40 protein-coding genes and 1 pseudogene (1 of these 41 running past the window's edge) are annotated in these 57,671 nt (G+C 73.4%); 18 read left to right on the top strand and 23 right to left on the bottom strand.

Annotated elements, in window-relative coordinates; genetic code table 11:
- Positions 1–28 precede the first annotated feature (28 nt).
- The 4 genes from ACIP93_RS24275 to ACIP93_RS24260 form a co-directional block, all read right to left on the bottom strand.
- Positions 29–1,300, bottom strand: coding sequence for a SagB family peptide dehydrogenase (locus tag ACIP93_RS24275; protein ID WP_401761634.1), 1,272 nt, complete (start codon positions 1,298–1,300; stop codon positions 29–31).
- Positions 1,297–3,537: a YcaO-like family protein gene (locus tag ACIP93_RS24270; RefSeq protein ID WP_401761632.1), complete on the bottom strand. Its 2,241-nt coding sequence runs from the start codon at positions 3,535–3,537 to the stop codon at positions 1,297–1,299. The genes ACIP93_RS24275 and ACIP93_RS24270 overlap by 4 nt, the downstream gene beginning before the upstream one ends.
- Positions 3,538–3,639: 102 nt before the next feature.
- Positions 3,640–3,771: an azolemycin family RiPP peptide gene (locus ACIP93_RS24265; protein ID WP_345220081.1), complete on the bottom strand. Its 132-nt coding sequence runs from the start codon at positions 3,769–3,771 to the stop codon at positions 3,640–3,642.
- A 481-nt stretch (positions 3,772–4,252) separates the two neighbouring features.
- The gene (locus ACIP93_RS24260; protein ID WP_401761631.1) at positions 4,253–4,546 is read right to left on the bottom strand and encodes a hypothetical protein; all 294 of its coding nucleotides are present in this window, start codon (positions 4,544–4,546) and stop codon (positions 4,253–4,255) included.
- A gap of 602 nt (positions 4,547–5,148) precedes the next feature.
- On the opposite strand from ACIP93_RS24260, the gene ACIP93_RS24255 reads away from it, so the two are divergent.
- Both ACIP93_RS24255 and ACIP93_RS24250 read left to right on the top strand, forming a co-directional pair.
- Positions 5,149–6,570, top strand: a complete 1,422-nt coding sequence (locus ACIP93_RS24255; RefSeq protein WP_401761629.1) for a mycothione reductase — start codon at positions 5,149–5,151, stop codon at positions 6,568–6,570.
- A 239-nt stretch (positions 6,571–6,809) separates the two neighbouring features.
- A complete protein-coding gene (locus ACIP93_RS24250; RefSeq protein ID WP_401761627.1) occupies positions 6,810–7,073 on the top strand; it encodes a hypothetical protein in 264 nt (87 codons plus the stop codon).
- Positions 7,074–7,288: 215 nt separating this feature from the next.
- On the opposite strand, the gene ACIP93_RS24245 is transcribed toward ACIP93_RS24250, so the two are convergent.
- Complete coding sequence (locus ACIP93_RS24245; RefSeq protein WP_401761625.1) at positions 7,289–7,993, bottom strand: PepSY domain-containing protein; 705 nt, start codon at positions 7,991–7,993, stop codon at positions 7,289–7,291.
- Positions 7,994–8,125: 132 nt separating this feature from the next.
- Between ACIP93_RS24245 and ACIP93_RS24240 the strand changes: the two are divergent.
- Positions 8,126–8,722 (top strand): annotated as a pseudogene (locus ACIP93_RS24240) (histidine phosphatase family protein).
- 131 nt (positions 8,723–8,853) lie between these two features.
- On the opposite strand, the gene ACIP93_RS24235 reads toward ACIP93_RS24240, so the two are convergent.
- Both ACIP93_RS24235 and ACIP93_RS24230 read right to left on the bottom strand, forming a co-directional pair.
- The gene (locus ACIP93_RS24235) at positions 8,854–9,327 is read right to left on the bottom strand and encodes a C40 family peptidase (RefSeq protein ID WP_345220087.1); all 474 of its coding nucleotides are present in this window, start codon (positions 9,325–9,327) and stop codon (positions 8,854–8,856) included.
- Between the two features lie 819 nt (positions 9,328–10,146).
- Complete coding sequence (locus ACIP93_RS24230) at positions 10,147–11,298, bottom strand: S1 family peptidase (protein ID WP_401761623.1); 1,152 nt, start codon at positions 11,296–11,298, stop codon at positions 10,147–10,149.
- Between the two features lie 367 nt (positions 11,299–11,665).
- Between ACIP93_RS24230 and ACIP93_RS24225 the strand changes: the two genes are divergently transcribed.
- Complete coding sequence (locus ACIP93_RS24225) at positions 11,666–14,482, top strand: glycosyl hydrolase (RefSeq protein WP_401761621.1); 2,817 nt, start codon at positions 11,666–11,668, stop codon at positions 14,480–14,482.
- A gap of 46 nt (positions 14,483–14,528) precedes the next feature.
- On the opposite strand, the gene ACIP93_RS24220 is transcribed toward ACIP93_RS24225, so the two are convergent.
- From ACIP93_RS24220 to ACIP93_RS24210, 3 genes are all read right to left on the bottom strand, one after another.
- Complete coding sequence (locus ACIP93_RS24220; RefSeq protein ID WP_401761619.1) at positions 14,529–15,587, bottom strand: LacI family DNA-binding transcriptional regulator; 1,059 nt, start codon at positions 15,585–15,587, stop codon at positions 14,529–14,531.
- Positions 15,588–15,743: 156 nt separating this feature from the next.
- The gene (locus ACIP93_RS24215) at positions 15,744–17,213 is read right to left on the bottom strand and encodes an NAD(P)/FAD-dependent oxidoreductase (RefSeq protein WP_401761617.1); all 1,470 of its coding nucleotides are present in this window, start codon (positions 17,211–17,213) and stop codon (positions 15,744–15,746) included.
- Positions 17,214–17,763: 550 nt separating this feature from the next.
- A complete protein-coding gene (locus tag ACIP93_RS24210; RefSeq protein ID WP_401761615.1) occupies positions 17,764–19,185 on the bottom strand; it encodes an FGGY family carbohydrate kinase in 1,422 nt (473 codons plus the stop codon).
- 258 nt (positions 19,186–19,443) lie between these two features.
- Between ACIP93_RS24210 and ACIP93_RS24205 the strand changes: the two genes are divergently transcribed.
- Positions 19,444–20,475, top strand: coding sequence for a hypothetical protein (locus tag ACIP93_RS24205; protein ID WP_345226130.1), 1,032 nt, complete (start codon positions 19,444–19,446; stop codon positions 20,473–20,475).
- A gap of 65 nt (positions 20,476–20,540) precedes the next feature.
- Positions 20,541–22,082, top strand: coding sequence for an amino acid permease (locus tag ACIP93_RS24200; RefSeq protein WP_345226128.1), 1,542 nt, complete (start codon positions 20,541–20,543; stop codon positions 22,080–22,082).
- Here ACIP93_RS24200 and ACIP93_RS24195 read toward each other — a convergent pair.
- Positions 22,075–22,962, bottom strand: coding sequence for a DUF3253 domain-containing protein (locus tag ACIP93_RS24195; protein WP_401761613.1), 888 nt, complete (start codon positions 22,960–22,962; stop codon positions 22,075–22,077). The genes ACIP93_RS24200 and ACIP93_RS24195 overlap by 8 nt on opposite strands.
- On the opposite strand from ACIP93_RS24195, the gene ACIP93_RS24190 reads away from it, so the two are divergent.
- Positions 22,961–23,341: a VOC family protein gene (locus tag ACIP93_RS24190; protein WP_345226123.1), complete on the top strand. Its 381-nt coding sequence runs from the start codon at positions 22,961–22,963 to the stop codon at positions 23,339–23,341. The two genes, ACIP93_RS24195 and ACIP93_RS24190, sit on opposite strands and share 2 nt — an antisense overlap.
- A gap of 117 nt (positions 23,342–23,458) precedes the next feature.
- On the opposite strand, the gene ACIP93_RS24185 is transcribed toward ACIP93_RS24190, so the two are convergent.
- The gene (locus ACIP93_RS24185) at positions 23,459–24,655 is read right to left on the bottom strand and encodes an NAD(P)/FAD-dependent oxidoreductase (protein ID WP_345226121.1); all 1,197 of its coding nucleotides are present in this window, start codon (positions 24,653–24,655) and stop codon (positions 23,459–23,461) included.
- A gap of 377 nt (positions 24,656–25,032) precedes the next feature.
- Here ACIP93_RS24185 and ACIP93_RS24180 point away from each other — a divergent pair, with 377 nt between their 5' ends.
- Positions 25,033–25,542, top strand: coding sequence for a helix-turn-helix domain-containing protein (locus ACIP93_RS24180; RefSeq protein WP_401761611.1), 510 nt, complete (start codon positions 25,033–25,035; stop codon positions 25,540–25,542).
- A 126-nt stretch (positions 25,543–25,668) separates the two neighbouring features.
- Here ACIP93_RS24180 and ACIP93_RS24175 read toward each other — a convergent pair whose 3' ends face one another.
- From ACIP93_RS24175 to ACIP93_RS24160, 4 genes are all read right to left on the bottom strand, one after another.
- Positions 25,669–26,385: a tryptophan 2,3-dioxygenase family protein gene (locus ACIP93_RS24175; RefSeq protein WP_401761609.1), complete on the bottom strand. Its 717-nt coding sequence runs from the start codon at positions 26,383–26,385 to the stop codon at positions 25,669–25,671.
- Positions 26,385–27,626: a pyridoxal phosphate-dependent aminotransferase gene (locus ACIP93_RS24170; RefSeq protein WP_345226114.1), complete on the bottom strand. Its 1,242-nt coding sequence runs from the start codon at positions 27,624–27,626 to the stop codon at positions 26,385–26,387. The genes ACIP93_RS24175 and ACIP93_RS24170 overlap by 1 nt, the downstream gene beginning before the upstream one ends.
- Positions 27,627–27,740: 114 nt before the next feature.
- Positions 27,741–28,529, bottom strand: coding sequence for an SDR family NAD(P)-dependent oxidoreductase (locus ACIP93_RS24165; protein ID WP_401761607.1), 789 nt, complete (start codon positions 28,527–28,529; stop codon positions 27,741–27,743).
- Complete coding sequence (locus ACIP93_RS24160) at positions 28,522–29,367, bottom strand: thioesterase II family protein (RefSeq protein WP_401761605.1); 846 nt, start codon at positions 29,365–29,367, stop codon at positions 28,522–28,524. The genes ACIP93_RS24165 and ACIP93_RS24160 overlap by 8 nt, the downstream gene beginning before the upstream one ends.
- 262 nt (positions 29,368–29,629) lie before the next feature.
- Here ACIP93_RS24160 and ACIP93_RS24155 point away from each other — a divergent pair, with 262 nt between their 5' ends.
- Entirely contained in the window at positions 29,630–30,871 is a 1,242-nt protein-coding gene (locus ACIP93_RS24155; protein ID WP_380837526.1) for a cytochrome P450, read from the top strand.
- Positions 30,872–30,941: 70 nt separating this feature from the next.
- Here the strand turns inward: ACIP93_RS24155 and ACIP93_RS24150 are convergent, their stop codons facing one another.
- Positions 30,942–32,948, bottom strand: coding sequence for an amino acid adenylation domain-containing protein (locus tag ACIP93_RS24150; RefSeq protein WP_401761603.1), 2,007 nt, complete (start codon positions 32,946–32,948; stop codon positions 30,942–30,944).
- 192 nt (positions 32,949–33,140) lie between these two features.
- Here ACIP93_RS24150 and ACIP93_RS24145 point away from each other — a divergent pair, with 192 nt between their 5' ends.
- Genes ACIP93_RS24145 through ACIP93_RS24115 form a run of 7 tightly spaced genes read left to right on the top strand, consistent with a single transcriptional unit; the run spans position 33,141 to position 50,074 of the window.
- A complete protein-coding gene (locus tag ACIP93_RS24145) occupies positions 33,141–34,445 on the top strand; it encodes a condensation domain-containing protein (RefSeq protein ID WP_401761601.1) in 1,305 nt (434 codons plus the stop codon).
- Positions 34,435–41,025 (top strand): amino acid adenylation domain-containing protein, encoded by a 6,591-nt coding sequence (locus tag ACIP93_RS24140; RefSeq protein ID WP_401761599.1) that lies wholly within the window; start codon positions 34,435–34,437, stop codon positions 41,023–41,025. The genes ACIP93_RS24145 and ACIP93_RS24140 overlap by 11 nt, the downstream gene beginning before the upstream one ends.
- Positions 41,022–46,424, top strand: a complete 5,403-nt coding sequence (locus ACIP93_RS24135) for an amino acid adenylation domain-containing protein (protein ID WP_401761597.1) — start codon at positions 41,022–41,024, stop codon at positions 46,422–46,424. Before ACIP93_RS24140 ends, ACIP93_RS24135 begins: the two co-directional genes overlap by 4 nt.
- Positions 46,421–47,578 (top strand): saccharopine dehydrogenase NADP-binding domain-containing protein, encoded by a 1,158-nt coding sequence (locus ACIP93_RS24130; RefSeq protein ID WP_401761596.1) that lies wholly within the window; start codon positions 46,421–46,423, stop codon positions 47,576–47,578. Before ACIP93_RS24135 ends, ACIP93_RS24130 begins: the two co-directional genes overlap by 4 nt.
- Positions 47,575–48,666, top strand: a complete 1,092-nt coding sequence (locus tag ACIP93_RS24125; RefSeq protein ID WP_345226096.1) for a Gfo/Idh/MocA family oxidoreductase — start codon at positions 47,575–47,577, stop codon at positions 48,664–48,666. Before ACIP93_RS24130 ends, ACIP93_RS24125 begins: the two co-directional genes overlap by 4 nt.
- On the top strand, positions 48,663–49,439 hold the full coding sequence (locus ACIP93_RS24120; RefSeq protein WP_401761594.1) for a thioesterase II family protein: 777 nt from the start codon (positions 48,663–48,665) through the stop codon (positions 49,437–49,439). Before ACIP93_RS24125 ends, ACIP93_RS24120 begins: the two co-directional genes overlap by 4 nt.
- Entirely contained in the window at positions 49,436–50,074 is a 639-nt protein-coding gene (locus ACIP93_RS24115; RefSeq protein ID WP_345226092.1) for an O-methyltransferase, read from the top strand. Before ACIP93_RS24120 ends, ACIP93_RS24115 begins: the two co-directional genes overlap by 4 nt.
- 114 nt (positions 50,075–50,188) lie before the next feature.
- Here ACIP93_RS24115 and ACIP93_RS24110 read toward each other — a convergent pair whose 3' ends face one another.
- A complete protein-coding gene (locus ACIP93_RS24110) occupies positions 50,189–51,574 on the bottom strand; it encodes an FAD-binding oxidoreductase (protein ID WP_401761592.1) in 1,386 nt (461 codons plus the stop codon).
- 162 nt (positions 51,575–51,736) lie between these two features.
- Between ACIP93_RS24110 and ACIP93_RS24105 the strand changes: the two genes are divergently transcribed.
- Together ACIP93_RS24105 and ACIP93_RS24100 are read left to right on the top strand one after the other, a co-directional pair.
- Complete coding sequence (locus ACIP93_RS24105; RefSeq protein WP_345226087.1) at positions 51,737–52,087, top strand: VOC family protein; 351 nt, start codon at positions 51,737–51,739, stop codon at positions 52,085–52,087.
- 5 nt (positions 52,088–52,092) lie between these two features.
- The gene (locus ACIP93_RS24100; protein WP_401761590.1) at positions 52,093–53,241 is read left to right on the top strand and encodes a class I SAM-dependent methyltransferase; all 1,149 of its coding nucleotides are present in this window, start codon (positions 52,093–52,095) and stop codon (positions 53,239–53,241) included.
- Between the two features lie 132 nt (positions 53,242–53,373).
- On the opposite strand, the gene ACIP93_RS24095 is transcribed toward ACIP93_RS24100, so the two are convergent.
- The 5 genes in view from ACIP93_RS24095 to ACIP93_RS24075 are tightly spaced (at most 52 nt apart) and all read right to left on the bottom strand, a layout consistent with a single transcriptional unit that may run on beyond the window.
- Positions 53,374–54,243: an alpha/beta hydrolase gene (locus ACIP93_RS24095; protein ID WP_345226083.1), complete on the bottom strand. Its 870-nt coding sequence runs from the start codon at positions 54,241–54,243 to the stop codon at positions 53,374–53,376.
- Between the two features lie 52 nt (positions 54,244–54,295).
- Positions 54,296–55,660: an NAD(P)/FAD-dependent oxidoreductase gene (locus tag ACIP93_RS24090; RefSeq protein WP_401761588.1), complete on the bottom strand. Its 1,365-nt coding sequence runs from the start codon at positions 55,658–55,660 to the stop codon at positions 54,296–54,298.
- Between the two features lie 2 nt (positions 55,661–55,662).
- Positions 55,663–56,493, bottom strand: coding sequence for an ABC transporter permease (locus ACIP93_RS24085; protein WP_401761586.1), 831 nt, complete (start codon positions 56,491–56,493; stop codon positions 55,663–55,665).
- Positions 56,490–57,308, bottom strand: a complete 819-nt coding sequence (locus ACIP93_RS24080; protein ID WP_401761584.1) for an ABC transporter permease — start codon at positions 57,306–57,308, stop codon at positions 56,490–56,492. Before ACIP93_RS24080 ends, ACIP93_RS24085 begins: the two co-directional genes overlap by 4 nt.
- A protein-coding gene (locus tag ACIP93_RS24075) for an ATP-binding cassette domain-containing protein (protein ID WP_401761582.1) crosses the window boundary here: on the bottom strand, positions 57,305–57,671 show its final stretch. It continues 620 nt past the right edge of the window; only the last 367 of its 987 coding nucleotides appear in the window; its start codon lies off the right edge, out of view; the stop codon is at positions 57,305–57,307. The genes ACIP93_RS24080 and ACIP93_RS24075 overlap by 4 nt, the downstream gene beginning before the upstream one ends.

Raw genomic sequence — 57,671 nt, 5'->3', positions numbered from 1 at the left:
CCCCGGGGGCATCCGCTGCCCCGGACACTCAGACCAACGGCTGCGGAGGCGTCGGAGCCGCGTCGGGGCGGGGCAGTCCCAGGGCCAGATTCCCGACGTGGAGGAGCAGTTCCTGATGGGGTGCGAGGAACTTCACCGGTCCGGTCGGCCGCATGGTGCCGGTGGGGCAGGCGGCGAGTCCGAGATCGGTCGCCGTGAGGCAGAGGGTTTGCAGCAGGCAGCCGGCGTCCCGGTAGACGAGGCTCAGCGCGAGCCCTTCGTACTTCCAGCCGGTGCGTGCCGCGTGGGAGGCGAGGTAGATGCCCACGGGCGGTGGTTCGTCCAGGTAGGCGGGGAGGGTGACGGCCTGGCGCAGTACCTCGGCCACCTCCTCGTCCCATGGGGCCAGGCGGTGCAGAGCGTGCTCGAACGGGTCGTAGTGGTAGGCGCCCCGGACCAGGCCCTCGACGTCGCGGGCGAGTACGTACAGCTCGATGCTGTGCCGCCCGCCGCCGGACGGCGAGGGACGCTGGGTCTGCTCGTACTCGGCGGGGCCGAGACGGCCGCGGACACGCGCGGAACGTCCGAGCAGCGCCCCGAGGAGGCCCAGTGGCAGGGGCGACGGCGCGTAGCCGCGCAGGGAACGCCGCCGGTCGAGTACGTCGCGCAGCGACCCGCTGGGCAGCCGGTCCTCCGCAGCGAGGACGACGCTGTCGCCGCTGCCGGGGTGGCGCAGCCGTGCCGAGGGGGCGGGGCCCCGTCCCGTGCCGTCTGCCGTCCCCTGCCCGGCCCGTGCGTGAGCGGCGAGATCGTAGGGCGTCAGTCCCAGGGGCGGCGGGGCCGCGCGGGAGGAGGTGCGCAGCAGGCCGACGTCGGCGAGTCGCTCCAGCATCCGCCGGGTCGCCGCCACCGCGGCTCCGCCGGCGTCCCCCCTGCCGTCTCCGTTGTCGTCGTGTCCCTCACCGCCCTCCCGCCTGTCGTCGTGTCCGCCACCGCTCTCCCCTTCGGCGGCGTGCCCGTCGGTACCGTTCCACTTCGTGTGCGCTTCTGGGGCGGTCAGTGGGCGGTCGAGGACATTCAGCAGGTCCAGCAGGCGGGGGCCGGCGGCGAACTTGCGCCAGCGGCGGCAGTCGATCAGGACGGGCCCCGCCCCGTCCTGCCACTCCAGCAGTACGTCGGGGTTGCGGAAGTAGCGGACGGGCTGTCCCGTGCCGTGCCCGGGGCCGGTGGCCGGCGGGTGCTGCTGTACGTCTTCGCGGGACTTCACTGGTTCGTTCGCGTCCTCTCTGCGGGAGGGGCCGGGGGTGCTCGTGGTGGTCACAGGAACGGCAGTGGCAGCGGGTTGAGTTCCGCTTCCGTCAGCGGGGTGCTGCGCACGCCCATGGCCACGGGGGCGTCGAAGACGCGCGGCCCGCCCCGTCGGTGGAAGTCGCTGCGCAGGGTGATCGGGCACAGTCCGGGCACCACGGTCCTGACGACGGTGACGCCGCACTCGGTGACGTCGACGGGGGTGATGTCGACGGCGACCGCCTCGTACCCCCGCGCGGCGAGCCGCCCGGCCGCTTCCTTCACCTCCGCCCCGAAGCCGTCCTGCGCGCGCGGCGCCGGGGCGTCACGCACCGGGCCCTCGTCCCAGAACTCCAGGTGCCGCACCCGGTCGGGCGCCCAGTAGTAGAGGGAGAACTCCTTGAGCGAGGTCAGCACGTCGTCGGTACCCGGAATCGACTCACCGGCGTCGAGGTGCTCCTGCCACAACCGGGCCCCCGCCCAGCCCAGACACCCCTCCTCCAGCGCTCCGAGCAGAGCCGCGTACGGGTCGAGGCCGGCGCGCGCGGCGTGCGTGACGACGGGCCGCCTCTCCGTGTGGCGGAGGAAGCGCACGCCGATCACCGGGATGCCCAGATCGGTCGTGAGGTCCTTCGCGGTGACCGAGACGCCCTGGTCCCGCATCCGGGCGACGATGCGCCGGGCCGGGCCTTCGGGCAGGGTGTCCAGGTCGAGGGTGGGCAGGGTGAGCCGGTTCTCCCAGAAGAGGACGGTGGCGTCCCGTTCGACGGCCTCCATCAGCCCGCCGTGCACCGCGTGGTGGTAGCCGCTGCCGGCCGCGAGACCGGTGGAGATGGGGTCGTACCAGGCGCGGTGTCCCGGCGGGAAGCGGTACGGCAGGTACACGGCGCACGCGGGGACGTGCCGGACGCCGCCGGTGACCAGTGACCGGCCCGGCACCCAGTCGATCCGCGCGTCCGGGTCGCACGGGGCGAGACGGCTGTACCGGGCGTACTCCGCGGCCGAACCCAGCGGCAGCGCACGGGGGTCCACGGCGTCCTCGCCCAGCTCGGTGTACGAGGCGCGCACCAGCCGGCGCGGATCGTAGACGCCTGCCGCGTAGCGTTCCAGGGTCTCCCCCACCGCGCAGACGCGAGCGGTCACCGGGTCGCTCTTGACCGCGCCGCCGCGCGCCTCCGCCGTGACGGGGGAGAACCAGCTCGTCTTCGTCATGCCCGCGGTACGGGCGTACGTCGCACCGCCCAGGTCGCTGTCGCACTCGTCCACCCGCAACTGGGGCACCATGCCGGTGAGCGGGTCCACGGCGTGCCGCATCCGCTCCCAGCAGGCCGCGTCGTCCCGCCCCGTTGCCTCGTCGGCGTTCCCGGGGGGAGCGGCAGTGCGGTCCTTCTCGTGCGGGGTGGGGCCGGAAGGCGCGAGCGGCGTGACGTGATCCGCGCAGGCGGGACAGCCGGGCAGGTGGAAGAGCCGGTGTTCGGTGCGCTGGAGTGAACCGTGCGCGAGCTCGGTCAACACCGTGCGGGCGGGGTGGCTCGGCGCGCCGTGGCCGGTGCCGGCGGGTGCGCCGGGTGCGGGTCGTGGTGTGGTGCCCAGGAGCACGAGCACCTCGTGTGCGAGGAGTCCCGCGGCGACGACCGTGCTCGGGCATCCGTCGCCGTGCGCGGCGCCGAACAGGATGTCCAGGGGGAGGCCGGCGATGGCCTGCCAGGAGTGGTTGGCGCGCAGGCGGCGTACGAGACACACCGGGCAGGGGGTGTCGGGCGGGGTCAGGGTGGCGAAGAGCAGCCGGGTGGGGGTGCTCAGGTACACGACGAGGGGCGTACCGCCCTTCAGCGCCGCTTCCGTCCGCCGTACCAGTTGCTCCTCGGGCAGGGTGAGCGGCAGTACGGTGACGGCCGCCCGTTCCGAGGCGCCGTCCGGCACGGTCCGTACGCCCACGCGTCCGAGCAGCGTGCCCAGCTCGTCGCCGAGTGCCTGCGGTGCCACGGCGACCGTCCGGGTCCCGCCGACCGCCAGCTCGCCGTAGAGCGGGTGGACGTACCGCCCGCTGTCGTACGCGAGTCCCCGGGAGCGCAGACCCTTCACCACGGCGTCGGGCACGGCGCCCGTGCGCAGGGCAACGGTGTCCGGCCGCGCACCGGTGCCGCTGTCCTCGGCGGACGTGGGGAGCCGGGCCGGAACCCGTAGCGTTCCCGTGCTCGTGCAGACGTACAGCATGTCGTCGCGCGGTACGAGTCGTACGTCGGGCCGCAGTTCCGTCTCAGCATCCATGGGTCCGCCTTCCTGGCGCGGGGCGAGGGGGTCACAGCTCGGGGGCTCTGGGCGCCGGCACCCCTGGCCGCCGGGCAAGCGGCGGCCAGGGGGCCTACGGGGCTAGGACGCGTCGGGCTCGGCCACCCAGCACAGGCAGCTGTGGCCCGCGAAGGCCTCCTCGTTCTCAGGAACCGCCATCTCCTCGAACAGCGACTCGACGTCGGTCGTGACGACCTGGTTCGTGGATTCCATGACTCACACCTCTTTCGGATCTTTCTCCCCCGGTGCCACCGCACCGGTGTCCCGCCACTTTGACGGGGTCCGTTCTCCATTCGAGGGGAGGCGCAGGGCGAAAATCAAGCAATCGGGAAATTAACCCCACGAGAGAGTGGAGAGGAAGCTGTTCAGCATTTAAAGGGAGCACTTTATTTTCCGTCCACGCCCCTCGTGAAACAGAAATCCTGAGCATCTCCCATCCCGTCTGCACCACTGATGAGCTGCCCCATCTCCGGGGTCACGGATCGATCCGAGGGCGAAGCCTGCCGACATGATGTTGCCGAAACGATAAAGCGGAACAGTCGTTCATTCGAGGTTCTTTCAATGAACACTGCCGGGTCACTGAGGACGCCCAGGCCGGTCGCTCGGCAAAAGGGACCGGCCCGGAGAGCGCGTCCGCCGCTCCGCACGGTCCTGCCGCCGCACGTCCGTGCGGCGGCAGGACCGTCCGCTCAGGTCAGCGCACCTCGATGCTGGCGCCGCGCGCCTTGCCCCACCAGCACCCCTCGGACGCGGTCTTCCCCGGCTTGAGCCAGCTGGAGAAGCTGTCCGGCTCGACCTTGTCGCAGTCGACACGCAGCCGCCAGGTCCCGGTCCCGCTCCTGCACGTACCGGTGAAGGTGTCCTTGTCGACGCGGGACGTACTGCACTTCGACGGCACCGCCTCAGCCGTCGTGGTCGTCAGCATGACCGCACCAAGAGCAGCCACGACAGGCAACGCCAACCGCTGGACCCACTTCTGGTTCCTCACGTCTTCCTCCTTGCCTTTCTGCAATGCAGCCACGGGGACCCCACTGCTTGCGCCAGGCACCCGAGGCTCTTTCGATCAGAAACGATAGCCACACGAAATTCGGGGCACATCCGGGTGGGCCCTGAAAATGTTTCAGCCGCACCGTTCACGCCGCTTTCCGCCCGCCACCGGCCCGGACCTGCGATTTCCTTGGAGACCCGGGAAATTACCGAGCAGTACCGTTCGAGTTTTCCCCGCAAGGGCATTCGGTGGACATTCGTGCAGTCAGGTTCCTGAACAGGGAAATTCTCTTTTCTCGGGGGGAGATGCGCCCCCGTGCCACAGTCGGCACGTCCTCAGGGCGAGCAGGCCCGGCGGGGGCGCCGTGCGCCAGGGACTCGGGACGTGGCTGTCCCATCCGTGCACCGGGTCGCCCGCTTCCGCGCCATGGAAGCAGCCGCCCTATGGAGTCCTCCGGTCCAACGCCCGCCCCCGGCCCCGTGCCTCCGCCTGGCGGCGCTGTATGCCGACCGTTCCGTACGCCCGCCCCCCGGATCGTCCGTCAGTGCGCCCGGGCGAAGGACAGGGAGTGTGAAGGCGGCCGTACGGGCTACCTATGGTGCATGTCGCACTACGATCTCGTCGTTCTCGGCGCGGGCAGCGGAAACGCCCTCCTCGACGACCGCTTCTCCCATCTGAACGTCGCCCTCGTGTCGGAGGGCCCCTTCGGCGGTACCTGCCTGAACGCGGGGTGCATCCCGAGCAAGATGCTGTCCGTCACCGCCGAAGTGGCCGATTCCGTCCGGGAGAGCGACCGCCACGACGTGGCGGCCCGGCTCGAAGGCATCGCGTGGCCACGCGTGCAGGAACGTGTCTTCGACAGGCTCGACGCCAACTCCCGCGACGGGGAGCAGGGGCGGCGGGACAGTGGCTGGGTCACCGTCCTGCGGGGCCGGGCGCGCTTCACCGGCGAGCGGGAACTGGAGGTGCGGACGGAGCGGGGCACCGAACGCGTCACCGCCGACCGCGTGGTCGTCGCGGCGGGCGGCCGCCCCGTCGTTCCGCCGGTGATCGCCGATGCCGGCGTTCCGTACGAGACCTCCGACACCGTCATGCGCCTGGACGAGGTCCCCGCCCGGATGGTCGTCCTCGGCGGCGGCTACATCGCCGCCGAACTGGCCCACGTCTTCCACTCCGCGGGTACCGCCGTCACCGTCGTCGAGCAGCAGGACACCCTGCTCGGCCCGCAGGACGAGTCGGTCGCGCGGGCCTTCACCGAGATCGTGGGCGCCCAGTGGGACCTGCGGCTCGGCCGGGAGGTGACGGGGGTGGAGCAGAGCACCGAAGCGGAAGCGGACGCCTCCGGGACACTGCGGGTGACGCTGGACGACGGGGCACGGATCGACACGGACCTGCTCCTGGTCGTGGCGGGGCGCCGGCCCAACAGCGACGTCCTGGACCTCGACCGGGCAGGAATCTCCGTCGACGAGGACGGCCTGATCGAGGTCGACGCGCAACTGCGGACCAGTGCCCCGGGCGTGTGGGCGCTCGGCGACATCACGGACGGCGGCCCGCACCTCAAGCACGTCGCCAACCGCCAGGCCGCGGTCGTCGCCCACAACCTCCTGCACCCGGAGAAGCCCCGCACGATGTCCTACGACGTCGTGCCCTCGGCGGTCTTCACCCGTCCGCAGATCGCCCAGGTCGGCCGCACGGAGCAGGAGGCCCGCGACAGCGGACCGGACTTCGTGACCGGAACACGCCGGTACGACGGCGTGGCGTACGGGTGGGCCCTGGAGGACGAGCAGGGGTTCTGCAAGGTACTCCTCGACCGGGCCTCGGGCCGGGTCATCGGCGCCCACATCCTGGGCACGCAGGCCGCGACCCTCATCCAACCGCTGGTTGTGGCCATGACGGCCGGGATGTCCGCGCGGGAGCTGGCGGAGAGCCCGCTCTGGATCCACCCGGCGCTGACCGAGGTCGTGGAGAACGCGCTGCGCGAAGCGCTCGGCCAGTTGGAGGAGGGCGCGGACGGGGACGGATGACGCGGCTGCCGCCGTGTGGTCACCGCGCGGGCTACCGCCCGTGGTCTACCCCACGAGGTGCAGGGCGAGGGCCAGGTACCACGAGGGTTTGTGCGGCGGTCCAACCAGTGTGGGACGACACCGTTGCCACCCCGCTCCTACTTTGTGGTTGTCCAGTCACGGCGCGCCGTCGGGTCCCTTCCGCGGTACGGCGGTGTGCCGGATTCCGACCGTTTTCCGGAGAGGGGAACATCATGCGCATGCAACGTGCACTGGTAGGCGCGGTCCTGGGGGGCGCGCTGGTCCTCGGGGGTACCGCTACGACGGCTCAGGCGGACGCGCCCGCGAGGGCATCGGCCGGTGAGAAGAGCGTCGCGCTCAAGGCGAGTTGGCACTTCTACAAGGCGCACTGGACCAGGAGCGAGTGCGAGAACCGGGGCAAGGCCCTCGGCGGGCGCTACAAGTGCACTTCCGGGATAGGCCACGACGGCGAGTTCAAGTGGTTCCTGTACCGCTGGTACTGAGGAGTTCGCCGGCGGCGTGGGGGCCGGACCCGTCCGGGGTGTCACTCGACCCCGCGGGGGCCGGGAAGGTCCGTCCGCCGCCGCCGCCGGTTCCCGGGCCCGCAGCACGTTCGTTGCTGCGGGCCCGTAGCTGTTCGCCGGGGGGGGACGCTCGGGGTGGCCGCGGGGCGGTCCCGTCGGCGGAGAAGGGGTGGGCCCGCGGCCGTCCCGGGGATTCAGTCCCGGTCGACGTGTTCCCGTACGACCTTCCCGTCGGTCGCGTCGATGTCGTACGTCGTCTTGTCCCAGTTGCCCGGAGTCACGAGGTCGACCTTCCAGAGCGGCTTGCCGTCCGCCGTGTCGTCGAGCTCGACGGCGGTCACCGTGCCCTGCTTGCGGTCCTTCGCGGTGGTGGCCGCCTTCTCCCAGGTCACCTTGGCCGCAGCAAGGCGGGCAGTGAGCTTCCGCCGGTCCTCGACGTCCTGGTCGGCATCGGCCCGGGGCTGTGCCGCCTCGCCGCTGACGGCGTCGACCTTCACCTTCTGGACCGCGCCGTCGGACGCGGCGACCTCGGTCTCCCATTCGGGGGCGCCGTCGCGGGTGCGCTTGAGTTCGGCCGAGACGAGCTTGCTGCCGGAGACCCGGGCCTCGGCAGCGGTTCCGGCCTTCTGGTGGTCCACCTTCGCCGCGGGCACGAGTTGCTGCCGTTCCGCCTGGTCCTCGGTGAGGCCGGCCGTCGACGACGAGGGCGACGCCGACATCGACGGCGAGGCGGTGGCGGAGGCGGAGGCGTCGCTCGCCACCGGGGTCGGTTGCGCCTTCGGCTCGTCGTTCCCGCAACCGGCCAGCAGGAGCGCCGCGGCGGCGAACCCGCACAGCGCGAGGCCGGTGTGCGTCTTGGGGCTAATGCGATTGCTTGTACTGTTTTGTTCACTGTTCATGGCGGTTGAGGGTATACCGCCCGCCTGCCCGTGACGTCGATCCAGCGGCTCCGCCGCGAAGCAGGTCGCGCAGGCGGGTGATCGGGTCGGCGCGGAGTCGGCGGACGCGCACCGGAATGGGGCGGCGAGGGCGTGGCGGTTCAGCGGACTCGCGGAACCCTTGGAGGTCCTGCGGGGTGCGCGCGACGCCGCGGGGCTCCTCGGGCTCCGGCTGGGAAGTTCCAGGCGGCCGCAGCCGTGGAGAGGCCGGCCGCACGCGGACAGGTACGGGCCGTCGTCCCCTCGCCACTGCGGCGCTGTCGGCAGACCGCTCGGTTCGCGGTCGAACGGCCGGGGCCGGAAGCCCGGATCGGCGAAGAGCTGCGGGAGGCCGAGTTCGAGGTCCGGGAAGGGCTCACGTACGCGGAGGTGCAGTAGCGCCGTCCCGGGGAACCGGCTGCCCGGCTCAGTTCGCCGACGGCCGCACCGCCCGGCGGTGAGCCCCTCGCCGGTGTGGTGCGACGGGTCGCGGCCGCGCGGAACGGGCTGCTCGCACGGCATCCGGGCGAGACCGTGCCGGTCGTTACGCACGGCGCGCCGGTGCGACAGTTGGTCCGCCTCGCCCTGAGCGCCCCGCCCGAGCCGCTGTTCCGGATGGAGGCCGCGGCGGCCTCGGTGTCGGCCACCGCCCACTACGCGCACGGCAACGCCTCGGCGCAGTCGCTCGACGACACCGCCCGCCTGCGCTGATCTCATCGGGGACGAGCGGCGGGGTCCCGGTCGCGGCCGTGGCCCCGACGACCGTGCACGCGAGGTCGGCTCCGTGTGCGCGGGGCGGTGCCACCCGCTCCGGTACCGCAGGGCTCACGGATGACCGCGCGTCAGCCCACCCGGCCGTACCAGACGCCCTTCGACCAGATGCGTTCCAGCCGCACCAGCGCTCCGGTCCTGGGCGAGTGCCAGATCTTGTTGCCGCCGGCGTAGATGCCGACGTGGTACACACTGCGGCCCCGGTGGAAGAACACCAGGTCGCCCCGCAACCGGTCCTTCGCCTCGACGTGCCGGCTGGTGCCGTACTGCGCCTGGGCGGAGCGCGGCAGGCTCCGGCCCGCCGTCCTGAACGAATAGAGCGTCAGCCCCGAGCAGTCGAACCGGTGCGGCCCGCTCGCCCCGTACTTGTACGGGGCGCCCTCCTTCGAGGCGGCGACATCCAGCGCCTTCACGGCGTGCGGCGCGGCGTGGGCCTCCGGAGCCGCACCCGGAGCCACCACACCCGTTCCCGTCAGCGCAAGAGCGAACACCCCTGCCGTGGAAACCCTGGTGATCATCGACGGAACACGGACATGCGCGGTCATGCACAACCCTTCGTCGACCAGACGTCCCGGCGACCCCCGAGGTGGCACGCCACCAGGACCGCCCCGCCACGACGGCGAGGACTTGTCGTTCGTTCCGGGGATCCTGCACCGGAGAAACCTGATGTCCGGTGAATGCGGCGGAAAAAGAAGGCCCGTGGCGCAGGCCCGTCCGGGTCGGTCGAGGCCGCTCCGCGCTCCCGTGCCCCGGCACTCCGGAAATCCCCGGACCTGCGACGAAAGCCCCGTCCCTCGCGTGACGAATTCCGGAGCGGAGCGCAACTCGAAGCGGTTCGCGCGACATGCATCCGCGACCCGCACGAGTGACACGCGCTCGCCCACCTGCGCACCGGGCTTCCCGGCCGCGGTGCCCGGCCGGGGCTGCCGCCACGGGTGGCGCGCGAAAGTCCGCGCGGGCAGGGGACGGCCTCGGTGGAATTGCGGGTGACGGTGCCGAGCCCGACGCGATGCGCGAGGTCGACCCGGTGACCTGGGACGCGGTGGTCGGTGCGATCGGGGCCGACGGCGTACCGGACGAGGCCCTCTCGGCCTGGGGGGCGTACCGGACGAGACCGTCGGCACGATCTGCGCGCGGGCCGCTGGGCAGACCGGCACCACCCCGGCCGCGGCGCGTGACAGACGGCCGGCGACTGGTGTCGAGACAGCCGGCCGCCGCCCGGCGGCACGGCGGACCGACTGCATCGCGGCGGCCGGTCGCCGGTACGGGTACCCGCTCGGGGGCGTCCTCCGGGGGCGGCGGGCAGGCCGGTGCGGACGTCGCGGATGCGAGGCCGCACCGGCCCGAAAGCGCCCGGCCGGTGGTCAGGCCGTGTGCAGGGTCAGTCCGTAGCGGTTGAGGATCTCGTTGACCGGCTGGTGCCAGGTCTCGCCGCCGCTGCCGCAATTGCCCCAGCCGCCAGAGGTGACGCCCTGGGCCTGGTCTCCGCTGATGAACGAGCCGCCCGAGTCGCCGGGCTCGGCGCACGCGCTCGTCTTGGTCATCTGGTGGACGGCGCCCTGGCTGTAGTTGACGGTCTCGTTCTTGGCGAGCACGGTCCCGCAGTGCCAGTGCGAGGTGGAGCCGGAACGGCAGATCGAGGCGCCGACGGGCGCCTCGGCCGAACCGCGCACGAGCTGGTCGGATACGGTGCCCCAGCCGAGGACCACCGGGACGGTCCACCAGCCGCTGCCGACGTTGACCCAGGCGTAGTCGTTGCCCGGGAACGAGGACCCCCGGAAGTTGCCGATGTAGGAGCGGTCCCAGCCGTTGACGGCCTGACCGGCGCCGCCGCAGTGGCCGGCCGTGACGAATCCGCCGTGCACGGAGAAGCCTATGGAGCAGCGGACGTTGCCCGTGTAGTACGGGTCTCCGCCGACCGTGCCCGCGGCGAAGGTGGTCGGCTCGTGATCCGTGGCCCGGACGGTCAGGGGCCCGGCATCGCGCGCCTGTGCGAGGAAACGTTCGACATCGTTGTCGTGCTGTCGGTCGGCCTGGACCTCCACGACGACCTTGTTGGTCTTCCAGTCGACACTCCAACTGCTCACGCCACTCGGGGCCTTGAGGGAGTCCAGACGCCGAAGGTTCGCTTCGAGCTGCCGGGCGTTGCGGGCGACCGGTTTCACGGTCGCCCCGGCGGCCCGCACCTCGGCGGCCTTCGAGGGATCAGCAAGCGCGACGGTCAGGCGGCCGCTCTCCGGACTGAACCAGGACCCGGCGTAGTCGGTTCCGGCCGCCGCCTTGGCCCGCTTCTCGACGGCGGTCGCCTCCTTCTCCGCAGCGAGCCGGGCCTCGGCCTGACTCCGGGTGAGCCCGAAGTCGCGCTGCATGGCGGCGAGTACACCCGAGGAGGCCGGGGCGCGCCCGGCTTTCGGGGCGTCCTCCGCCGCGGCTGCGGGGGCGGTTCCGAGCACCGCGCCGGTACCGACGACGAGGAGTGCCGACAGGGCGGTGCGCAGAGCTGTCATGCGTCTCATGGGGAGGGCCCTTCGTTGTTCCGGTGGTGGGGGAGGGAACAGAACGATGCGGTCTGAGAGCGCTCTCAGGGCGTGCCGGGAAGGAGACTAGCGAAGGAACGCGGACAGGTCCATGCCAATGCCGTGCCGTTGTGCGCCGGGTGCGGCGGACAGCGGGCCACGCCGGCCGCACGGCCCCGCCGGGCTCCCGCAGCGGAGTCCGCACGTTCGTGTCCCGCCAAGGCTCGAAGACGTGACGAGCCGGTGATCGCGCCAACTCCCCTCCTTACGCGGACTATTGACACTGCTGTTTCCGGAGTTCTACGTTCCTTGACGTCTGAGAGCGCTCTCGATAGGCCCTTCCCGTCAAGACTTCGAGGTGCCGTCCATGCCAGATCCCCGCTCGCACCCCGCCCCCCACAGCAGAGCCCGTCAGAGCAGAACTCCCCGCCGCACGCCCGCCGTCGCCCTGGCCCTGGTCGCCGCCCTGGCCGCCGTCGGGCTCGGCCCCGCCGCCGCACCGGCGGTGGCGGCCACCGTTCCGGTCGGTTCCGGAAGTCACTCCGACACCCGCCCCGCGGGGACCTCGGGCCCCACCACCCACACGGGCGCCCCCGTCACCCCCAAGGTCACCCCGGCGGCCAAGGGCAGGCCCGTACCGACCAACGACTGGTGGTCCTCCCTGGCCTTCCAGCGGTACGGCGACAACCCGTACTCCACCCCGATGTACGGGCACCCGCTCACCTACCAGGCCACCGCGGGCGGCCTGGAGGTCGGCTACCCCACCACTCCCGCGGTCGTCGGCGAGGGCCGCCAGTACGAGTACGCGCACAAGCGCGACCTCACGCTCGGCCTGACCGGTCTCAACTCCCCCGACACGAAGGCCGACGCCTGGTCGGACTGGACCGTGACCCCGTACTGGTCGGACGGCGCGCGCACCCTGCGCACCACCATCGGCCACGGCCTGCCCTTCGTGTACGCCAAGGGGTCGGGCGCGAACGCCCAGATCACCACCGCCGCCGCGCCGGCCGTCTTCGCGGACCAGGGCAACGTCCTGGGCATCACGGTCGCCGGGCACCACTACGCCCTCTTCGCCCCGAGCGGCAGCGACTGGAACGTGTCGGGGTCCACGATCACCGCGGGGCTGGGCGCCAAGGACTACTTCTCCGTGGCCGTCCTGCCCTCCACCGACGCGCTCGCCACGTACAGGAAGTACGCCTTCAGCTTCGTCACCGGCTCCAAGGTGACCTGGTCGGCGGCGGCGAGCTCGGTGAGGGCCGGTTACGCCCTCACCACCCAGGCCCAGGAGGGCGGCGAGACCGGTACGCTCCAGGCGCTCTACCGCCACCAGTGGCTGCACACCGCCGACCCGCTGACCCCCTACACCTATGTCTCACCGCGCGGCACGATGAAGGTCCGCGAGGGCACCTCCTTCACCACCACCCAGAAGTCCTCTCCGGTGCTGCCCGCCCTGCCGAAGTCCTCGGGCGTGGACCGCGCGCGCCTGAAGACGTATCTCGACGAGGTGGTGAACGCCCCCGATCCGTTCTCGGGCGCCACGGACACGTACTGGACGGGCAAGGCCCTCGGACGCCTCGCCCAACTCGTCCCGATCGCCGACCAGTTCGGCGAGAGCGCCGTCCGGGACAAGCTCATCGGCCTGCTCAAGGGCAGGCTCCAGGAGTGGTTCACGGCAGGCGGCGCGAGTGAGTTCTCGTACGACAAGGACTGGAAGACCCTGACCGGCTACCCGGCCTCCTACGGCAGCGACACGGAACTCAACGACCACCACTTCCACTACAGCTACTACGTCTACGCCGCCGCGGTCGTCGCCCAGTACGACCAGGCGTGGGCCGCCGACTCGGCGTGGGGCGGCATGGTGAAGGCCCTCATCAAGGACGCGGCCAACCCCGCCAGGAGCGACCCGGCCTTCCCGTTCCTGCGGGGCTTCGACGTCTACGCGGGCCACAGCTGGGCCTCCGGGCACCAGGGTTTCGCGGCGGGCAACAACCAGGAGTCCTCGTCGGAGTCGACGAACCTCAGCGCGGCCCTCGTGCTCTGGGGCTCGGCCACCGGCAACGCCGAACTCCGCGAACTCGGCTCCTATTTGCTGACCACCGAGTCGGAGGCGGTCGCCCAGTACTGGTTCGACGCCGACGAGCAGGTGTTCCCCGCGGGCTTCGGCCACGACACGGCCGGGATGGTGTGGGGAAGCGGCGCGGCGTACTCGACGTGGTGGACGGCGAACCCCGAGGAGATCCACGGCATCAACGTCCTCCCGGTCACCGGGGGTTCCCTCCACCTGGCCGGGAACAAGGCCGCGATCCGGCGCAACCTCGCCGAGCTCGTACGGGAGAACGGCGGGCCCGCCGTCGAGTGGCGGGACATCCTCTGGGAGTTCGAGTCGCTCGCCGACCCGGGAGCCGCGAAGTCCAAGTGGGATGCGGGCAGCGGGAGTTATACGCCCGAGCAGGGCGAGTCCAAGGCGCACACGTACCACTGGACCGGCACCCTGGACGCGCTCGGCGCCCCCGATCCGGGGGTGACCGGTGACCTCCCGACGTCGGCGGTCTTCACCAAGGGGACGGTCCGCACCTACGCGGCCCACAACTACGACTCCGCACCCCGTACGGTCACCTTCTCCGACGGCGCGAAACTCGTCGTCCCGGCCCGCTCCACGGCGACCGGCACCGGAACCGGCGGCGGCCCCGACCCGGACCCGCCGTCGGGCAACGTCTTCCAGCTCCGCACCGGAGGCGTCCTCACCACGGCGGCCACGGGCACGGCCGGCAGCGACACCATCGCGTCCGCGGACGGCGCCAACCACGACGGCACGCCCTACCGGCCCCTGGTCTACGAGGCGAAAAAGGTCAACGGCACCCTCGCCGCGGGCCGGACCACGGCCTTCCGCCTCCAGGTGGACGCCGGGACCGCGGTCGGCCTCGGCCCGCAGGCCAGGGTCAGCTACGACCTCACGGGCGACGGTACCTTCGAACGGACCGAAACCTACCGGTACTTCGCCACCGATCCGGTGACCGGCTGGGAGACGTACGGCGAGGGCGGCGGACCGAAGTCGGCGACCGGTTCGCTCGGGAACCTGACGGGCGGGACGGTACGCCTGGAGGTGTGGTCGGCCATCGGGAACGCACCGGCCAGGCTCAGGACCGGGACGGCGGATTCGGTGCTGACGATTCCGTTCGGCTGACCGCTCCCGCGCGGGTGCCGACGGGGCCCGGGAGCACCGTCGGCACCTACGTCGTGTCCCTCCGCACCAGAACCGTGGACGTGATCACGGGCTCGGGGGCCGGCGCCCCCGAGCCCCGCTCGCCCAGCAACCGCATCAGCAGCCGCACCATCAACCGGCCCATCTCCTCCACGTCCTGACGCACCGTCGTCAAGGGAGGGTCGATCCGCTCCACCACCGAGGCCATGTCGTCGAACCCGACCACGGCGACGTCCTCCGGCACCCGCAGACCACGCTCGCGCAGCGTCGCCAACGCCCCTGCGGCCATCAAGTCGTTGGCGGCGAACACCGCGTCCACGTCCGGCCGCCGCTCCAGCAGTTCGGCCATCGCACGCGCACCGCTCTCCTCGGTGAAGTCCCCCACACCGATCAACTCGGAACCGCCGGCCGGCAGGGCGTCGCGATAGCCGTCGGCCCGGTCCAGCGCCGAGGTCTGGTCGGGCGGACCCGCGATGTGGGCGATGCTGCTCCGCCCGGTCGCGACCAGGTGCCGTACCGCTTCCCGGGCTCCGCCCCGGTTGTCGCAGTCGACGTACGGCACCGCGGGAGCGGCTGTCGCACCTGCCGGCCCCGGGCCGCCCGGACGCCCGCCGAACACCGCCGGCACCTTCGTCCGGGCGATGATCGCGGGAAGTTCGTCGTGGTCGTGCAAGGAGAAGGCGAGCACTCCGTCGACGTGCCCGCCGCCCACATAGCGGGCGATGCGTTCGTAGTCCCCCGGTCCCTCCACCCACAACAGGACGAGCTGGGAGTCGTGCGCCGTCAGCTCCCGGCTGATGCCTCGTATCTGCTGGGCGAAGAAGGGGTCCGAAAAGATCCTGAACTCCGGTTCGGCGACGATCACGGCGATCGCGCCGTTGCGCCGGGTGACCAGGGTGCGGGCCGCGTGGTTGGGGACGTATCCCAGCTCGTCGACCGCTTGGTGCACCTTCTCCACCAGGGACGCCCGGACACCGGCGCCGCCGTTGACGACGCGGGAGACGGTGGCACGGGAGACCCCGGCACGGGCCGCGACCGCTTCCAGCGTGGGGCGGGCCGTACCGAACCCGGGAGTCTGCTCGGGCAAGGGGTGCTCCTCGGCTGTGTCACTCGGCTGTCGGGCCAGGCTACCCGCCTCGACCGGTGGGGCTCCGCGTCCTCGGTCCGGGCCGGCTGCGGACGCATTGGGCCCGGAGCCCGGCTTCGTCCGGTTCGCGGCGCGGGAGGTACCGGGACTGCTCCGCTAGCCGTTCCCTTGCACGGGCCGGACTGCCTCCCCCTCCGACCGGCCCTTCTCCTCCTCCGGCCAGACCGTCTCCCCGAGCACCTGCTCGCACAGAGCACGGACCGCCTCGCCGCAATCCGCGCCGCGGCAGTGCCCCGACATGACGCGGGTGCGGCGCCGGAGGCCGCCCTGGCTGCGGGCCGGGACGGTCGCGGTGAGTGCGTCGCGGATCTCGCCCCGGGAGACGCGCTCGCAGGCACAGACGATGTCGCCGTAGGCCCGGTCGCGGGCGATCAGCTCGGGGCGCTGGTGGGGGCGGGGGAAGGCTTCGCCCAGGTTGGGCATGGCCGGTGCGCTCGCGTCCGTCGGCCGCGCGGCGAGCGGTACGTCCATCTCCTCCCTCAGGAGTCCGGCGACGTACGAGGCGATGCCCATCGAGGCGCTGAGGCCGGTGGAGCGGATGCCGCCGACGGTCACACAGCGGAGGGCGGGGTGGGCGCGGATGCGGAAGTCGTCGTGCTCGGTGGCGGCGCGCAGGCCCGCGTACGAGGTGAGGACACCCGTGTCGAGGAGCGCGGGCATGATGCGGCGGCCGTGCTCCAGGAGTCCGGCGATGCCCTCGGGGGTGGTGTGGTTCTCGTTCTTCGCGTGCTCCCGCCCGGTGAGGTCTTCCGCGGTGGGGCCGAGCAGTACGTTGCCGAAGACGGTGGGCGTGACGAGGACGCCCTTGCCGAGAGCGGTCGGTACGGGCAGCAGGATGTGCCGGACGAGGGACCTGGACTCCTTGGCGAAGACCAGGAGTTGGCCGCGGCGCGGGGTGACGGTGAAGTCGTGGACGCCGAGGAGGCGGTCGATGTCGTCGGAGTGGAGGCCGGCGGCGTTGATGAGGAAGCGGGCGCGGAGGGGGCCGCGGGTGGTGTGGAGGAGATGCCCGTCCGGGTCGGTGCCGATCCCGGTGACACGGGTGCGCAGGCGCAGTTCGACTTCGGCACGGACCGCCTCGGTGGCGTACGCGAGGGTGGTCGACCAGGGGTCGATGATGCTCTCGTCCGGGACTTCGAGCGCGCCGAGGGCGCCGGGGCCGAGGTGGGGTTCGCGGGTGCGGAGCTCGGCGGCGGTGAGGAGCCGGGTGGCGGTGTACCCGTTGGCGGCGGCCTTGGCGGCGAGGGAGGGCAGGGCGGCGAGTTCGTCCTCGTTCCAGGCGACGAGGAGCGCACCGGTCTTCTCGACCGCGATACGGGCCTGTGCGGCGTGGTCGAGGAGTCGGCGCTGCCCGTCGCGCAGCAGACGGGATTCGAGGGAGCCGGGGGTGGCGTCGAAACCGGTGTGGAGGATGGCGGTGTTGGCCTTCGACGTGCCGTTGCCGACGTCGTCGGAGGCGTCGAGAAGGACGATCCGGTGGGAGGACCGGAGGGCCAGCTCGCGGGCGATGGCGGTGCCGACGACGCCGGCGCCGATGACGGCGAGGTCGTAGGGGGCGGGGGTCATGTCGTCCTCCGGACGGGGGTGGGTGTGTGGGCGGCGGGACGGGGGGCGGCGGGGCGGTCGGGGCGGCGGGACCGGGGGGCGGGGCGGTCGGGGCGAGCGGGGCCTCCGCCCGTGGTGGTGGACCGGTACCGGGGCGGACCGGAACTGTAGGGGGTGCGCCTCCGGTGGGGGCTGCCCAATAGGGGCGGCACGGCGCAGGGGGGCGCGGCGCAGGGGCGGCGCGGCGCAGGGGGGGGGCCACGGCACCAAGGCTGCGCGGCGCGGCGCCAGGGCGGCACGGCACCAAGGCTGCGCGGCGCGGCGCCAGGGCGGCACGGCACCAAGGCTGCGCGGCGCGGCGCCAGGGCGGCACGGCACAGGGGGGCGGCGCGGCACAGAGGGTGGCACGACGCAGAGGGGCGGCGCGGCACAGGGGGGCGGCACGGTGCAGAAAGCGGCATGAAGCGCCCGCCTTCACGGCCGCAGGGACCTGTGCGACCGGCCACGACGAACCCGTACACGCGCGCACCCCCGTAGGCACTCGCACGTCCCCGGTGGCGGACCGCGCCCCTCACCCCACCACCTGCCGGAACCCCTCCCTCCGTTCCTCCGCCTCCGCCGCCCCCATCCGGGGCTCGTACACCGCCGACACCCCTCTGCCCGGCACCGCGTCCGCCACGCTCAGTCCCCTGTCGATTCCCAGCCGTGCCACCGCCGCGACGCCTCGCGCCGTCACGTCCGGCACATCGGCCACCTCCACGGGGAGTTGGAGCAGGTCGGCCTGCGCCTGCATCAGCAGGGCCGACCGGGTCAGCCCGCCGTCCACCCGGAGCGCGCCGGGCCGCGCCCCGAGGTCTGTCCCCACCGCGTCCACCAGTTCCGCGACCTGGGCCGCGATGCCCTCGCAGAGGGCCCTGACGAGGTGGCCGGGGGTGGTGTCGAGGCCGAGGCCGGTCAGGGTTCCCCGGGCGTCGGCCCGCCACCACGGGGCGGCCAGACCGGCCAGTGCCGGGACGAAGGTGACGCCCCCCGAGTCCGGCACCGTCGTCCCGATCCGGTCCAGGTCGTGGGCGCCCGCGAGGACGCCGAGGTCGGTGAGCCACCGCACCGCGGAGGCCGCCGTGTAGACCTGCCCGTCCAGGCAGTAGCTCGTACGTCCGCGCAGCCGCCACGCCACGCACCCGACCAGGCCCGTGGTGGAACGCACGGGCCGCGTGCCCGACGAGGCGAGCAGGAAGGCCCCGGTGCCGTACGTGCACTTGGCCTCCCCGAAGCCCGTCGCCCCCTGTGCCAGCAGTGCGGCCTGCTGGTCCACCAGGAGCCCCGTCAGGGGGAGTTCCCCGCCGAAGGCCTTCGTCGTACCGACGCAGCTGTCGGAGTCGACGACCTCCGGCAGACGTTCGCCGCCCAGCCCGAAGACGTCCAGCGCGTCCGGCGACCAGACCGCCCGGTCCAGGTCGAGGAGCTGGGTGCGGCCCGCGGTGGCGGTGTCCGTGACGAAGGCCCCGGTGAGGCGGTGGACCAGCCACGCGTCGCTGGTGGTGACCACTCCGGACCGGGTCAGGCGGCGGCGTATCCACGCCATCTTGGGCGCGGCGAAGTAGGGGTCGAGGGGCAGTCCGGTCCACGCGGTCAGATCGTCTGCGTACGGGGCGAGTTCGCCGCATATGCCGGACGCCCGCCGGTCCTGCCAGACGATCGCCTCCGTCAGCGGTTCTCCCGTCACCGGGTCCCAGGCGAGCACCGTCTCCCCCTGGTTCGCGAGGCCCATGGCCACGACGGGTTCGGCCGCCTCGGCCAGGGCCTGTCGCCCCGCCTCCAGCACCGACGCGTACAGCTCGGCAGGAGCGACCTCGACCCGCCCGCCGGGCAGGTGGCGGGGGCGGACGGCGGCCGTGCCGGAGCCGATCACTCCTCGTTCGGGGCAGACGACCAGGGCCTTGGTGCCGGAGGTCCCCTGGTCGACAGCCAGCACCGGTCCGTCGTTGCGCATCCCCGTACCGCCTCGTCCTGGTCGTCCGTTCGGAAGCCAGCAGCCTGGGACAGTCCCCGCCCCTCAGTCAAGAACTGCCAAAAAACAGTCGCCCACGTCCGAACTCCTCCGTTCTGCGCCCATGAATTACTGGATCGGAATCCTGATTCGTGGTCAACTACACGTCGAACACGATGGGTTGGCCGATGCGTACGCACTGCGAAGGGGGGCCTTCCCGGCCTCCTCCGTACCGCCGAACGCACCAGAGGACCTGCAACGATGCCCAGCGAGGAGTTCCGGCCGGTGTACCACCCGGCGGGCCATGACGCCGAATTACGGTTCGTCGTACAGGAATTACGAGCGGGCCGCTGGGTGGCGATGCGGAACCTGCTCGCGGGTACCGCGGACTGGGCTGCGTGGACCCGTCGCACCCAGGTCCTGGCGGCGGTCGCGGCCGGTACCGACACCGTGCGCGCCTGGCGGAGCGAGGAGCCGCACAGCCTCGCGGCGACCGTGATGCACGCGCGGGTCGCGGTGGAGCGTGCGACCCGCGCCCACCAGAAGGAGCACCCGCAGACCGCCGCGCTGTGGCACGAGGCGTGGGAGGCCTGCCAGGTCTGCGCCCAGCAGGCGCCCGACGACCCGGTGCCGTGGGTGTGCCTGCTGGCCCTGGCCCCGCTCGACCGGGGGCAGCGGATGGCGGACCACCGGCTGCCGCCGCCGGGGCCGATGCTCTTCCCCGGCCCGTGGGGGCTGCTCGCCGAGGTCACCAAGCGCGACCCCGCCAACCGCGAGGCGCACCAGCGCATGCTCCAGTTCGTGTACGCCAGGAACGAGCGGGGCGCCCTCCCCGAAGCCGTCAACTACGCGCACTGGGCGATCGTCTCGGCACCTTCGGGATCTCCCGTGCACACCCTCCCGCTGTACGTGCGCGTGGAGCGCTATCGCCGGGAGCGGGGCCAGGAACGGGCGCTCGACATGCACTGGGTGACGGACGACGCGATCAGGGACGCGCAGTGGGCACTGCGCAACTGGTTCGTTCCGGCCCACCCGGCCGATTCCGCCCGCTCCGCTGATTCCGCCGCCCCCGCGGAGTCCTCGCTGCTCGACCTCAGCCACCTGGCCCACGCCCTGTGGGGCGCCCACCAGTTCCAGGACGCCGCCCGGGTGTTCCGGGCACTCGGGCCCTACTACGCACCGCTGCCCTGGGTGCGCCGCCTGCGTGGCGGACAGGACGACACCACGCACGCGGCGCAGGAGCTCTTCCTGCAGGCCCGCGCCCGGTGCCTCCTCGGCGCGCCCGGTTCGTAACCGCACTCCACGTGCCACCGGGGCGACCCGCATGTGTCCCCCGGGCCCCTCTCCCCTCCGAAGGAATGACCATGTCCCTCTCCCCACCGAAATCGTCCCGCCCGGACGCTGTCGCCCCGCAGGACGAGGAGCAGCGTCTGCGGGAACTCGGCTATCAGCCGGTGCTCGCACGCCGGATGGGCGGCTTCGGCAACTTCGCGATCAGCTTCTCGGTCATCTCCGTGCTGTCCGGCTGCATGACGATGTACGGCTTCGGCCTCGGCACCGGCGGCCCCGCCGTGATGATGTGGGGGTGGATAGGCGTCGGCCTCTTCGTCCTCACGGTCGGCCTGGCGCTCGCCGAGGTGACCAGCGCGTACCCGACGTCCGGTGCGCTCTACTACATGGCCGACCGGCTCGGCGGCCGCAAGTGGGGCTGGTACACCGGCTGGTTGAACCTGCTGGGCCTGCTGGGCGCGATCGCGGGCATCGACTACGGTGCGGCGCTGTTCACCGGCGCGTTCCTGAATCTGCGGTTCGGCTTCGAGCCGACGCCCGGGTCGACGATGCTCATCTTCATGTGCATCCTGCTGCTGCACGCGGTGCTCAACCTGTTCGGCGTGCGGCTGGTCAGCGTGCTCAACTCGATCAGCGTGTGGTGGCACATCGCCGGTGTCACCGTGATCGTCGGCGCGCTGGTGATCGTCCCCGACCACCACCAGTCGGCGGGGTTCGTCTTCACCGAGTTCGTGAACGACACCGGCATCGACAGCCCGGTCTATGTGGCGGCCATCGGCCTGCTGCTGGCGCAGTACACCTTCTCCGGTTACGACGCCTCCGCCCACCTGTCGGAGGAGACCTCGAACGCGTCGGTGACGGCCCCGCGCGGCATCGTGCGCGCCATCTGGGTGTCCTGGATCGCGGGGTTCGCCCTGCTGGCCGGTCTCACCTTCGCCATCCAGGACTACGCGGGCACCGTGGGCAGCGAGACCGGGGTGCCGCCGGCGCAGATCCTGCTGGACGCGCTGGGCGACGGCGGGGCGACGGCGCTGCTGCTCGTGGTGATCGGCGCCCAGCTGTTCTGCGGCAACGCGGAGGTCGCGGCGGCCAGCCGGATGGTGTTCGCGTTCAGCCGCGACAACGCGCTGCCCGGTTCGAAGCTGTGGCGCAGGGTCAGCAGCCGCACCCAGACGCCGGTTCCCGCGGTGTGGCTGTCGGTCGGCATGGCGTGCCTGATCGCCGTGCCGTCGCTGTACTCGGCGACCGCGTACTCCGCGGTCACCGCGATCAACGTCATCGGCATCACGCCCGCGTACGCCATCCCGATCTTCCTGAAGCTGCGTGCGGGCGACCGGTTCGAGCCCGGGCCGTGGAACCTCGGCCGCTGGAGCAAGCCGATCGGCTGGATCGCCGTGTCGTGGGTGGCCGTCGTGACGGTGCTGTTCATGCTGCCGCAGAAGGCGCCGGTGAACTGGGACACGATGAACTACGCGGTGTTCGCGATGGCGGCGGTACTGCTCCTGGCGACGGCGTGGTGGTACGTGGCCCGCGATTCCTACGGGACGCCGTCGGAGGCGGCGTACGGCACCAAGCGCGAGCGGGAGGAGATCGCGGAGGGCATCATCTGACAGGTCTCCGCCTCTTCGCGCCGCGGGGGCGCGGCCGCCGGTCTCCCGGTGGCCGCGCCCCCGCGGTCCGTACGGCGACGGCGTGGGAAACGCGCGCGCCGGACAGCCGGTACGGCCGTTCAGCGCGCGGGGTCGGCAGTGCCGGGCGGGTGCTGCTCGTCGTGGAGGCCGGCCCGGACGCGACGTGAGGGCTGGAAGGCGCAGAGGTCGAGGACGCCGGGCGGATCGGCCGGACCGGGGCCGCCGTCGGCGACCCGGGCGGTGGTGTCCGCGGCGGCGCCGGGGCCGTCGACCTGGCCGGGCCGGACAGGTCGGCCTCCGGCCCTGCGTCCCTCGGCACAGGGCCGGAGGACGACGGCGTCGGCGTGCTCGCAGGCGTCGAGGCAGTTCGATGCGCCGGAACGTCACCATTCCGGCCGGTGCGGTGAGCTGGGCGGTGGCTGGGCTTCCGGACCGGCTGTCTGCACGTCACCGCCGAGCCGCCCGTCCGGGCCTCGCTGGGCGCGGACGTACCTCCGGAGATGGAGGCGCTGATCGCCCGGTCGGCGGCGAAGACGCCGGACGTGGTCCGGGCCTCGCCCGCCTCGGTCAGTCGGCGGGCGGCGCGGTGTACGGGTTCCAGGAGCACCCGCCGACCGTCACCGCCGCAGTCGGAGGCCGGCCGGGCGGCGTCGCGGGGGCAGCTCGTCGCGGAGGGGCCCCGGCGGGCGAGGAGTCCGAGGACGGCGCGTTCCAGGCTGCGGTCCAGTGCCGAATCCGGTTCTTCGGGGCGTCGTCCGCCACGTGACCTGTGCGGCCGGCGGAGAACTCTGTCGCACACCTGGCGCGAACCGCTCGAAAGTCCGCTGCGGGCCGCCGTGTGGGAATACAGTCGGTTCATGAGTCTGACGCCACGATTGATCGTCCCGGATCCCGACACCGCCGCCGCCTACTACCAGAAGGCCATGGGCGCCGAAGAGGTCTTCCGCGCCCAGGACGAGAGCGGCCGCGTGATGGTCGTCGTCCTCCAGGTCGGCGGTTCGCCGCTGTCCCTCTCCCCCGCCGTCACCGACTGGGGCTGGCTCTCGCCCGACGACGTCGGCGGGTCCCCGGTCCTCCTGGAGGCGGAGTTCGACGACCAGGACGCCGTCGCCGCCCGGATGGTCGAAGGCGGCGGCACGGTGGTCGTGCCGGTCGAGAACCGCCCGTACGGCAAACGGGAAGGGCGCCTGCGCGACCCGTTCGGCCACCTGTGGATCGTCACCGGCGACCTGCGCTGACCGCCGGCCCGCATCGACGGCCCCCGGGGCCTTCCGCACCGCGCCTCGCGGCGGCGGGAGGCCCCGGGGGCCGCTTCGGTCACGGCTGCTTCCGTGACCGCCGCGCCCGGATGACGGTCAGCCGGTCCGCACCGGCCACGGCGAAGGCCGGTAGGAGTAGGCCTCGGTGCCCTTGCGCACCCCCTGCTTGATGGCCATCGGCAGCATCAGGTCACGTATCACCCGGGTGATCCACTTGTCGGGGGTCATCACCGCACCCGTCTGCCGGGCCTGCTTCGCCATCGCTTCCACCCTCTCCCGCCGGGACTCCTCGAACGCGGTGAACGCCCGCTGCGGGGTGGGGTGTTCGTACAGGGCGAGGGCGAGTTCGTAGGCGTCCTCCATGCCGAGCGCGGCGCCCGCCCCCAGGTGCGGGGCCACCGCGTGCGCGGCGTCGCCCAGCACCGCGGCGCTGCCCCGGTGCCAGGTCCGCAGGGGCGGCACCTCGTGGACCGGCCAGCGGCCGACCGGCCCGGTGGAGGCGTTCAGGATGCGGCGGACCACGGCGGGGTCGGGACGGTGCCGGTCGGCCAGGGCGGCCACCCAGCGGGCGTCGTCGATCGCGGCGAGCTCGGCGAAGCTGCGTTCGTCCGTCTCCTGGTGGTTCTCGAACCACCACACCTCCCCGGGCGAGACCACCTGGTACCCGAAGAAGCCGCGCAGGCCGAAGACCATGTGGAACCGGCCGTCCACCGGGAGTTCCGAGGCGCCGAGCCGCGCCCTGCCCCCGGAACCGACCACCTCGGTGTAGGCGGGGCGGGGCGCGTCGGGCAGCAGCAGGCGGCGCGTGGTGGAGTTCACGCCGTCGCAGCCGAGCACGAGGTCGGCCTCGGCGTGCGTGTCGTCCTCGAAGCCGAGCCGCCAGTCGCCGTCGTGGTTCTCCGCCAGGGCCACGAGCCGCTTGGCGGTGTGCAGTTTGACCCCGGAGTCGGTGGCCGCCTCGCGCAGGGCGCCGCTGAGTTCGCCGCGCATGATGTTGGTGGTGCGCTCGGGGTTCCGCACGAGTGCCCTGCCCCTGTGGTTGGCGAAGGCGATGGAGCCGGCCGGGACGCCCTGTTCGAGGACCCGGTCGGCCAGGCCCAGGCGCTCCAGCACGGCCCGTCCGTTGGGAGCCAGGTTGAGGAACGAGCCCACGTCCTGCGCCCGGCGCACGTACGCCTCGTACAGATCCACCTCGAAGCCCAGTCTCACCAGGCACACGGACAGCAGTGGGCCGGTGATGCCGGCGCCGATGACGGCGACCCGTCGGCGCGGTGTGCGGTTCTCGTCTCTCATCACGTGCTCCCGATCGTGACCGCCGTGAAGGTCGGGGGCGGTCTGTTCCCTTACGAGGGTTGTTGCCGATCACCGGGCGGTCCCACGCGACCATGTCGTGCTTCTTTCGCCGCGCCCGCGGCAACCGGCTGAGCAGCGCGGTTCACCGTGCGGCACTCCGCTCCGGCCGGACCGGAATCGGGCCCCCGGCCAAGCGGAATCGACGCGGAATCGACCTGGAATCGAGATCGGGCAGGATCGACCCGCCGGGGCGACGGGCGCGTGCCGCGCCGGAGCCGCCGGTCTCGACCAGATGTCCGCACACCGGACGTCCGCACCCAGGGCGTCCGCCCCCCAGACGTCACTCGCCACTTGTCACGGGAAACGGGGTCACGACCATGGCCACGCTCGTTCACACGCAAGAAGTCAAGTTCCTCCGCTGGCCCGTCCAGCGCCACGAGAGGGACCAGCTGCGCGAGGCGGGACTGCCCTGCCTGCTGGTCCTGGAGGGCCAGACGGCACCGCCGAACGACATCTCCCCCACCGAGGACTGGGTGCGCCCCCCGGTCGGCCGCCTCGACCTGGCGGCCCGCGTCCACACGCTGCAACAGCGCACCGGGACCGACTTCATGCCCGCGCTGGACCCGACCGGGGTCCTCTACTACGGCGGCCAGTCGGTGCCCATGTCGGAGGCGCAGAGCGAGATGATGCGATGTTTCCTGGCCGACTTCGGCCATCTCGTACGCCGGGACACGCTGAAGGAGGCCCTGGGCCGCATCAACAACGAGAAGGTCACCAGCAACGCGATCGACCTGCACATCATGCGGCTGCGGCAGCGGTTGGACGGCGTCCGGCTGAGCCTGCGCACGGTCTGGGGGCGCGGCTACATCCTGGAGACAGCCGGCTGACCCGTCCACGCAGGACGCCGGGCGGCGCCGTCCCGTCCGGCCCCGGCACGCGAAGTGTCCGGCCCGTCGTGCTCGGGGCCGGACACTTCGCGCGTACGTCCTCCGGCGCCTGTGGGCGCCCGGGGTTCAGCCCGCCTGCCGGCGTCTGCGCTCGTGCACCTTGCCGCGGAGCTCGTGGAGTTCGGTGAACGGCATGGTGGCGCGGCCCATGAGGTGCGCCGCCCCGGAGGTGCCCGCCGTGCCCGGCTGCTCGCCGATCATCTTCAGCACCAGGCCCACGTGCCCGATCTTCCACTGGAAGTACCCGTTGCCCACGCTGAGCATCGCCTCGACGACCCGGTGGTGGGAACCCGCCTCGACGCCCGCCGCGACGATCTCCTCCAGGTCGGTGCCGGTTCGCTGCAGACCGGCGCGGAAGGCCAGGAACAACGTTCCGGAGCGGCTGGCGCTGCCCAGCACCCGTTCCAGTTCGTGGGCCTGGCTGGACTGGGCGCCGCTGGCCGTGCCGAGGTGCGCCCGGAACTGGGCGAAGTCCTCCAGCGGCAGCCGCTCCAGCGCCATGAGCTGCTCGTGCAGCAGGCGCAGCAGTTCGCAGCACCGGTAGAGCAGGTCGACGGACCGCTCCAGGCCCCCGGTGGTCATCGTGCGGAAGTTGCCCTCGACGGCGGCGAGGTCGCCCAGGATCTGCTTCAGCCACAGTTCGCAGGTCTGGTGGCTGACGATGAAGAACTGCTCCGAGAGGGCGGTGGCGAGGTCGGCCTCGCTCCCGGGCGTGCGCGGCACCTGGAGGGTCAGCAGTTCGTCGAGCTTCAGGTAGGAGGCGTACGTCACCTCCTCGGGCATCACCCCTGCCTCTTCTCGCGGACCAGCTCGACCAGGCGCTCCACCCCGGTGGTGAGCTGCTCGCGGTCGACGCAGAAGGCGATCCGGACCAACCCGGAGGCGGCGCCGCCGGGCACGAGCGGCAGCAGCGTGCCGTCGGGGGCGAACTCGGGCCGGGCGGAGAAGCCGCTGCCGGGCACGACCACGACGTCGTGCCGGTCCATGAGTTCGGCGGCGAACTCCTCGCCGGTCAGGCCGGTGGAGGAGACGTCGGCCATGGCGTACCAGCCGCCGCCGGGCAGGGCGGGCAGCAGTCCCTCCTCGACCAGCGGGGCGAGTGCCGTGTCCCGGTTACCCCGGACGAAGTCGTGGTTGCCCGCGAGGGCTCCCGACGCGTCGAGGGCGGCCAGCCCGGCGTACTGGACGGGCGCGTTGGGCGCGATGATGCAGGACTCCTGGACCGAGCGCATGGCGGCGGCGGTCTCCGGGCGCGACACCGCGACGTATCCGAGCCGGTAGCCGGTCATCGCCGGGCCCTTGGAGAAGGTGAAGACGCTGTTGACCAGGCGCTGGGCGGCGGGCCTGGCACGTTCCAGGGCGGCGATCGAGTGGTGGGGACCGGAGAAGGCGAAGTCCTCGTAGGCCTCGTCGCTGATGATCTGCCAGCCGTGCTGGTCGGCGATCTCGTAGAGGGCCTGTTGCAGCGGGAGGTCGGCGACCGCGCCGGTGGGGTTGGACGGGGTGTTGAGGAGCAGCACCCGGGTGGCGGGGCCGGCCACCCGCCGGATCGACTCGGGGTCGGGGGCGAAGTGTTCGTCGAGCTGGTAGAACACCGGGCGGAATCCGGCGAGCAGGGCCTGTTGCAGGTGTACGGGCCAGTGGATCTCCGGCATCAGGATCTCCGCCCCCGCGTGGACGAGGCTGCGCATCAGCGCGCTGAGCCCCTGGCACGAGCCGGGGGTGACGAAGAGCCGGGCGGGCTCGGTGTCGACGCGGTTCACGGTGTCCAGCTTGCCGGTGAGGCGTTCGCGGAGCTCCGGGAGCCCCTGGACGTCGATGTAGCGGGCGCGGCCGTCGATGACGGCGTCGGCGAACTCCTTGGCGACGGAGTCCGGCGGGCCGAAGGCGGGCTCGCCCACGTGCAGCTTGATCTGGCCGGGGTGTTCGCGTTCGCGTTCGTTGGCGATCCGGAAGGACTCGTACAGCCAGGAGGAGGGGATCGCCGAGGCCGGGGCGAACGACGGTGGGGCTGTCTGCGTCATCTGGGTCTTGCCTTTCCGCTGGGGGCAGGTGGGGCGGGGCAGGGGGCGGGGCCCGCCCGTGCGGGCGGGCGATGCTCCGGAGGCGGGGCTCGGGTGGTGCTCCGCGGGTACGGCTCAGGCCGCGCGGCCGCCGTCGACGGACACCAGGGAGCCGGTGACCCAGGACGAGGAGCCGGGGTCGACGAGGTGGCACACCCAGGCCGCCACCTCCGCGGCCAGGCCGAACCGCCCCAGCGGGGTGCCGGACACGATCCTCTCGCGCAGGGCGTCCGCGCCCTCGCCGGCCGCCAGGTCCCACAGGCCGGTGTCGACCGGGCCGGGCAGCACCGCGTTCACCCGGACCTCGGGGGCGAGTTCCACGGCGAGCGACCTGGTCAGGGAGTTCAGGGCGGCCTTGCTGGCCCCGTAGAAGGACCGGTTGGGCATGGCCAGCACGCCGCCGACGGAGGACACGTTGACCACGCAGCCCCGGCTGGCGCGCAACGCGGGAAGCAGCGCCCGGATCAGCAGGGCGGGGGCCACCAGGTTGGTGTCGACCATGCCGCGCAGGTCCGCCTCGGCGGCGTCCTCCAGGCGGTCGAAGACGGCGTGCCCGGCGTTGTTGACCAGCGCGTCGACGCCGCCGAGCACGTCCCGGGCCCGGTCCGCGATCCGGGCGGCGGCGTCGGGGGCCGTGACGTCCACGGCGTACGGCACGGCGGTGCCGGGTCCTTCGGCCTGGGCCTTCGCGGTCACCTCGGCCAGCCGGTCGGCCCGGCGGCCGACCGCCAGGACGTCGGCGCCGAGCCCGGCGGCGCGGGCGACCACGGCTGCCCCGATGCCCGAGCCGCCGCCGGTGACGACCAGGCGCAGGCCCGCCCAGGAGTCACCGCCGCGCTCCGTGTCCCTGCCCGTTTCATCCATGGGACTCGTGCGACTCAGGGAACCCATGGGGCTCGTACGGCTCGGGGGAATCGTGCGTCTCATGCGCCGGACCGCCTCCGTTCGCGTGGATGGGGATCGCAGGTGGGCGTGGCGGTACCCGCCGTGCCAGGCCCGCCAGCAGGAGCGCCGGGTCGTCGAAGACGTGGAAGTGGGCTCCGGGTCTGATGTCGACGCTCGCGTTCCCGGTGGTGAGGCGGGCCCAGTGGCGTGCGGCCAGGACCGGCACCAGGGGGTCTCCGCGGGCCACGCAGACGTGCACGTCGCAGTCGAGCGACACCGGGTCGGGGCAGCCGAGGTAGCGCTCGTGGGCGGCGATGTCGGCGCGCATCGCGGGCAGCACCAGGTCACGGATCTCGGTCTCCGCCGCGAGGTCGGGGTCGATGCCGCCGAGGGCGACCAGGCGCTCCCACAACTCCCCGTCGGACAGCAGGTGGTCGCCGCGCGGGGGCCGGGCCGGATCGCCGGGGGCCCAGGCGCTGGACGCGACCAGCAGGGTGACGTCGAGGCCCGCCGCGGGGCTCCGGCGGGCCACCTCGCAGGCGACCGCGGAGCCGAAGCTGTGGCCGAAGAGGACCAGGCGCGCGGGCGGCAGCCGGGCCAGCCCGGTGACGATCTCCTCGGCGATCGCGCCGACGTCCTCGCGCGCGGGCTCCGCCAGCCGGTCGCCGTGCCCCGGGTACTGCGCGACGCACAGGTCCACCGCCGTGCCGGGAAACGCGGCGGGCAGCGCGGTGCGCCAGCCGGTGAAACTCTCCGCGCGGCCGCCGGAGTGCGGCAGCACGAGGAGCCGGAGGCCGGGACCCGCGGTGCCGGTCACCGTACGTACGGTTCCACGGTGCACACCCATTCCCCATCTCCCCTTCTTCGTCGTCGAGTTGAGAATCACACGCCCGGCGGGGGCCGCCGCCGAATCCGTCAGCATTCATTCAGCGCCGTCTCGGGGGCGGCCCCGGGGGGCGACGATCGGGGCGCGAAGTCCCCCTGCCGGCCGGATGTCCGTGCCGGGCGCCCGTACCCCGGTGTCCGCGTCCGGCCGCTCCCGCACGGGCCCGGTCCGCCGGGCCGAAAGGAGTCTCCCGGTGGTCTCCTCCCACCACGCCGCCGCCTTCGACGGCCCGTACGACGACACCTCCTGGGCGGCTCTCGACCTCGCCGACCCGGCCGCCTTCGTCGAGAACGACCCGTACGCCTACTGGGACCGGATGCGCCGCAGCGAGCCCGTGCGCCGTCACCCCCCGGTGGGCGGCCGCCCCGGCTTCTGGGCGGTGGCCAGGCACCGGGACGTACAGGACTGCTACAAGGACGCGGCCCGGCTCGGCTCGGCCCGGGGGACGGTGCTGGACGTCCTGCTGCGCGGCACCGACTCGGCGGGCGGGCGGATGCTGGCGGTGACGGACCGCCCCCGCCACCGCGAGCTGCGCCGGGTGATGCTGCGCGCCTTCTCACCGAGGGTGCTGCGGTACGTGGAGGAGGCGGTACGGCAGCGGGCGGACGCCCTGGTGGCCGCCGTGGTCGGCGCGGGCGAGGCCGACGCCGCGCGCGACATCGCCGAGCACCTGCCGCTGAACACCGTGTGCGACCTGCTCGAACTGCCTGCCGCCGACCGGCCGTCGCTGCTGGAGTGGAACAAGCGGGCGCTGTCCTCGGAGAGCGCGCAGGACGACCCGTTCGACGCGCTGGAGGCACGCAACGAGATCCTGTCGTACTTCGTGGACGTGGTGCGCGAGCGGCGGCGCCGGCCCGGCGAGGACGTGATCAGCATGATCGCCGGGGCGCGGGTCCAGGGCGAGACCATGACGGAGGACGACCTCGCCCTGAACTGCTACAGCCTCATCCTCGGGGGCGACGAGTCGACCCGGGTGACCACGATCGGCGCCCTGCACGCGCTGGGCGTCCACGAGGAGCAGTGGCGTCGGCTGCGCACCGGGGAGGCGGCGGTGCACACCGCGGTGGAGGAGGTGCTGCGCTGGGTCACCCCGGCCATGCACTTCGCCCGGACGGCCACCGTCGACCTGCGGATCGGGGACGCCGAGGTGGCGGCGGGCGACATCGTCACCCTGTGGAACATCTCGGCCAACAACGACCCCGAGGTCTTCGAGGAGCCCCGCCGCTTCGACGTGGGCCGGCAGCACAACCCGCACCTCGCGCTCGGGCACGGCCCGCACTTCTGCCTGGGGGCCTTCCTCGGCCGGCTGGAGCTGTCCGCGGTGCTGGAGTCGCTGGTCCGGCGGGTGGACCGGATCGAGGTCCTGGCGGAACCGCCGCGCGTCTACTCCAACTTCCTGTTCGGGCACAGCGCGCTGCGCCTGCGGCTGGACTGACGGCGCGGTGCGGAGCGGGTGCCGCCGCACCGGCGCGGGCCGCCCGGGGCCCGCGCCGGTGCGGCCCGGTTCACGCGGGCGACAGCAGGCCGCCCAGCTCCGCCATGGTGGGCCGCTCGAAGACCGCCCGCACCGGCAGGTTCATCCCCCACTCCTCCCGGACGGCCTTGGCGAGCCGCACCGCGAGGACCGAATGGCCGCCCCGGTCGAAGAAGTTGTCGTCCGGCGCGACCTCGGGCACCTCCAGCACCCTGGCGGCCAGCGCGCACAGAGCGGCCACCGGGTCGGACAGGTCGACGGCCCGGCCGGCCGACGCCCCGGCCCCCTCCGAGGCCCCGGACTCCCCCGCGCGCCGCGCCGCGGCGGCGCGCTGCTCCAGGGCCCGACGGTCGATCTTCCCGTTGCTGGTCATCGGCAGGGACGCCACCACCTCGATTCGCGAGGGCACCATGTGCGCGGGCAGCCGCGCGGCGAGCAGGCCGCGCAGTTCCTCCGCGAGCCCGGGGCCGCCGCCCGCCGGGTCCGTGCCGGACACCACGAAGGCCACCAGGCGCGCCGAGTCCACCTCGCCGGTGACGACGACCGCCCCGAGCCGGACCCCCGGGCAGGACTCCAGCGCGGCCTCCACCTCGCCCAGTTCGACCCTGAAGCCCCGCAGTTTGACCTGGCGGTCGGCGCGGCCGGTGAAGTGGAGCGGGCCGTCCTTGTCCAGGTAGCCGAGGTCGCCGGAGCGGTACATGCGGCTGCCGGGTACGCCGTACGGGTCCGCGACGAACCGTTCGGCGGTCAGGGCGGGCCGGTTGAGGTAGCCGAGCGCCTCGCCCTCGCCGACCAGGTACAGCTCGCCCTCCTCGCCGTACTGGCAGGGCTGGAGGGCGACGTCCAGGACCCGGACCTCGTTGCCCGGCCAGGGCTCCCCGATGCTGACCGGTTCGCCGGGGCGCACCGGGCCCGCCATGGTCACGCCCACGGTCATCTCCGTGGGCCCGTATCCGTTGAACATGCGCCGGCCCGGCGCCCAGCGGGCCACCAGCGCCTGGGTGCAGGAGTCCCCGGTGGACAGCACCACGCCGCCGGGCAGCACGCCGTCCGGGTCGGTGGCGGTGAGCGCGACCGGGGGCAGTACCGCGTGGCTGATCCGCCGGTCGATCAGGGTGCGGCGCAGCTCCTCGCCGGGCAGCACCGCGCGGTCGTCGGTGAGCACCAGGGTGGCCCCGGACAGCAGGGCCAGCGTCAGGTCCCAGAACCCGGCGTCGAAATTGAACGAGGCCCACTGGAGCACCCGGTCGCCGGGGCCCGGGGCGATCCAGTGCTGCTGCGCCTCGGCGAGCGCCGCCATGCCGGCGTGCGGGATCACCACGCCCTTGGGGACGCCGGTGGACCCGGAGGTGTAGATGACGTACGCGGTGTCATCGGCCCGCAGCGGACGCCGCCGCTCCTCGTCGGTGACCGGCCCGGCGGGGCGGTCACCGGCGTCCGGGGCGGCGGGGCCGGGGGTGTCCGGACCGGTGATGTCGAGGGTGTCCGGACCGGTGACGTCGACCGGCACGGGGCCCGTGTGCAGCAGCGTCCGCAGCCCCGAGTCGGCCGCCATGTGGCGCAGCAGCGCGGGCGGGTATCCGGGGTCCAGGGGTACGTAGCCGGCTCCGGCGGTCGTCACGGCGAGCGCCGCCACCACCTGGTCGGGGCCGCGGGGCACGGAGATCCCGACGAGGTCGCCGGGGCCCAGGCCGTGCGCGATCAGCCGTCGGGCCAGCCCGTTCACCCGGTCGCCGAGTTGCGCGTACGTCAGAGCGGTGTGCTCGCCCTCGACGGCGGGCAGGTCCGCGTGTCTCGCCGCGGCCCGCTCGAAGAGGACGGGAAGGGTCTCGGCGGACGACGCCGCCGGGGTGTGCGGGCGCACGTCCGGCCAGACCTCCTCGACGTACGCACGCGCGCGGGCCCGGGAGGTCGCGGGCAGTTCCACCGGCCACCCGGCGGGGACCGGCAGCCGGGCGGGCCACAGCGACCGCTGGCCGCGCTGGTTGCACAGGACCAGGTAGCTCTCGTCCGGGTCTTCGAAGGGGTTGGCTGGCATCGAGCGACCTCCCGTGTGACGGTGCCGCTGGACGGGTCCGGCGCCCTGCGGGGGCGCCGCGCGCGACACAGGTGCCCTCACCCTGACCCGGCCGGGGGCGGTGTCCGCCCGGCAGGAAAGGACCCTGACGGTCCTCTCAGGTTTCTTTCAGCGACGGCGGCGCGGGCGGCAGCCGTCGTTACGTTGCCGGACGTGACAGTCACCGAGATCCGCCCGTCCGTGGGCCAGACGCTGCTGTGGTTCCTCGACCGCTACCGGGGCGAGGAGGGCGCGCTCAACTGCCCGGTGCTGTGCAGGCTGCGCGGTCCGCTCGACCGCGGCCGGCTCCGGGAGGCCGTCGATACCGTGCTCGGCCGGCACGAGGCGCTGCGCACCACCTTCACCGGCGGCGGCCGCCGCCTCAAGGCACTCGTGCACCCGACGGCGACGGCGGAGATCCGCGAGGTCGACCTGACCGGCGACCCGGACCCCGGGGCGCGCGCCGACCGGGAGGTGGCCGCCGAGCTGGGCACCCGGATCGACGCCGGGGTGAACGCCGTCCGCGTCACCCTGTGGCGGCTCGCCGACGACCACCACGTGCTCTGCCTCAACATGCACCACATGGTCACCGACTCGTGGTCCTGCAACGTGATCTTCGAGGACCTGTGCGCCGCGCTGGAGGGGAAGGACTCGGGGGAGGCCACCGCGTACTCCCGGTTCGCCGAGGAGCAGCGCGAGACGCTGGCCGGGCCCTCGGGGAAGCGGCTGAGCGCCTTCTGGGGCGAGCGGCTGAAGGAGGTGACGCTGCCTCCGCTGCCGATCCGGCCCGCCACCGCGGGCGCGCCGCGCGACACCCGTCTCGTCCAGGACGTGCTGGACGCGCCGACGGTGGCCGCGCTGGACGCGCTGGCGAAGCGGGAGCGCTCCACGATGTTCGTGGCGCTGCTCACCGCGTACTACCGGGCGCTGAAGTCGGTCAGCGGCGCCGAGGACCTGGCGGTGGCCACGCTGTTCGCCAACCGCGGTGCCGAGCACCGGCGCACCGTGGGGTTCCTGGCCAACATGGTGCTGCTGCGGACCCGGCTGACGGGGGACGACTTCGCCGCGCACCTGCGGGCCACGCACAGCACGGTGATGGAGGCGTTCGTCCACCAGGCGCTGCCGTTCCAGATGCTGCCGATCAACCTGGGGGGCACCGACCGGCGGCTGGACGACGTGGTGTTCCAGATGATGGCGGACCCGGTGTACTCCACCCGGGCCGGCGGTCTCGACATCGACGTGCTGGTGCCGGACGACGTCGCGACCCGCTTCGAGCTGGAGCTGGTCGCCGTGCCGGACCGGGACACGGTGCGGGTGCTGCTGTTCTACAACCCCGACCGGTTCGAGCCGGAGTTCGCCGGGTCGCTGCTCGCTTCGTACGTCGACATCTGCACGACCGCCGCCCGCGGCGCGGCGCCCCACACCGACCAGGCCGGGGCCCGTCCCCTGCCGCGCACGGGAGGCCACGATGACCAGTGAGGTGACGGCGGGACGCGTGCTGTCCGCCGAGGAGATCCGCAGCGCCGTCGCCGAGCGGCTGGAACTGCCCGCCGCGGAGATCGGCTTCGAGGAGGACCTGGTCACCCTCGGCCTGGACTCCCTCGGGATGATGAACCTGGCGGCCTCCTGGCAGGAGGCCGGTGTGGAGGTGACGTTCGGCGACCTGGTGGAGGAACCCACCGTGCGCGCCTGGGCGGCGCTGCTGTCCGGCACCGACGACGGCGCCGGCCCGCGTCCGGAGGCCGGGCCGGAGGCGGCCGCCGAGGCGGAGGCGTTCCCGCTGGCCCCGATGCAGCACGCCTACTGGTCGGGCCGGCAGCCGGGGATGCCGCTGGGCTGCGGGTCGCACTTCTACTTCGAGTTCGAGGTCGTCGCCGACGTGGCGCGCTGGGACGGCGCGGTGGCCGCGCTGCGCCGCAGGCACCCGATGCTGCGGGCGGCGGTCGGCCCGGACGGCGAGCAGCGGATCCTGCCGGAGTGCCGGGGCCTGGACGAGGTCGTGGACCTGCGCGGCCCGGCCGAAGCGGAGCGCGGGCAGCGGCTCGCGGACCTGCGCGAGACCCTCTCCCACCAGACCCTGCCGGTCGGCGAGGGCCGCGGCCTGGACGTCCGGCTGGCGCTGCTGCCCGCCGGAAGGGGCAGGCTCTTCCTCGACATCGACATGCTCGTCTGCGACGCGTCCAGCTTCCGGATCGTCGTCGGCGACCTGGCCCGCCTGTACGAGGACCCGGGCGCCGCCCCCGCGCAGCCCGGCCTGACCTTCTCCCGCTACCGCCGGCTGGTCGACGAGGGCGGCCCGCGGCCCCGCCCGGCGGACCTGGCGTACTGGCAGGACCGCGTCGACGAGCTCCCCGAGGCGCCCCGGCTGCCGCTGGCCGCGCCGCCGGAGCGGATCGAGCGGGTGCGCACGGTGCGCCGGCACGCCTGGCTGGCCCCGGAGACGTACGAGAGGTTCGCCCAGCACGCGCGCAGCAACGGGCTGACCGTGTCGATGGCGGTCGCCGCCGCCTACGCGGACGTCCTGGCCGCGTGGAGCGAGGAGACGGACTTCCTGCTCAACCTGCCGGTGCTCAACCGGATTCCGGTGCACCCCGAAGTGGGCCGGGTCGTCGGCGACTTCACCGACCTCCTGCTGCTGCGGGTGGCGCCGGACGCGCGCCGCACCTTCGCGGAGCGTGCGCACGCGGTGCAGGAGCAGTACCGGCGGGACGCCGCGCACGCCGCTTACGGCGGCACGTCCGTCCTGCGCGACCTGGCCAGGACGCCCGCCGGGGCGAACCGGCGGGCGGGCGTGGTGTTCACGAGCGCGCTGAGCCTGGGCGAGCTGTTCGACGGGGCGACCCGCGCGGTGCTCGGCGCTCCGGTGTGGATGAGTTCGCAGACCTCGGGCGTGTGGATCGACCTCCAGCTGATCGAGCACGACGGCGGAATGCTGATCAACTGGGAGACCACGGAGAACCTGTTCGAGGACGGGGTCCCCGAGGCGATGTTCGAGGCCTTCGTCAACCGGGTGCGGCTGCTGGCCTCGCAGCCCAGCGCCTGGTGGGAGGCGTTGCCGGTGCGCCCGCCCGCACCGCAGCTCCAGGCCCGCCGCGCCGCCAACGCCACGCGTGCGGAGCTGCCGCGCCGGACGCTGCACGAGGAGTTCTTCCGGCGGGCGGCCGAGCGCGGCGGGGCTCCGGCGGCGCTCTGGGGCGAAGGAGAGGCCCTGACGTACGGCGAACTCGCCCGTCGGGCGCTGCGGTTGGCGCACGTCCTGCGCACCACGGGGGTCACCGCGGGCGACCGGGTCGTGATCACCCTGCCCAAGGGCGTCGAGCAGGTGGTGGCGGTGCTGGCGGTGCACGCGCTGGGCGCGGCGTACGTGCCGGTGGGCACCGAGCAGCCCGAGGCCAGGCGGCGCACCGTGGAGACGCTGTCGGGGGCGCGGTGCGCGGTGGTCCGCGACACCGGTGAGGGCCCGATTCCGTATGTGGACGTACGGTGCTGCACCGCTCCCGAGGTGCCGCTCCTGGAGCGGCCGGCGGACGTCTCGCCCGACGACCCGGCGTATGTGATCTTCACCTCCGGGTCGACCGGCGAGCCCAAGGGCGTGGAGCAGACGCACGCGGCGGCCCTCAACACCGTGGCCGCGCTGAACGCGCGCTACCGGGTGGGCCCCGGCGACCGCACCCTGTGCCTGTCGGCGCTCGACTTCGACCTCTCGGTGTACGACGTCTTCGGCCCGCTCACCTCCGGAGGCGCGCTGGTCCTGGTCGACGACGAGGAGCGGCGCTCCCCCGAGGTGTGGTTGCGCAGAGCGGCCCAGCACCGGGCGACTGTGCTGAACTGCGTGCCGGCGCTGCTCGACATGGCGCTGACCACCGCCGCCCAGCGGACCGGGCCGGACCGGTGGCCGTTCCGGCTGCAGCTCCTGGGCGGCGACTGGGCGGGGCTCGACCTGCCGGGCCGGGTGCACGCGCTGCGCCCGGACAGCGTGTTCGTGGTGCTGGGCGGGACGACGGAGACCGCGATCCACTCGACGGTCCAGGAGGTCGCGGAGGTGGATCCGGCCTGGCCCTCGATCCCGTACAACGTACCGCTGCCCAACCAGCTCTGCCGGGTCGTCGACGAGCACGGCCGGGACCGCCCGGACTGGGTGGCGGGCGAGCTGTGGATCGGCGGGGCCGGGGTGGCCCGGGGGTACGTGGGCGCGCCGGAGCTGACCGCCGCGAAGTTCGTGGCGGCGGACGGGGTGCGCTGGTACCGCACCGGCGACCGGGCCCGTTACCGGCCCGGGGCGGTGATCGAGTTCCTCGGCCGGGCGGACCTCCAGGTCAAGGTGAACGGCTACCGGATCGAACTGGGCGAGGTGGAACGGGCGCTGGCCCTGCACCCCGGGGTGCAGGGCGTGGTGGTGACACCGCTGGCCGGGCACGGCGGCGCGCTGTACGCGCTGCTCGCTCCGGACACCGTGGACACCGAGGAGGTGCTGGCGACCGCCGCCCGGCAGGTGCCCGCGTACATGGTGCCCGCGCGGGCGGTGGCCGTCGACGCCCTGCCGCTGAGCCGCAATGGCAAGGTGGACCGTGCGCGGGCGGGGCGGCTGCTGGCCGCCGCGTTGACCGCGCACAGGTCGGACGGCGCGGCGGACGCCCCCCGCGGCGGGGCGGAGGAGACGGTCGCGGCGCTGTGGGCGGAGCTGCTGGGGTCCGGGCCGCTCGGCCGGAACACCAACTTCTTCCACATCGGCGGCGACAGCCTCCAGGCCGCCCGTCTGCTGGCGGCGCTGCGCAGGCAGGGGTACGAGGCCAGGCTCGGCGACCTGTTCACCCGTCCCACGGTGGGCGGCTTCGCCGGGACGCTGACCCGCACCGGGGCGCGGGCCCCCGACACGGTCCCGGCCGACCCCGCCCGCCGGCACGAGCCGTTCCCGCTCACCGACGTGCAGCGCGCCTACTGGCTCGGCCGCGATCCCGACTTCGCGCTGGGCGGCGTGGCCTCGTACTGGTACTGGGAGTTCGCCGGCGACCGGGTCGACCTGGGCCGGCTGGAGGCCGCCTGGAACGCGCTGGTGCGGCGGCACGAGATGATGCGCGCCGTGCTCGACGGCGAGGGCGGCCAGCGCATCCTGCCCGAGGTGCCGCACTACCGCTTCGACGTCACCCGTACCACCGCGGCCGACCACGAGCAGGCGGTCGCCGCACTCGGGGACGCCATGGCCCAGCAGGTGCTGGACGTCACGTCCTGGCCGCTGTTCGACGTGCGCGCCGTGCAGCGGGAGGACGGGCGCACGGTGTTCGGGGTGGGCTTCGACTACGTGGTGCTCGACGCGCTGTCGATCATGACCATCTTCACCGAGCTGAACGCGCTGTACGCCGAACCGGACCTGCGCCTGCCGGAGCTGGAGCTGTCGTTCCGCGACTACCTGCTGACCCGGCGGACCGACCCGGCGGCGCGGGCGCGCGACGAGGCGTACTGGCTGAAGGCGATCGAGGAGCTGCCCGCGGCCCCGGCGCTGCCCACCGCCCTCGACCCGGAGCACATCGCCCGGCCGCGCTTCGTGCGGGAGGAGTTCGGCATCGACGCGGCGACCTGGGCGAAACTCCGCCGTCGTACCACCGACGAGGGACTGACCCCGTCGGCCGTGGTCGCGGCGGCCTTCGCCGAGGTGCTGGCGGCGTGGAGCGCGGAGACCTCGCTGACGCTCAACCTGACGGTCTTCGACCGGCAGGACGTGCACCCCCAGGTGAACCAGGTGGTCGGTGACTTCACCTCGCTGCTGCTGCTCGGACACCACAGCCGGCCCGACGGTTCCTGGACCGAGACCGTGCGCCGGTTGCAGGGGCAGATCTGGGAGGGCATCGAGCACCGCGACGTCTCCACCACCTGGGTGCTGCAGCAGCTGGCCCGGCGCACCGGGGGCGGGCAGATGCTGATGCCGGTGGTGTTCACCTCCACGCTCGGGGTGAGCGCGGACTTCAAGGACCTCACCTTCGGCTTCGGCGAACTGCGGCGCGGCCTCTCGCAGAGCCCGCAGGTCGCCCTGGACTGCCAGGTGGTGGAACGGGACGGCGGGCTCGCCGTCAACTGGGACCACGTCGAGGGCCTCTACAGCCCCGGGGTGGTCCCGGCGGCCCTGGAGGCGATGCGCCGGCTGCTGGTCGCGCTGGCCGACAGCGACTGGTCGCGGCCGGCCCCGCCGATCGCCCTGCCCGAGGGGCAGGCGCGGGTCCGTGCCGAGGCGAACGACACCGCCGCGCACCTCCCCGCCCGGACCCTGCACGCGCCGGTCTTCGAGGCCGCCCGGCGCACCCCGGACGCCGTCGCGGTGCGCACGGAGTCCGGCGCGGCGGTGACGTACGCCGAGCTGACCGGGCGCGCCCTCGCCGTGGCCGGGCACCTGGTGGCCCTCGGGGCACGGCCCGGCGAGACCGTCGTGGTGTCGCTGCCCAAGGGGCCCGCACAAGTGGACGCGGTTCTGGGAGTGCTGGCCGCGGGCTGTGCGTACGTGCCGGTCGGGGTCGGGCAGCCGGCCGCGCGCCGCAACCGGATCGTGCGGTCGGCGGGGGCGCGCCTGGCGCTGGTCGCGGACGCCGCCCCGGGCGGCGACTGGGACGAGGCGGTGCGCAGGGTGCCGGTCGCCGAGGCGTCGTCGGCCGCTCCCCTCGCGGAGCCCGTGCCGGTCGACCCCGGGCAGCTCGCGTACGTCATCTACACCTCGGGCTCCACCGGCGAGCCGAAGGGCGTGGAGATCACCCACGCGGCCGCCGCCAACACCGTCGACGACGTCAACTCCCGCTACGGCGTGGGGCCCGGCGACGTGGCCCTCCAGGTCTCGGCGCTCGACTTCGACCTGTCCGTCTACGACCTGTTCGGGCTGCTCGCGGCGGGCGGCACCGTGGTCACCCTCACCGAGGACGTCCGGCGCGAGGCCGCCGTCTGGGCGTCTCTCGCCGTCGAGCACGGGGTCACCGTCTGGAACACGGTGCCCACCCTGCTCGACATGCTGCTGGTGGCCTGCGAGTCGGGGCCGGGTCTGCCCGCGCTGCGGGTGGCGATCGTCTCCGGCGACTGGGTCGGACTGGACCTGTACGACCGGCTGCGGGCCTGCGCCCCGAACGCCCTGCTCGTCGCCATGGGCGGCGCCACCGAGGCCGCGATCTGGTCGAACGCCCACGACGTGACCGCCGTCGACCCCGCCTGGGTGTCGGTCCCGTACGGCAGGCCGCTGGCCAACCAGCGCTTCCGGGTGGTCGACCCGCACGGCCGCGACCGGCCCGACTTCGTGCCGGGCGAGCTGTGGATCGGGGGCGCGGGGGTCGCGCTCGGATACCGGGGGGACCCGGAGCGCACCGCCGCGTCCTTCGTGACGGCCGGGGGCGAGCGGTGGTACCGCACCGGCGACCTGGGCCGCTATCACCCCTCGGGGGTCCTGGAGTTCCTGGGCCGGCGCGACCACCAGGTGAAGGTGCGCGGGCACCGCATCGAACTCGGCGAGATCGAGACCCGGCTGCGCGAACTGCCCGCCGTGGCACGCGCGGTGGCGTGGGTGGACGGCAGCGCCGGGGTGCGCCGCCTGGCGGCGGTCGTCACCTGCGAGCCGGGCGCGGCCCCCGCGCCGGCCCCGGCGGACCTGCTGGCCGCACTGGCCGCGCACCTGCCCGCCCACATGATCCCCGAGCACCTCACCGTCGTCGACGCGCTGCCGCTGAACGCGAACGCCAAGGTGGACCGCGCCGCCGTCGCCGAGCTGTACGGGCTGCGCCACGCGACGGCGGAGCCACCGGCCGACGACCGGCCGCAGGGCGACACCGAGCACGCGGTGGCCGAGGTGTGGGCGGAGCTGCTGGACGCCCCCGGCGTCGGCCGCAGCGCCGACTTCTTCGGCCTGGGCGGCGACAGCCTCACCGCCACCCGCGTCGTCCAGCAGTTCGCCAAGCGCTTCGGCGTGGAGCTCTCGCTGCGCCAGCTCTTCAACCACCCGACCGTCGCCCGGATCTCCGCCGTCATCGACGCCGAGATCTCCGGCAGCCACCCGCACCACGCGTCCGCCCGACTGGAAGAAGGTGTCCTGTGACCGCCGCCGACATCATCAGCGAACTCGAACAGGCCGGACTGCACCTGTGGGAGGACGAGGGCAGGCTCCGCTTCCGGGGCCCGGAGGGGGCGATGACCCCGGAGCGCCGCGCCCTGCTCACCGGCAGCCGGGACGACGTACTGCGGGAACTGCGCGAGCGCGCCCCGCAGCGGGTGCAGCCCGACCCGGACGCCGCCCACGAGCCGTTCCCGCTCACCGAGGTCCAGTCCGCCTACCTGCTGGGCCGCCGGGGCGCCTTCGAGTACGGCTCGGTGCCCTGTCACGCGTACGGCGAGCTGGAGTTCCCGGCGCTCGACCGGGAGAGGCTGCTGCGGGCCTGGCAGCGGGTGGTGGACCGGCACGAGATGCTGCGCGTGGTCATCGACTACGACGGCTTCCAGCGGGTGCTGAAGGACCCGCCCGCCCCGGTCATCGGCTGGCACGACGCGGCCGGGCTGCCGCCGGCGGCGGGCGAGCAGACGCTGCGCGAGGTCCGCGGCAGGCTCTCCGCGGAGTCCAAGGACGTCACCGAGTGCCCGCTGTACTCGCTGGAGGTCACCGCGCTCGCCGACCGGGCCGTCCTGCACTTCTCCATCGACTTCCTGATCGCCGACTACGTCAGCATCTACCGGCTGCTGGACGAGTTCGGCACGTTCTACGAGGACCCCGACGCCGCCCTCAAGGCCCCCGGCATCTCCTTCCGCGACTACCTGCGGGCGGAGCGCGCGGTGCGCCAGGGGCCCGCGTACGAGCGCGACCGCGACTACTGGACGGCCCGCCTGGACAGCCTGCCGCCCGCCCCCGAGCTGCCGCTGGTCGAGAAGCCCAGCCGGCAGGGCGCGGCCGGTTTCACCCGCCGCGAGCTGCGTCTCGAGCCCGCCCTGTGGTCGGCGCTCAAGGCCCGTGCCGGGGAGCAGCGGATCTCGGCGTCGACGGCGGTGATGGCCGCGTACGCCGAGGTGATCGGCCGGTGGAGCCGCAGCCCCCGCTTCACCCTGGACGTGACGGTGCTCAGCAGGCTGCCGCTGCACCCGGACGTGGGCGAGATCGTCGGCGATTTCACCTCCGTGGAGCTGCTGGCGGTGGACGGCGGTTGCGCCGACACGTTCGCGGGGCGGGCCCGGCGGGCGGGCGAGCAGCTTTTCGAGGACCTCGACCATCGGCTGTTCTCCGGTGTGGAGGTGCTGCGCGAGCTGACCCGCCGCCGGGGGCAGCAGGGTTCGATGATGCCGGTGGTGTTCACCAGCGCCATCGGGCTGTCCGACGGGCTCGCCCCGCAGGGCATGATGCGCGCACAGATCAGCAACGGCATCAGCCAGACGCCGCAGGTGTGGGTGGACTGCCAGGCGATGGAGGCGGGCGGGGCGCTGCTCGTCAACTGGGACGTACGGGACGACACCGTGCCCCAGCCGGTGCTGGACGACATGTTCGCCGCGTTCGGCGACCTGCTGCACCGGCTCGCCGAGGGGGCCGGGGCGTGGGACGGCGACCCGCTCGCGCTTCCCGCGCACCAGGCCGAACGGCGTGCCGCGGCCAATGACACCGCCCGGCCGGTGAGTGACGCGCTGCTGCACCGGGCCCTGCTCGACCAGGCCTGGCGGCGTCCCGGGGCGACGGCGGTCGTCGACCACCGCGGGAGCGTGGACTACGCGACGCTCACCGCTCGCGCCGCCGCGGTCGCCGCCGCGCTCGTCGCCCGGGGCCACCGGCCGCACCAGCGGGTCGCGGTGGTGCTGGAGAAGGGCTGGGAGCAGATCGCCGGGGCGCTCGGGGTGCTGCTGGCCGGGGGCGTGTACGTCCCCGTCGAGGCGAGCCAGCCCGACGTCCGGCGCAACGGGATCCTCGCGTCGGCCGGGATCGGCCTGGTGCTCTCGCACAGCACCGCCGGTCTCGCGCTGCCCGACGGTGTCGAACGCGTCGACGTGGACCGGCTGGACGCGTCCGCAGCCGAGTTCACCGAGGTGCCGGCCGCTCCGGGCGACAGCGCGTACGTCATCTTCACGTCGGGCTCGACGGGTGAGCCCAAGGGCGTGGAGATCAGTCACCGGGCGGCGGTGAACACCCTGGACGACGTCTGCCGGAGGTTCGGCGTCGGCGAGGAGGACGTCGCGCTGGGTCTTTCGAGTCTGGGCTTCGACCTGTCGGTGTTCGACGTGTTCGGCGTCCTGGGGCGGGGCGGCACGCTGGTGCTGCCCGATCCGGAGCGGCGCAGCGACCCCTCGCACTGGGCGGAGCTGATCGCCGGGCACGGCGTGACCGTGCTCAACACGGTGCCCGCCCAGATGATGCTGCTCGAGGAGTACCTGCGCGGCGACGGCCGCGACTGCCCGAGCGTGCGGCTCGGCATGATGTCGGGCGACTGGATACCCGTGACGCTCCCCGACGCGGTGCGCCGGCGCCTCCCCCGGGTCGAGCTGTTCAGCCTGGGCGGGGCGACCGAGGCGGCGATCTGGTCGATCTTCCACCCGATCGGCGAGGTCGACACCGCCGCGCCCAGCATTCCGTACGGCACTCCGCTGGAGAACCAGCGCTTCCACGTGCTCGACGCGTTCCTGCGGCCCAGCCCCGACCTGGTGGTGGGCGACCTGTACATCGCCGGCACGGGTCTCGCGGAGGGTTATCTCGGCGACCCGGTGAAGACGGCGGCGAGCTTCTTCGCGCTGCCGGACGGTGAGCGGGTGTACCGGACCGGCGACCTGGCGCGCTATCTGCCCGGCGGCACCCTGGAGTTCATCGGCCGCGACGACCGGCAGGTCAAGATCCGCGGACACCGCGTCGAGCTCGCCGAGGTGGAATCGGCGCTGGCCGCCGACCCGCAGGTCGACGCGGTCGCGGTGACCACGCAGGGCGAGCGCAACGACCGCAGGCTGGTCGCCTTCGTCTCGCCCGCGCCCGCCGGTCCGGCCGCCCACGCCGTGGACCCGGGCCTCGTGCCGGAGGTGCTGGCCGCGGCCGACGAGATCCGCGAGGGGGTGGACGTCGGCAAGGTGGTGGAGTTCGCGGCCGTCCTCGACGACGCGGCGCTGCGCCGCATGGTCGACGTGCTGCGGCAGGAGGGCGTGTGGCCGGACGCGGCCGCCCGGCACACCACGTCCGAGATCATGCGGCTGGCGAGGGTGGCGTCCAAGCACGAGCGGCTGGTACGGCGCTGGCTGGCGGCCTGCGCGGAGAACGGCTACCTGGACCGGGCCGAGGACGGCGCGTACCGCTGCCTGCGGCTGGTGACCCCGCGGGACGTCGAGGAGGCGTGGGCCGAGGTGGACCGGCTGCTGCCGGAGGCCAACGACCGCCCGGAGCTGGTGGACTACTTCAAGCTCGCCGCCACCCACCTTCCCGAGCTGATGCGCGACGAGCGGGACCCGCTGCGGATGCTGTTCCCCGAGGGCGACCTCGGCATCCACGAGGCCGCCTACATGGAGGGTTTCCTCTCCCGCTACCTCAACCGGCTGGCCACCTCCACCGTGCTGGGCGTCGCCCGGCGCAACACCTCGGGCCGCCCGCTGCGGGTGCTGGAGGTCGGAGCGGGCGTCGGCGGCACCAGCGTCGACACCATTCCGGCGCTGGAGGGCGCGAACGTCCGCTACACGTTCAGCGACGTGTCGCAGTTCTTCCTCAACAAGGCGGGCGAGCGGTTCGCGGAGCACCCGTGGGTGGACTACGCGCTGTTCGACTTCAACGAGCCCTACCGCGAGCAGGGCGTCCGGCCGAACTCGGTGGACGTGATCCTGTGCGGCAACGTCATGCACTACGCGAAGGACGCCCGCGCGGTCCTGCGCCGGATGCGCGAGGCGCTGGTGCCCGGCGGGTGGCTGGTCTTCATCGAGACGACGCGTGACAACTACCAGATCCTGACCTCGATGGAGTTCCTCTTCGACGCGACCGCCGGGGACTTCCAGGACGTGCGCCACGGCAAGGACCAGACGTTCATCGGCCGCCACCAGTGGTACGACCTGCTGGAGGGGGCCGGGGCCGAACTGGAGCTGTGCGTGCCCGCGCCGGAGGACGAGCTGGCGCGCATCGGGATGCACGTCTTCGCGGCCCGCTTCAAGACCGACCGCGTGCCCCTGGACACCGAGGAGCTGACCCGGCGGCTCGGCGAGCGGCTCCCGGCGGAGATGATCCCGTCGCGCTTCGAGGTGCTGGACGGGCTGCCGCTGACCGGCAACGGCAAGGTCGACCGCGCCGTCCTCGCCGGGTGGGCCCAGGAGCACCGGGCGCCGGGTGCGGCGGCCGCCGCGGAGGGCTCGCGCGAGGCCGGCGAACTGGAGCTGGCGGTGGCCGCGGTGTACGCGGAGGTGCTGCGCGAGTCCGAGGTGCCGCTCGACACCAACTTCTACGCCCTGGGCGGGGATTCGCTGCTCGCGGCGCAGTTGGTGACGGCGCTGCGCGAGCAGGTGCCGGCCGCCGAGGAGGTCTTCTTCGACGAGCTGCTGCGGGAGTTGCTGGGCGGGGCGTCGGTGCGCGAGCTGTCCGCGTTCCTCCAGCAGGGGCAGGAGGTGTCCGAGGAGGCCGGGTCCGGTGAGGAGCTGGTGCTGGCCGGGGCCGCGGACGAGCTCGGCAACCCGGTGCACGTCCTGATCGGCGACGGGCTGGGCGGCCACGCGGAACGGCTCGCCGAGGGGCTGGGGACGCGTGACCCGGTCGTGGTGGTGCCGGCGGTGCGGGTGGCCGAGGGGCAGACCCTGGACGACGTGGCGCAGGAGATCGTGGCGCGGGTGCGGTCGTTGAGCCCGGGTCCGTTCCACCCGGTCGGCGCGCACAGCGGGGGCGTGCTGGCGCTCGCCGTCGCCCAGCAGCTGACCGAGCTGGGGGCGCCGGTGTGCGGGCTGACCGTGCTGAGCAGCTATCCGCTGCCCGCGACCGTCCGCGACGACGTCCTGGAAGAGGCGCTGCTGTGCCTGGACCGTGGTCAGGACCCGGCCGCCCTGGGCTACCCGGAGGTGCCCGCCCTCGGTGCGGCCCTGGCCGTGCTCGCCCCGGCCGGGGACGTCCCGCCGGGCGCACTGGCCGCTCTGGCGGACCGGAGCGAGCCGGAGCTGCGGGCGGCGGGCGAGCCGGCCGCGGTGCTCGGCGCGCTCCCCCGCCGGGACCGGATCGCCAAGCTGGCCGGGGCGCTGGGCCTCGGTGCCGACGAACTCGCCGAACGGCTCGTGCGGGGACGGGCCTTCGCCGCCTGTGTCGCGGCCCACGATCCCGGCGTCTACACCGGGGAGGCCCGGTTGCTGGTGCACGAGGACGAATCCCCGGTCTGGCCCGCCATGGCCGCCGACATGACGGCGCTGTGGGAGTCGGTCTGCGTGGGCGGACTGGTACGGCAGACCGTGCCGGGCGACCACTTCACCTGCCGCGAGCTGATCACCTCCGCCGTGATCGACCTGCCCGACGAGGAGAACGCGTGAGCGACCACAGCACCCCCTCGGACACGGCCCCGGCCCTCGCCGTCGTCGGCGCCTACGGCGCCGTCGGCGCCGCCGCCCTGCGGGTGATCGCCGAACGCCGGCCGGACACGGTGGTACGGCTCGGCGGGCGCGACCGCACGCAGGCCGAAGCCCTGCTGGCCAAGTCCGGGCTGCGCGGCGAGGCGGTCGAGGTGGACCTGTACGACGGGCGGTCGGCGGCCCGGTTCTGCCGCGGCGCCCGCGTCGTCCTCAACTGCGCGGGCCCCTCCTACCAGGTCCTCGACAAGGTGGCCTGGGCCGCCGCCGCGGCCGGCGCCGACTACGTCGACCCGGGCGGCGACGAACCCCTCCTGGAAGCCCTCACCCGCACCGGCACCTTCACCGGCACCGCCGTCATCACCGCGGGCATGCAGCCGGGACTCACCGGACTGCTCCCCCGCCACCTGTGCGCCACCCTCGACGACCCGCGGCGGCTCACCGCCTACGTGGGCACGATGGACCGGCTCACCCCGGCCGGCGCGGCCGACTACCTGCTCTCGCTGGGCGGCGCGTACGGCGAGGCCCGGGGCGCGATCCGCGGCGGCATCCGGGTGGAACGGGAGCTGGAGCCCCGTACCGGCGTGGAGCTGCCGTACGCGAACAACCGGGTGGACGTCTACCCCTACCTGAGCTTCGAGTCCGCACGGCTGCCCGAGCTCACCGGGCTGACCGAGATCGACTGGTACAACGTCTTCGACGGCGGCGCACACATGATGAACTGCCTCAGCAGGCTCCAGGGGGCCATGCGCGGCGAGTCCGATCTCACCGCGGCCGCCGAGGAACTCACCCGGGCCGCCGCCCTCGACCTGTTCGGCAGGGACCCCTTCCAGCTGATGCTGTTCGAGGTCACCGGCGCCGACGACGCCGGACGGCCCGCCACCCGCAGCCTGGCGCTGCGGGCCGGCGACACCTACGCCCTGACCGGGCTCGTCGGCGCGCTCGCCGTGCTGGCGGTGCTCGACGGCGCGGTGCCCCCCGGTGTGCACTTCGGCTCCGACGTGCTCGACGCCCAGAGCGTGCTCGCCGCGCTGCGGGCCGAGCCCGCGGTGGGGCTGCTGGAGGTCGTCGACCGGCCGATCCTGGCGGCCCGTGCCATGGAGGAGGGCGAACTGTGAGCCGCCCACGGACCCGGCCGCGCGTCCTGGTGGCCGGCACCGGTTTCGGCCGCGCCTACCTGGCGGCCTTCGAGCGGGCGGACTTCGGCTTCGAGCTGGCCGGCATCCTGGCGTCCGGGAGCGCCCGCAGCCGGGCCTGCGCCGCGCACTACGGCGTGCCGCTGTGGCACACGGTCGAGGAGGTCCCGGACGACGTCGACCTGGCGTGCGTGGTCGTCGGCGGAGTGATGAACGGCGGCCCGGGGCCCGAGCTGTCCCGGGCGCTGCTGCGGCGCGGCGTGCCGGTGCTCCAGGAACACCCCCTGCACCCGGACGAGTTGGTGGCGTGCCTGCGGGCCGCCACCGAGTCCGGGGCGGTCTTCCGGCTCAACACCCACTACCCGCACGTGGAGCCGGTGCGCCGCTTCATCACGGCCGCCCGCGCCCTGGTGGCCCGGCAGCGGCCGCTGTTCCTCGACGTGACCTGCGCGTTCCAGGTGCTCTACACGGTCTTCGACGTGCTGGGCCAGGCGCTGGGGTCGATCCGCCCGCACGGGATCGACGGGGTGCTCCCGGCGGCGGAGGGCGCACCGTACCGGAGCCTCACCGGCCGCTTCGCCGGCGTGCCGATGTCCTTCCGGCTCCAGAACGAACTGGTTCCCTCCGATCCCGACAACTACAGCCACCTCTTCCACCGCATCACCCTGGGCACGGACGGCGGGCACCTCACCCTGGTCAACACGCACGGCCCGGTGCAGTGGAGCACGCGCCCGCACATGCCCGGCGACATGAAGGACCTGGTGCGCTTCGGCGACTCGGCCGCCCCGCACCTCAAGGTGGCGAGCGTGGAGCACCTGGGCCCGGCCGGGGGCGCACCGTACGACGAGGTGCTGGGCGAGCTGTGGCCGCAGGCCACGGCCCGCGCCATCGCCGCGACCTGGGACGACGTCCGGGCGGGCGCCGACAGCCGGGGACACGTGCAGTACCACGTGGGCCTGGCGAAGCTGGGGATGCGGGTGGCCGAGGCCTGCGGGCCGGTACGGCTGCACCACCCGAAGGCGCCGCCCGAGCTCCTCGCCGCGGCCGACCTGTGGGAGGGCCCGGCATGAGCACCCTCGTCCCGAACCCGTGGCTGCGCGCCTACTTCCCCCGCCCCGACGCCGTCCGGCGGGTGGTGTTCTTCCCGCACGGCGGCGGTTCGGCGAGCTTCTACCGGCCGCTGGTGCGGGCACTGCCCGACGGGGTGGAGGGCATGGTGGTGCAGTACCCCGGCCGTGAGGACCGCATCGGCGAGCCCTGCTGCACCGACATGCCCGGCCTGGTGGAGCCGCTGGCCAAGGCGCTCACCCGGCTCGACGACAAACCGGTGTGGTTCTTCGGGCACAGCATGGGCGCCTCCGTCGCGCACGAGGTCACCCGCCTCCTGGGCGGGGCGGGCGAGAAGCTCCCGGAGCGGCTGGTCGTCTCCGGGCGTCCGGGACCGGCCCGGCAGAAACCCGACGACAAGCACCTGGACGACGACCGCCTGTGGGCCGACGTGTGCCGGCTCGGCGGGACCCACGCCCGGCTGCTCGAACTGCCGGGCATACGCGAGATGACCCTGCCGGTGCTGCGCGCCGACTACCGGCTCGTCGGCACCTACCGCCCACAGACCGCCCGGGACCTCTCCGTGCCGCTGAGCGTCTGCTACGGCACCGAGGACCCCGAGGTCGACGCGGACGACGCGGCGGCCTGGACGGCGGCCACCTCGGGGCGCACCGATGTGACCGCCTTCCCCGGCGGCCACTTCTATCTGCGCGGGCCGGCCCAGGCGGAGCTGACGCGGTGGCTGGCCGGGCGGCTGTCCGCCCCCACCGACCTTGCGGAAAGGAACCGAGGATGATCGTTCGCCCCGTCGTGGAGAAGTACGCCGAAGAGGTCTCCTCCGCCGCGCCGCCCTGGCTGGCCCCCCTGGTGGCCGACACGGAGGCCGCCACGGAGCTGCCGGCCATGATGGTGGGAAGCATGCAGGGCGAGTTCCTGGCCTCCCTGGTCTTCGCCCTGCGGCCCCGCCGCATCCTGGAGATCGGCACCTTCACCGGTTACTCGGCGCTCTGCATGGCCCAGACGATGCCCGGGGACGCCGAGCTGCACACCTGCGAACTGAGCCCGCTGCACGCCTCGATCGCCCGCAAGCACTTCGCGGCCTCGCCCTGGGCGGAGCGCATCACCCTGTGGGAGGGCCCGGCCCTGACCTCGGTGCGGGACCTGCCCGGCCCCTTCGACCTGGTCTTCGTCGACGCCGACAAGCCCGGCTATGTCGACTACTACGAGGCGGTACTGCCCAAGCTGGCCCCGCACGGGCTGATCCTGGCCGACAACGTGCTCCAGTTCGGCGGCGTCGCCAACGAGCGGGACCAGCAGCCCGACACCCTCGCCATGCGCGCGTTCAACGCCCATGTCGCCGCCGACCCGCGGGTGCGCCAGAGCGTGCTCACGGTCCGCGAGGGCGTGAGCGTCATCCGGCTGGCCGGCTGAGCGCACGCGGGACGGCGCCCGGACCACGGGGGTGGGGTCCGGGCGCCGTCGTCTGCGGGGCCCCGTTCTCAGGGGGATTCGGGGCCCGCCCGCGGTCCGCGGGCGGGCCCTTCGTCAGGTCCGGTCCGCGGGCTTGATGTTGTTGTTGGTGTGGAAGAAGTTCTGCGGGTCGTAGTCCGCCTTGATCCGGGTCAGCCGCTCGTAGTTGGAGCCGTAGGCGTCCTCGATGCGCTCCGCGGAGTCGGCGCCCAGGTGGTTCGCGTAGACCGCGCCCGTGGTGTACGGCAGCAGCTCGGCGTACACCTTCTCCGTCCACTCGACGGCCTCCTCGTCCTTGGCCGGGTCGGTCCAGGAGGTGAGGATGCTGGTCAGGTAGCCCTCGCGGTGCAGGAACGGAGTTTCCGACGCCGGTACGTTCGACATCACGCCGCCCATCAGGCCGCCGCCCACGAGGCTCCGCTCGGAGGGGGCGTTGACGAACCCGTCGGCGAGGATCTGGAGCGGTTCGTCGCGCAGCTCGGGCAGCAGGAACGAACGCGGGTAGTAGCGGTGGCCGGCGACGGTGTTCTCGTCGAGCATGCGCTGCACGGCCACGTACGGCATCGGGCCGCAGAAGTCGAGGAGCGCGCCGGTGCCCAGTCCGCGCATCTGCCCGATCAGGCTCTCGGTGGACTCGTCGGGGTCGGCGTGCACGAAGCCCAGGCCGATGGCCGGTGAGCCGTCCGGGGCGGTGAGGAAGGCGAAGGACGTGGTCAGCTCGTCGGGGGCGGTCCGGTTGAACTCGTCCAGCCGCCGGGCCACGTCGACCGTCTGGTCGATCGGGAAGGCCAGCAGGCCCGCCATGCAGTCGCCCTGCGGGTGCAGGTCGAACTCGAAGCGGGTGGCCACGCCGTAGTTGCCGCCGCCGCCGCGGATCGCCCAGAACAGGTCGGGGTGTTCGTCCTTGGTGGCGGTGACCAGCCGGCCGTCGGCGAGCACCAGGTCGGCGGAGATCAGGTTGTCCACGAGCAGGCCCCGGTAGCGTGCGAGCCAGCCGAGGCCGCCGCCGAGGGTGAGGCCGCCGATGCCGATGTACGACTCCTGGGAGCCGGTGACGGCCAGGCCGAAGCTGGTGGTCTCGGCGTCCACGTCGCCCTGCTCCAGGCCGGGCTGGACGACCAGGCGGCGCTTGGCCGGGTCGACGTGGATGCCGCGCAGCCGGGAGGTGTCGAGCAGCAGCCCGCCCTCGACGGTGCCGGTGCCGGCGAAGCAGTGGCCGCCGCCCTTGATCGCCAGCTCGATGTCGTTCTCGCGGGCGAAGTTGACGACCTTGACGACGTCGGAGGCGCCGTCGACCTGGACGATGGCACCGGGGCTCTTCTGGAAGTAGCCGTTCCAGATCTGCTTGCGCTCGTCGTAGTCGGCGTCCTGCGCGGTGATGGTCCGGCCCCTGATCGCCTCCCCCAGCTCCGCGAGCCTGGATTCCGGGATGGCCGTGCCGGTCGCGGTGACGAGTCCCACGTCAGTCCTCCTGAGGGGTTGGCTGGTTCGGCCGGCGCGCGCTGGCGCGCGGGGAGGCCCGTGCGGGGAGAACCTACGACCGGCGAAGGAGGCGCGACACGGCGGTGAAAGAGGGCGGAAAGGCCCCCCGGAGCGTGCGGCGCGCTGGCTACGCTGGCGCACATGTCTGCACTTCGCGCGATGCCGCTGCTCACGGTGACCGACCTCGACTCCGCCGTGGCGGCCCACACCCGGGTCACCGGAATGGAAGTGATCATGAATCACGGCTGGATCGCCACGCTCGCCCCGCCCACGGACCACTCCGTACAGGTCAGCCTGATCACCAAGGACCCCACCGGGCCGGTCAACCCGGCGGCCTCCATCGAGGTGCGGGACCTGGAGGCCGCGCTCGAGGAGGCCCGGGCGGCCGGGCTGGAGATCGTCTACGGCCCGGCGGACGAGGAGTGGGGCGTGCGGCGCTTCTTCTACCGGGACGGCGACGGCAACGTCGTCAACGTCCTCGCCCACCTCTGACCGCCGTGGCTCCCGCCCACCGGCAGTCCGCCGCATCGATACCCGTGCAGCGGGCGAGGCCCGCCGCTGCCGACTCCACGCAGGCGTTCTCCCTGCGCCTCTTCGGGGCGGGGCTCGCCTCGGCCGAGCTGATGACCTGCTTCCTCGGCCTGGAACTGGGGCTGTACGAGGCACTGCGCCGCACCGGCCCCGCCACCGCCGCCCAGGTGGCCGAGGCCGCGGACCTGGACTCCCGGATGGTCCGGGAGTGGCTGGAACAGCAGTCCTGTGCCGGGGTGCTGACCGTCGACGCACCCGAAAGGCCCCCGGAGGAGCGGCGGTTCACGCTGCCGTCCGCCCATGCGGAGGCGCTGCTCGACGCCGGCAGCCCGAACTGGATCGCCCCGCTGGTCGTGATGCCCATCGGCGGCATGGCGGCCGTGCTGCCGCAGTTGGTGGAGGCCTACCGGAACCGCCGGGGCCTTCCGTACGCGGCCTACGGCGAAGCCCTGCGCGGCGGTCAGGCCGGCCTGAACCGAGGGGTCTTCGAGCACCACCTGCCCGGCTGGATCAGTCGCCACCTGCCCGACGTCGACGCCCGCCTCCAGGTGCCGGGCAGCAGCATCGCCGACGTGGCGTGCGGCTCCGGGCTCTCCACGCTGGCGCTGGCCCGGATGTTCCCGGACGCCGAGGTGCACGGGCTCGACCTGGACGAGGCGTCGATCCGGGACGCCGAGGCGAACCTCGCCGCCACCGATCCGGCGGAGGGGCTGCGCGAGCGGGTCACCTTCCGGGCGGGCGACGCCGGTGAGGCCGGTGCGGCCGGGCACACGCTGGTCTGCGTGTTCGACGCCCTGCACGACATGTCCGCGCCGGTGGAGGTGCTGCGGGCCTGCCGGGGGCTGCTGGCTCCCGGGGGCGCGGTGCTGTTGATGGAGCCGTCGGTCGGCGAGCGGTTCACCCCGGCCGCGCCGGACAGCGAGCGCTTCCACTACGCGGTGAGCGTGCTGCACTGCCTCCCGGTCGGGATGAGCCGGACGCCGACCGCGGCCACGGGCACGGTGATGCGCCCGGACACCGTGCGCGCGTACGCCGCGGAGGCGGGCCTGGACACCCGGGTGATCGACGTGGGCCACCCGTTCCACCGGCTGTACCGGCTCACGGCCCGCCCGTGACCCGCCGTACGGGCAACGGCGCTAGCCCCTCCGCGGCACGCCGTACGACAACGGCTCCCGGCCTCTGCGCGAGGCCGGGAGCCGTTGTGGTGGCGCCGTTGCCGTGGCGGCGTTGTCGTGGCGCCGACGGCGTCAGCCGTCCTCGCCGCCGGCCTCGGCGAGCCGGCGCGAGCCGCGCGGGGTGCCGACCTTGCCGGAGCGCAGGTAGTCGGCCACCAGCGCGTTGACCTCGGTGGGCTTCTCCAGCAGGGAGGCGTGCCCGCAGTTGCGGATCTCGGTGTACTCGGCGGTGGGGATCAGGTCCGCCAGCTCCCGTGAGAGGTGGCGGGGAGCGACGATGTCGTGCTCCATGCCGACCACGAGCAGCGGCACCCGGACCGCCTTCACCTCCTCGTCGCTGGGCCGGAAGTTGGTGGACGCCTCGGCGTGCCCGATGGCGCCGTGCCCGCCGGACTCGGCCAGGCCCGCGAGCCCCTCCAGGTAGGGGGCGATGAACTGGTCGCGGTTGAGTGCGCGCGGCCCGAACAGGTACATCGCCCGGAAGGCCCCCTCCAGCAGGGCCGGCACCTTGTGGCCGTTCTTGAGCCGGTCCACCGCCTCGGCCTGGATGGCCCGTTGCAGCGCGCCGGGCTTCCACGGAACTCCGATGAGGGCGGCGCGCTCGATGAGGTCGGGGCGCTTCATCGCCAGCTCCAGGAGGATCATCGCGCCCACCGAGTAGCCGATGTACGTGCAGGGGCCCAGCTCCAGCGCCTCGTTGAGGGCGGCCAGGTCCTGCCCGAGCAGTTCCACGGTGTACGGCGGCGGGGTCTCCTCGGACGGGAGCACCCCGCGCAGGTCGAAGGTGACGACCCGGTATCCGGCCTTGGTCAGCTGCGGCACCTGCATGGTCTCGAAGAGGGAGGCCTGGTGCTGGCCGGGCACGAGCACGACGACGGGGCCGTCCTCGGGGCCGAAGACGTCGTAGCTGAGCGTGACGTTGGTGGGCAGGGTGACTTTCATGGTGTTTCCCTTCAGTAGCCGGTGGACGCCCGGCCGACGGCGCGGCGGGCGCTCAGCCGGTGACCAGGCGCTCGAAGTCCTGACGGTTGGGTCCGACGTGGTCGCGCCGGAGGCCGGGGTGTTCGCGCAGGAACGCGAGCACCCGGCGGGCCACCTTGCGGTCGCCCATCAGCTCGGCCGGAGTGAGCAGCATGTGGTAGACGCGCTCGGCGGCGACCCGTACCAGCTCGTCCTCCTCGCGCAGGACGGCGAGGGCGGTGAGGACGCGGGCGGTCAGCGAGTCGTCGTGCGCGCCGCCCGCGAGTTCGGCGAGCCGGGCGGCGTCCGTGGCGACCTGCTGCTCGAACCACTGCCCCAGGCACACGTCGGTGACCCGGTGGGTCTCCTTCGCCCAGTCATAGGGGTCCTGGTCGAGCCGGTCGAGCTGGTCGGCGACGGCTCTGGCGTGGGCCAGGGCGAGGGAGACGCCGCGGCCGAAGGTGGGGTTGGTCTGGACGCAGGCGTCGCCGACCAGCGCGTATCCGGTGACCAGGGGCGCGCCGTCCACGGCGAGCGAGCGGCGGCGGTTCTCCAGTCCGGCCATGGGCATCGGGTCGCCGACCGGGCTCGCCCCGTCGAGCCACTCGCGCACCGGCGCCACGCTGTCCAGGAAGCGCAGGTAGACCGTTCGTTCCAGCAGCCGGGTGCGTACGGGGTCGTGGGAGGAGACGGTGGTCGAGAGGTGGAAGCGGCCGTTGTCGCCGGGGAAGGCCAGCACGGTGGCGAAGTCCAGCTCGTGCACCACCGGGGCCCGCAGGGACGGGAAGCGCCCGCCGGGGCCGAGCGCGAACTCCTGGGCGATGTAGGAGAAACCGCAGGACTGGACGGTCTCCTCGGGCGGATCGCCGCCGATCGCGGTGAGCCAGGCGGCCACCGCCGACCTGCGCCCGGTGGCGTCCAGCACCACGTCGCCGGTCAGGTCGCCTCCTTCCGCGAGCCGGACCCCGTGCACGTGGGGAACGCCGTGCGGCGTCCCGGAGCTCAGCAGCCCGGTCGCCCGGTCGCCCAGCAGGGTGACGGCGGGGTCCGCGACGGCGCGGCGGCGCAGCGCGGCCTCGAAGACCAGCCGGCGGCTGAGCAGGCCGAGGTCGTCGCCGCCCGTCTCCAGCGTGACGGGGACGGCTCCCTCTCCGGTCAGCTCGGCCGTCACCTCGGGGCACTCCTCGCGCAGCACCCCGATGCCGAGGCCCAGCAGGGCGTGCCCCTGCCGGGCGTGCGGCACGCCGCGCCTGTCCCAGTCGGAGACCTCGGCGTGGGGTCCGCCCCCGGGTGGCGGGCCGTCCCGTTCGACGAGCGTCACCCGGTGTCCGCGGCGGGCGGCGAAGACCGCGAGCCCGAGGCCCGCCACGCCCGCGCCCAGTACGACGATGTCCGCCACGGTCAGCCGCGCTTCACGAGGAGCGCGAAGCGCCGGGTGGCGACGACCGTGCACACCGCCGTGACGCCGAGGGTCCAGGCGGCGGTGCCGAGCACCGGCACCGTCAGCGCGCCCTGGTGGGACAGCCCGGCGAGCGCCTCGGCCGCCAGGGAGACCGGGTTGACGCCCACCGCCGGCTGGATCCAGCCCGGGAAGGCCTCCAGGGGTACGTAGCCGCTGGACATCAACGTCATCACCAGCGTGGGCATCTGGACGTACCGCACGATGATGCCGGGATGCTGGGCGACCAGTGCGACGGCGACCGCCAGCGCGCTGCACATCATCCCGAACAGGGCCACGACCCCGAAGAAGCCGAGTGTCGCCAGCGGCCCGTTGGAGAACCGGAAGCCGACCGTGTGGGCGACGAGCGTCACCAGGACGGCCACGCCCATGATGCGGACGAAGTCGCCGCCGATCCGCCCGAAGACGTACGCCCGCATGTCCAGCGGCATCGCGCGCAGCCGGTTGAACACCCCGCTGCGGATGTCGCTCCACAGGGCGATGGCGGTGGTGAGGATCGAGGAGAACGCCGTGGTGAGCACGATCAGCGGGGCGAGCCGGCGGACGTAGTCGACGTCCTGGGTGTCGCGCACCAGCACGCTGAAGGCGGCCAGCAGCATGAAGAGCTGGAGCAGCGGAAAGGCGACGGTGACGATCAGCATCATCCGGTTGCGGACGAACTGTCGCACGACGCGCCCGGCGATGATCGCGGACGCCCCGGCGAGGGTGGTCGGTTCCGGCGAGGGGGACGGCGGCGCCGTCGGTGCGAGAGGTTCCGGCGACTGCACGGTCATCGGACGGCCACCTTCCTGAAGGCTGTGGTCGTGGTCCACGAGAAGAGGGCGACGAGTCCCACCAGCCAGGCGAGGCCGGGCAGCACCGCGCCCCAGGTGAGTGCGGTGCTCGACAGGGCGCGCAGCGCGTCGATCACCGCGGACACCGGGGAGGCGGCGACGATCGGCTGGAGCCAGCCGGGGAAGAGGTCCGCCTCGACGAAGCCGGTGGAGAGCACCAGCAGCGGCAGGTACGGCAGGTGGAGGACCGCACTGAGCGCCTCCAGGTTCTTCAGGCGCAGCGCGATGGTGGCCGTGGCCAGCGAGAGCGCGACGGTGAACGCCACGGCGAACACCAGGAATCCGAACGCGGCGAGCACCCCCTGGTCGAAGCGGAAGCCCACCAGGTGCCCGGCGAGGACGACGGCGACGCTGGACAGGAGTCCTTGCAGCGCCACGACGGCCAGGTGCGCCAGGCTCATGGCACGCATGTCGACCGGGCTGGTCAGCAGGCGGGTGAAGACGCCGCTGGAACGGTCGGCGGCGAGGTCGGTGGCGCTGCCGATGGCCACGAACATCAGGGCCTGCACCAGGACGGTCGGGGTGACGAAGCGGCCGAAGTCGATGCCCCGCGCGTCGAGCATGGCGGCGAAGGTGCAGTAGAAGATGGCGAAGAAGAGCAGCGGCTGCACGACGGTGGCGACCAGGCCGCCCCGGGAGAAGGAGCGTGTCCGCAGCCGGTCGAAGAGCACCTGGAAGTCGTGCTGCCAGCCGGGCGGGCGGCCCGGGGGCGCCGGGGCGCCGGGCACCGCGGCGATGTCGGGCGTGGTGCTCATCGGGCGGCCCCCTGCGCCGCGGGTCCGCCGGCGGCCGGCCCGGTGGCCGTCGGCCCTGCGGTGGCCGACGGCTCGGTGAACGCGAAGAAGACCTCGTCGAGCGTCGGTTTGGTGACCTCGATGTCGGCGATCCGCAGCCCCTTGCCGTCCAGCCGGGCGAGCACCCCGCCAACGTCCTCGGGGCGCGCCATGGGCACGGCCACCTTGTCGCCCTCGGCGGTGACGCCGGGCAGTTCACCGAGGGCGAGGCGGGCCGCTTCGGCGTCGGCGGCGCTGGTCAGGGTGAGCCGGCACATGAGGCCGCCCACGTCCCGCTTGAGCTCGTCCGACGAGCCGTCCGCGAGGACCCGGCCCTTGTCGATG

It is taken from the genome of Streptomyces sp. NPDC088745, from assembly GCF_044751045.1.
In the GTDB taxonomy this organism is placed as follows: domain Bacteria; phylum Actinomycetota; class Actinomycetes; order Streptomycetales; family Streptomycetaceae; genus Streptomyces; species Streptomyces cremeus.
The sequence above is the reverse complement of the archived record's forward strand: the minus strand, read 5'-3'. Positions and strand labels throughout refer to the sequence as shown.

What these genes read in the sequence shown, in the direction of transcription:
- ACIP93_RS24165 (WP_401761607.1), bottom strand. Translation starts at nt 28,529, where the DNA reads ATGGATGAAACGGGCAGGGACACGGAGCGCGGCGGTGACTCCTGGGCG.
- ACIP93_RS24255 (WP_401761629.1), top strand. Translation starts at nt 5,149, where the DNA reads ATGTCGCACTACGATCTCGTCGTTCTCGGCGCGGGCAGCGGAAACGCC.
- ACIP93_RS24105 (WP_345226087.1), top strand. Translation starts at nt 51,737, where the DNA reads ATGTCTGCACTTCGCGCGATGCCGCTGCTCACGGTGACCGACCTCGAC.
- ACIP93_RS24140 (WP_401761599.1), top strand. Translation starts at nt 34,435, where the DNA reads ATGACCAGTGAGGTGACGGCGGGACGCGTGCTGTCCGCCGAGGAGATC.
- ACIP93_RS24120 (WP_401761594.1), top strand. Translation starts at nt 48,663, where the DNA reads ATGAGCACCCTCGTCCCGAACCCGTGGCTGCGCGCCTACTTCCCCCGC.
- ACIP93_RS24175 (WP_401761609.1), bottom strand. Translation starts at nt 26,385, where the DNA reads ATGCCCGAGGAGGTGACGTACGCCTCCTACCTGAAGCTCGACGAACTG.
- ACIP93_RS24185 (WP_345226121.1), bottom strand. Translation starts at nt 24,655, where the DNA reads ATGAGAGACGAGAACCGCACACCGCGCCGACGGGTCGCCGTCATCGGC.
- ACIP93_RS24195 (WP_401761613.1), bottom strand. Translation starts at nt 22,962, where the DNA reads ATGAACCGACTGTATTCCCACACGGCGGCCCGCAGCGGACTTTCGAGC.
- ACIP93_RS24150 (WP_401761603.1), bottom strand. Translation starts at nt 32,948, where the DNA reads ATGCCAGCCAACCCCTTCGAAGACCCGGACGAGAGCTACCTGGTCCTG.
- ACIP93_RS24200 (WP_345226128.1), top strand. Translation starts at nt 20,541, where the DNA reads ATGACCATGTCCCTCTCCCCACCGAAATCGTCCCGCCCGGACGCTGTC.
- ACIP93_RS24270 (WP_401761632.1), bottom strand. Translation starts at nt 3,537, where the DNA reads ATGGATGCTGAGACGGAACTGCGGCCCGACGTACGACTCGTACCGCGC.
- ACIP93_RS24085 (WP_401761586.1), bottom strand. Translation starts at nt 56,493, where the DNA reads ATGACCGTGCAGTCGCCGGAACCTCTCGCACCGACGGCGCCGCCGTCC.
- ACIP93_RS24080 (WP_401761584.1), bottom strand. Translation starts at nt 57,308, where the DNA reads ATGAGCACCACGCCCGACATCGCCGCGGTGCCCGGCGCCCCGGCGCCC.
- ACIP93_RS24230 (WP_401761623.1), bottom strand. Translation starts at nt 11,298, where the DNA reads ATGAGACGCATGACAGCTCTGCGCACCGCCCTGTCGGCACTCCTCGTC.
- ACIP93_RS24115 (WP_345226092.1), top strand. Translation starts at nt 49,436, where the DNA reads ATGATCGTTCGCCCCGTCGTGGAGAAGTACGCCGAAGAGGTCTCCTCC.
- ACIP93_RS24245 (WP_401761625.1), bottom strand. Translation starts at nt 7,993, where the DNA reads ATGAACAGTGAACAAAACAGTACAAGCAATCGCATTAGCCCCAAGACG.
- ACIP93_RS24095 (WP_345226083.1), bottom strand. Translation starts at nt 54,243, where the DNA reads ATGAAAGTCACCCTGCCCACCAACGTCACGCTCAGCTACGACGTCTTC.
- ACIP93_RS24215 (WP_401761617.1), bottom strand. Translation starts at nt 17,213, where the DNA reads ATGACCCCCGCCCCCTACGACCTCGCCGTCATCGGCGCCGGCGTCGTC.
- ACIP93_RS24170 (WP_345226114.1), bottom strand. Translation starts at nt 27,626, where the DNA reads ATGACGCAGACAGCCCCACCGTCGTTCGCCCCGGCCTCGGCGATCCCC.
- ACIP93_RS24235 (WP_345220087.1), bottom strand. Translation starts at nt 9,327, where the DNA reads ATGACCGCGCATGTCCGTGTTCCGTCGATGATCACCAGGGTTTCCACG.
- ACIP93_RS24190 (WP_345226123.1), top strand. Translation starts at nt 22,961, where the DNA reads ATGAGTCTGACGCCACGATTGATCGTCCCGGATCCCGACACCGCCGCC.
- ACIP93_RS24180 (WP_401761611.1), top strand. Translation starts at nt 25,033, where the DNA reads ATGGCCACGCTCGTTCACACGCAAGAAGTCAAGTTCCTCCGCTGGCCC.
- ACIP93_RS24205 (WP_345226130.1), top strand. Translation starts at nt 19,444, where the DNA reads ATGCCCAGCGAGGAGTTCCGGCCGGTGTACCACCCGGCGGGCCATGAC.
- ACIP93_RS24250 (WP_401761627.1), top strand. Translation starts at nt 6,810, where the DNA reads ATGCAACGTGCACTGGTAGGCGCGGTCCTGGGGGGCGCGCTGGTCCTC.
- ACIP93_RS24210 (WP_401761615.1), bottom strand. Translation starts at nt 19,185, where the DNA reads ATGCGCAACGACGGACCGGTGCTGGCTGTCGACCAGGGGACCTCCGGC.
- ACIP93_RS24265 (WP_345220081.1), bottom strand. Translation starts at nt 3,771, where the DNA reads ATGGAATCCACGAACCAGGTCGTCACGACCGACGTCGAGTCGCTGTTC.
- ACIP93_RS24225 (WP_401761621.1), top strand. Translation starts at nt 11,666, where the DNA reads ATGCCAGATCCCCGCTCGCACCCCGCCCCCCACAGCAGAGCCCGTCAG.